Raw genomic sequence first — 54682 nt, 5'->3', positions numbered from 1 at the left:
AAGTTTTTGTATTCAGCCGTTTGCGCGCTGCCCCATTTAATCTCTTGGGCGGTTTTGCCGACTTGCCCGGCTTGCCAGCCCATCACGCGCGCGGCGTTGTTTTCGCGCATTTTTTGCAGCCAGCCTTTGGCAACGTCTTGCAATAAAGGGTTGGAAGTAAAGTTGGTGGTTTTGGCGCGCTCTTTGCCGTTCATGCCGATGGTAATCAGCGATAGCGCGATGCTTTCGGCGATTTTGTTGTTGATGCGCGCGGGGAAATCGGTGATGTGCGCCCATTGGTCAATCTCGTCGTAGCGCAGGGCAACGTCAAAATTGGTTTGTTGCAGGGTGTATTTTTGCCCCTCCAAATTGTGGATGGATTTGGGCTGGCGTTCGTTGCCGCTTTGGGTGGTGTCGGTGTTGGATGCCACCAAGCCGCTGGACAAACCAATCACTTCGCCCAGTTGTTCGGTTTTGCCCACAAGGTTGATGTGTTGCAACAGCTCGGTGTTTTGGGCAATTTGGTCGTACATGGTTTGCACGGCAGCAGGTGCGATGGTGTAGCCGCTTTGCACTTGCTCTTTGCTGATGTGGTTGGTTTGGGCGATTTGGCTAAACAGGGTGGCAATCGCGGTGGTGAGCAGGTTTTTGTTCATGGGGTGTCCTCGTGATGTGAATGCTTGGGATGGGTTTACCTGATGTGAATGCTTGGGATGGGTTTACCAAATGGCAGGCGTTGGCGCATCGTTGCCCGTGTGCGGGGCGCGATTGCCGGTGTGTGCTTCGGTGTTGAGTTGGGTTTTCAGCTCGGTAAGCTCCGATTGCAAGGCGATGATTTGCGCTTGCAGTTGGGTAACGCTGGGCGCGGGTTCGGTGGCAACGTTGGTGGTTGCCGGCGCAACAGGTGCGCTGGCATGGTTTTCAGGCTGCGTTTCAGGCTGCGCTGGGGGAGTGGGGGTGGCTTGATTGGTTTGTGGATTCGCTGCTTGGGGTTCGGTGTTGGTGTTCATACTGGGGCTTTCTGGGTTAGGAGTAGAGGGGTTGGCGTGTTCATTGTGGCTAAATTCGCGGTATTCGCTGAATGCTTTGCCTTTGTTGTCGGTGTGTTGCTTGGCGTAGCTGAAATTGGCGGTCGTGCCCAAGCTAGCGGGGGTGTCGGTGATGGCTAAGCCTGTGAGGTAGGCACGTTTGGTGTTGGCAAAATTGTGGTGGATTTCCATGCTGGTATAGATTTTGCGCCCCGCATCCCACAGTTTTTGCATGGCGGGGTACACGCTGAATTTGGCGAGCAGCGCAGTTTTGCTTGTGTCTTGCTCCCATGCTTCGGTTTTGAGTTCAATCACATCGCCCAAGCCGCCGCTGTCGCTGTTCCACCAGTAGTTGCTGTGCTCAATGTTGATGCGTGCGCCATAGACTTTTGGGTTGTAGTCCTCCGCCATTTGGGTTAGTTGCTCGGCGGAAATCTCGCGCCCGTCTATGGTGTCGCCTGACACGCCGATGATGCGCCAGTCGGTTTGCGTGGTGTTTTTGGGTTGTGGTGTTGGAGTTGGTTCAGGTTGGGGTGTTGGGGTAGGTTCGCTTGCCATGATGATGCGCGTGAAGTCTTGGTTGAAATTGTTGGGCAGTTTTGCAAGTTTAGGCGGCGTGGTCTATCGGCTTGGGTGTTAAGGGGGCGTTTTAGGTATGTTGCTGGTTTCAGGCTTCCTGAAAATATTAGAAGGTGTGGACTTTGTATTTTGGGATGTTTTTATGGCGGATGTTTTTATGGCGGATGTTTTCGCACTTAATCCTTTGTCCAACGTTGAGCCGCGCGTGGCGGCGCGGCAATTGTTTTGGCAGGGACACAGAATCACCGATATTGCGCGCGCACTGGGCTTGAAGCCCACCACGGTTTACTCGTGGAAAATGCGGGATAACTGGGAGGGCGGCACGCCGATGGTGCGCGTGGCGATGAGCGCGGAAACCCGCTTGCATGCGCTGATTGCCCAGCCCAAAAAATCGGATGCCGACTATAAAGAAATGAAAAACCTCTCAGCATTGCTGGCGGGCTATCCGCGCCAAAATGGGCAGCCTGAAACGGCATTGCCTGCCCAGTTTGAGGCGGGCGAAGCTGCACCGCCCGCGAAGCGTGAGCGCGTGCGCAGCAATCGCAAGGCGCAGCCCAATGTGTTTTCGCCTGAGCAAGCAGCAAAATTGGAGGAATTGTTTTTAGAACAGTTGTTTGACTATCAACGCGTGTGGTTAAAACAGCAGGTGCGTTTTCGGCATTTGCTGAAATCGCGCCAAATTGGGGCGACGTTTTTCTTTGCGCGCGAAGCTCTGGTGGATGCCGTGAAAACAGGCAAAAATAAGGTATTTTTGTCGGCATCGCAGGCGCAGGCGTTTATTTTTAAAAACTACATGCGCAAGCTTGCAGGCATGGTGGATGTGGAATTAAAGGGATCGGATGTGATTACGCTGGGCAACGGCGCGGAATTGCATTTTTTGGGGACAAACTCGCGCACAGCGCAGGGGCGCAATGGCGATTTGTATGTGGATGAGTATTTTTGGATTCCCGATTTCAAGCGTTTGCGCGATTTGGCAAACCCGATGGCATCGCAAAAACGCTATCGCATCACTTATTTTTCCACGCCGTCCACCACTTCGCACCCCGCTTATGATTTTTGGACAGGGGCGGAATTTAACGTGGGGCGGGCGGAATCGGAGCGGATTAAGCTGGATGTGTCGCCGGCGGCTTTGGCGGCAGGTCGGCACGACCCTGATGGCAAATGGCGGCAAGTGGTTACGTTGGATGACGCGGAGCGCGGCGGCTGTAATTTGTTTGACCGCGAGCAGTTGATGTTGGAGAACGCGCCCGCGCAGTTTCGCCAGTTGTTTATGTGCGAATTTGTGGAGGATGGCGACGGCGTGTTTAACTGGGCGGACGTGCAAGGCTGCTTGGTGGACAGCTTTGTGGAGTGGGGCGATTTTTATAAGCCGTTTGCGGCAAAGCCCGTGGGCGATTTGCCCGTGTGGTTGAGTTACGACCCAGCGGATGCGGGCGATGCGGCGGCTTTGGTGGTGGTGCTGGCTCCGCGTTTTTCGGGCGACGCGTTTCGTATCGTGGAGCGGCATTTGTTGCATGGCAACGATTTTGAGGCACAAGCCAATTTTATCCGCGAGACGATGCGCCGCTTCAACGTGCGCAAGATTGTGGTGGACAAAACGGGACTGGGCGCGGCGTTGGTGCAGCTAGTGGCAAAATTTTTCCCTGCCGTAGTGGGCGTGCAATATACGCAGCCTGAAAAGGCGTTGATGGTCAATAAAATGTTTGATTTGATGCGCAAAAACCGCGTGCAATGGGAAACCGAGCATCGCGATATAACGGCGGCGTTTCTGAGCATCAAAACGGTGGCCACGGCGAGCGGGCGCAACATGACTTATGTGTCGGCGCGCTCGCGCGAGCTGAGCCATTCGGATGTCGCGTGGGCGGCGTTGCAGTGTTTTTATCAGGAGCCGTTGGGCGGCGATGTGTCCTCGGGTTCGTTTGTTTATTCGTTTTGACGGCTTGGTTTTCAGGCTGCCTCTGTTAGAAAGGTTTTGCAATGTTTGATTTTTTGAAGTTTAAGCGCAAAAGCGCACCTGCTCTGCCGCAAGCCGCATCTGCGGATGTGTTCAGCTATTCGGATGTGTTGGGCGAATTTAGCGTGTTTGATTTTTTGGGCGTGGTGGACAACGGGCGGTTTTTTGAGATGCCCGTGTCGCTGGTGGATTTGGAGCGGCTGCTGCGCTCGGGCGTGCACCATGCCAGCGCGATATACGCCAAAATCAATATCCTAAAAGTTACGTTCACGCCCACGCGCTTTTTGAGCCGCTCGGAGTTTGAAAAATTTGCCTTTAATTATTTGGTGCTGGGCAATGGGTATTTGGAAATCCAGCGCAACCGCTTTGGCGTGCCCGTGTCGGTGCAAAACCGTTTGGCAATGTACATGCGCCGAGCCAGCAATCTGCACGATTTTGTGTATCTGCGCTATGGCATGGGGCTAGGATTGGGCTTGAACTACGATGAAATCGCAGGCGAGGACGTGATTCATGTGATGCAGCCCAACTTGAAACAGGAAGTGTATGGCTTGCCCTATTACTTGGCGGCGTTGGACAGCGTGGATTTGAACGCGGCGGCTACGCGCTTTCGGGTGCGCTATTATCAAAATGGCTCGCACGCGGGGTTTATCTTGTATTCCACCGATGCCAAGATTGACGAGGAGGGCTGGGCAAACATCAAAGAACAGCTACGCCAAGCCAAAGGCAACGGCAATTTTAAAAATATTGTCATCCGCTCGCCCGACGGCAGCCCCGACGGCTTAAAGCTGATTCCGATTGCGGAAGTGGCAGCGAAAGATGATTTTTTGAACATCAAGACGATTTCGGCGGAGGATATGATGGCGATTCACCGCGTGCCGCCTGCGCTAATGGGGGTTGTGCCCAAAAACACGAGCGGGCTGGGCGATGCGGAAACGGTGGCGCGGGTGTTTGCCACCAACGAAGTCAAACCGCTGCAACAGACATTTTTGGATATTAACGAGCGCGTGGGCTTGGAGCTGTTTAAGTTTGATGATTATGTGATTGCCTGAGCATATTCGCCGTTATTGAAGGCAGCCTGAAAATGACCAATGGTTCGTTTCAGGCTGCCTTTTGTTGCGCGACAGCAAGCGCATCGGCAAAGTCTAGGCGGTTTTCGCGCGGTCGCGTGGCAAGGTTCACATAACGCTGCAAGGTTTTCCAGCTTTGGTGCAGCGTGATTTGCTGCATCTGCGGCACGGTCAAGCCGTCCTCGGCAAGGCGGGTCGCGCCTTCGTGGCGCAGGTCGTGAAAGCGCAAATCCTCAATGCCCAACAATTTGCACGCGCGTGTGAAAGACGCGCTGATGCTTTTGCTGTCGCCGCCAATCAGCCATGTTTCAGGCTGCATCTCGCGCCATTTTAGGCGGTTTTGAATTTCAGGCTGTCTGAATGCGGCAATCACTTGGCGCAGCTTGTCGTTTACCAAAAAGCGGGCGTGGTTGCCCTTGCTGCCGCTGGGGCTTTTCAAATCACGCACCAGCCAATCGCCTGCGGTTTTGTCGTAATCCACCCACGCTAGGCGCGTGATTTCGGCTTCGCGGCGGCATGAGTAAATGGCAAACCACATAATCAGGTGCATGGGGAATTTGGTACTGTTCGGTCGCGTTGTCCATTGTTGGTAAAAATGGGTGGTCAATGCCTGCAATTCTTGCGCGGTTGCCAGCCGCATCCGCTCCTCGCTTTTGCCAATCAGCCGCGCCCGCCGTGCGCCCTCAATCGCCAAATCTATCTCCGCCCAGTTCACATTCAAGCCCCACACGAAATGCGCGTGCTTCAACATGCTGCGGATGTACTGTAAATCGTTATTGACGGTTTGCGGTTTGACGGGTAAAAAGCCGCCCCATCCATCGCGCCGTTGGTTGATATGCGCCGCAATATCAGCCCGGCGGATTTTGTCTAACGGCAACTTGGCAATCGGATAGCCCGATAGAAATTTCAAGGTTGCTGTTTTTGTGCGCCCAAATTCCGTTGCCGCTGGCTCGGAAAAATAGCGTTCAATCGCCTGCGCCAAGGTGGGGATGGTTTGTTTTTTGCCGCCGTAGTACAGCAATTCAGGGTTGGCTTCCAGCTCGGCTTCGCGTTTTTTAAGCCAAGCCGCCGCTAAACGGCGTTCGCTAAATGTGCGGCTTTCCGCGTATTTCGGATAAGCCGCACGGTCAATGCGAATTTGTGCTCGGTAAACCGTTTTGCCCGATGGGTTGATACGTTTAACAATGCTGCCCATATATTTGCACCATTTCTTTGCTTGGTTGGTTAATGGTGCAAATATGGTACAACAAAACCCATAAAACCCCCAAGAAAACGCTGTTAAACGCGGTTATCCGAACAGCAAGAAATCAAGGTAAGTTAATGAAAAATAATGAATTAGTTGATATTAAAAAGAAAAGACGGTTGAGTATTGCGCCGATGCTGGACTGGACTGACCGCCATTTCCGCTATCTTGCGCGGCAAATTAGCCGCCACACATGGCTTTACACCGAAATGATTAACGCAGGCGCGATTATCCACGGCGACCCTGCGCGTTTTTTAGCGTACAACGAGAGCGAACACCCCATCGCCTTACAACTGGGCGGCAGCGACCCCGCGCAGCTGGCGCAGGCGGCGAAAAAAGTCGCGCAATACCAATACGATGAAATCAACCTCAACTGCGGCTGCCCCAGCCCGCGCGTGCAAAAAGGCGCGTTTGGCGCGTGTTTGATGAACGATGTGGGCTTGGTTGCCGACTGCCTGAACGCCATGCAGCAAGCCGCGCCCGATTGCGAGATTACGGTAAAACACCGCATCGGCGTGGACAAGCAGACCGAATACCGCATCGTGCGCGATTTTGTGGGCACGCTGCGCGAGAAAACGCCCGTGCGCACTTATATCGTGCACGCGCGCAACGCATGGCTGGACGGCTTGTCGCCCAAAGAAAACCGCGACATCCCGCCGCTGAAATATCACTATGTTTATCAATTAAAACAAGACTTTCCCGATTTGGAAATCATCATCAACGGCGGCATCAAAACCAACGCCGAAATCGCCGAACACCTGCGCCATGTGGATGGCGTGATGATTGGGCGCGAGGCGTATCACAACACCATGATTATGCGCGATTGGGATAGGCTGTTTTACGACAGCAGGCAGCCTGAAATCAGCTACCCCGAGCTGATACAACGGCTCTACGCCTACGCGCAAACGCAGCTGGCTGCGGGGCGCGGTACGATTTTGCGCCACATGGCGCGCCACTATCTCGGCTTGATGCACGGTCTGCACGGCGCGCGCGCATGGCGGCAGATGTTGTCCGATGCCGAATTGTTGAAAGCCAATCGCGCGGAGTTGATTTTGGAAGCGTGGGCGGAGGTGGAAAAGGGGTTGTGAAGGCGGTTTGCGGGTTTGGGCTACGCCGAACTGCGTTTCAGGCTGCGCCTGCGTATGGGCGGATAATTCGTTGTTTGCAAACCAATCATAAGGCAACCTGAAACCCAAAATGGAGCGGCGGCGGCTCGCCGCCAAATGGCTGATTAAATAGAGTATGACTGGTTTACCAAGATGTCGGCGAGCCGCCGATGCTCCATCGGTTGTCGGTTTTGCAAAGGTTTCAGCCTGAAAACGCTCAATCGCAACCACCGTAGAATCATCCGTTGCTTACACCATCCAACCATCAAATAGCCTAAGCCGCCCGCCATCCGTTAAGGCAGCCTGAAAACACAACAACATGAAAATAAACAAAAAATTCAATCAAATGAACATGGCGGAATACCGCCATTACATTGCCCATCATCAAAAATACGCCGATTTCAACCCGCTCGGGCTATACCGCTCCATTTTGGAAAACCCCAAGCTGAACGAAGCCGCGCAACTGGAAGTGTTGGCACTCGCCAACCGGCATTTCCAACGCTTTTACGATTTTCTATTCGCCAAAGACCTATTCACATACAGCAGGCTCGCCACGCTGGGGCAAGGGTTAAGCGAAACAGCGTTAAGGCAACATTTGCGCGACACTTGGGACAGGCGTGAAAAATGGTGCGCCGAAAAAGACATACGCCTGCAACGCATCGGCATCGGCACCACCTCGCAATATTATTTTGCCGATGCCAACGAAGCCACGGGCTATCGCATTGAGCGGCACATGAACCGCCCGCTTAAACTGAGGCAGCCTGAAAACCGCCTTACCGGCAAACAGCAACGCAAGCGGGAAGCGCACATCCTACGCCAAGCATGGCAAGAGAGTGATGAAGAGTAGTTTTCAGGCTGCCTTTGGGCTTAGGCAATCAGGCAGCCTGAAAACTAAAAATGGAGCGGCGGCTCGCCGCCAAATGGCTGATTAAACAGAGTATGACTGGTTTCCAAGATGTCGGCGAGCCGCCGACGCGCCATTGGTTGTCGGTTTTGCAAACGGCAGAGGCAGCCTGAAACCGTCAACTGTAAAAACCATTGAAGCCAATGTAAGCAAGCGTTAAAATTCGCGCCCAATTATTCAAAGGCACCCGCCGCATGACCTCTCTTGCAGACATTCTTCCCGTTTCCCATATTATTTTAGACGCTGAAATCAGCAGCAAAAAACGCCTATTTGAATGCGTGGCGCAGTTGCTTGCCGAGCAAAGCGGCTTGCCCCAAGCCGAAGTGTTTGATTGCCTTGTGGCGCGTGAGCGGCTGGGTTCAACCGCGCTGGGGCAGGGCGTTGCCATGCCGCATGGGCGACACGCCAGCGTGCCTGCGGCAACGGGGGCGTTTGTGCGTCTGAAAACGCCGATTGAATTTGATGCGCCTGATAACAAGCCTGTGTCGCTGGTGTTTGTGTTGCTGGTGCCCAAGGCGGCGACCAGCGAGCATTTGGAACTGCTGGGGCATCTGGCGGGGCTGTTCAACGAAAAAAGCGTGCGCGAAGCCTTGCACTCTTGCCAAACGCCCGAGGAAGCGCGGGCGTTGTTGTTGGCATAAAGGCGGTTTTAGCTACGCTGAACTTCGTTTCAGGCTGCCTTATGGCGTAAACGTGTAAACAGGGTGTATGCGCAATACGCCCTTTTGTATTGGGGCTGTACTAGATAAGCCCTAAATACCACACCATCTGCGCAGCACTTTAAGCTGTTCAGACGGTGTGCCAAAGTTAAAACGAAACTCGCATTCTTTCAAGAATAATGGGAAAGATTTACGGTCAATTCCATTGTATTTACGCAGAACACGTTTCGCCTGATTCCAAAAATTTTCAATGCCGTTGATGTGGTTTTGTTTGTCAGCAAACAGTTTGCTGTGGTTAATACGGTGGTGGGTAAAACCACTTACATCCAACACATCATAGCTGCTCAAACAATCGGTATAAACAATACTATCAGGCATGATTTTCTTTGTGATAACAGGCATTAAGGTTTCTCTTTTGGCATTCTTCACTACTACGGTATAAACTTTACCACCACGCTTAAGAATACCAAAGACAGCTACTTTTCCTGCTGCTCCGCGTCCGCGTTTGCCTTTGCGATGTCCGCCGAAGTAACTCTCATCTAGCTCAACCGTACCATCAAAAACTGTATTGGCTTCCAATGAAAGATAGTAGCTGATGACTTCGCGGATTTTGCGGTAGAACAGTGCTGCTGAATTGGGGTGAATGCCCAACAAATCAGCAGCCGAACGGGCGGTTACTTCAAGTACAAAAAATTGGAGCAACTTTTTTCGTATACTCTTTTTTAGTTTACAATGGGTTATCTTCATTTTTGCAGTCTAACATGACTGCTTATCTAGTACAGCCCCTTTGTATTTGTATTTGAGGCAGCCTGAAAAGGCGATTGGCTCATATCCGATTAAACCACTCCAACGCTTTTCAGGCTGCCTTATGCCCCGCCCCCAAAGGCAGCCTGAAAACCCAAAAAGGAACCCTCATGCCCAGCATTTCCGTGCGCAAGCTCTATCAAGACAACCAACACAAACTCCAACTCGCATGGGCGGCGGGCGCGGCAGGTGGCGACAACCGCATCGCCGTGGAAGCCGACCGCCCTGTGCTTGCGCTGGTGGGGCATCTTAATTTTATCCACCACAACCAAGTGCAAGTGCTGGGCATCGCCGAAGTCGCCTATTTGCACAGGCTGGAACAAGCCGAGCATCACACAGGCTTGAACGAGCTGTTCAACTTTCCGATGACGCTGGTGATTGTCGCCAACGGCTTGCCCATCCCGCAAAGCCTGCGCGATTATTGCCACACGCACAACACGCCGCTGCTCACCTCCAAGCTAGAAAGCCCCTATCTGATGGACGTGCTGCGGATTTATTTGCAGCGCGTGCTTGCCGCCTCCACCATCAAACACGGCGTGTTTTTGGACGTGTTTGAAATCGGCGTGCTGCTCACCGGCAAATCGGGGCTGGGCAAAAGCGAACTCGCGCTGGAACTGATTTCGCGCGGGCACAGCCTGGTTGCCGATGATGCCATTGAGCTGTATCGCACCGCGCCCGAAAACCTGGAAGGCCGCTGCCCGCCCGTGTTGCGCGACTTTTTGGAAGTGCGCGGCTTGGGCGTGCTCAATATCCGCCACATGTTCGGCGAAACCGCCATCCGCCCGAAAAAAACCTTGCGCCTGATTATCAACCTTGTGCTGGCGGATGATGACTACATGAAAACCCTAGACCGCCTCAGCATCCGCACCGAAACCGAAACGATATTGAACGTCCCCGTCCGCTCGGTAACGCTGCCCGTTGCCGCAGGGCGCAACCTAGCCGTGCTGGTGGAAGCCGCCGTGCGCAACTACATCCTGCAACGCCACGGCAAAGACAGCACCAAAGAATTCCTAGAACGCCACCAAAGCATGATGAACAAACCCGAAGAGAACAGCCATGAAAATAATCTTGATTAGCGGCTTATCAGGCTCAGGCAAAACCATCGCCCTCAATCTGCTGGAAGACAACGGCTTCTTTTGCATAGACAATTTGCCGCTGGAACTCCTGCCCGAGCTGATTGCGCTGCACAGCCACCAACGCCCCGCCAACGACCAAATCGCCATCAGCATAGACATCCGCTCCAACCTCAACACCCACACCGCCCACGAAACCCTCATCGCCCTGCGCCGCGCGGGGCATCAAGTCAGCCTCCTATTTTTAGAAGCCAGCGAAGCCGTGTTACTGCGCCGCTTCTCCGAAACCCGCCGCAGCCACCCACTCGCCCGTAACCACATCACCCTGCCCGAAAGCCTGCGCCGCGAGCGCGAATGGCTAGCCCCCCTGCGCGAACACGCCTACTGCATTGATACCAGCAGCCTTACCGCGCAACAACTGCGCCACCTTGTTGCCCAATGGATAGGCATAGACCACAACCGCCTGCTCGTTAGCATCATCTCGTTTGGCTTCAAACACAACGCACCGCCGCACGCTGACTTTGTGTTTGACGTGCGCAGCCTGCCCAACCCCTACTACGACCCCAGCCTACGCCCCTACAACGGCAAAGACCAACCCATCCAAGACTACCTCGCCGCCCAACCCCTTGTGAACGAAATGCTGGGCGACATCGCCCACTTTTTCCACCGCTGGCTGCCGCGCATCCGCCAAGAAAACCGCAGCTATGTAACCATCGCCATCGGCTGCACAGGCGGGCAACACCGCTCGGTTTACATCGCCGAGCGGCTGGGCAAACGGCTGGCGGATGAATACCAAACGCTTGTGTTCCACCGCCAGTTGAGCCAATAGGCAGCCTGAAAACGTTGCCAAGCCCGCAACCAATGGAGCGTCGGCGGCTCGCCGACATCTTGGCACCTGCCCATCTCCATTTGAATACACCAGTTGGCGACGAGCTGTCGCCGCTCCATTTTAGATTTCAGGCTGCCTATCTAATACCGCCCAACATTAAGGCAGCCTGAAAACACTTGTTTAACATATTACGTCAAACCAAGTTTCAGGCTGCCTTGGAGCGGCGGCTCGCCGCCAAACAACAATTAAACCCGCAGCCCAATCCTATTTTCAGGCTGCCTATTTATTCCACCACTTCAATCCCCCCCAACCCAACCATGACCAAAATCCAAACCAAAATCTGCGGCATCACCCGCCCCCAAGATGCCCAAATCGCCGCGCAACTGGGCGCAGATGCCATCGGGCTGGTTTTTTTCGCCGGCAGCAAACGCTGCGTAACCATCGCCCAAGCGCAAGCCATCGTGCGCGTGCTGCCCCCGTTTGTCAGCGTGGTCGCCCTGTTTGTGAACGAAACCGCCGAGCGCATCCGCGAAATCCTCGCTCGCGTGCCGATTGACGTTTTGCAGTTCCACGGCGACGAAACGCCCGCCTTCTGCCAACAATTCCGCCGCCCCTATCTCAAAGCCGTGCGCGTGCAAACCCCCGCCGACATCACCGCCGCCCTGCGCGATTTCGCCGATGCCCGCGCCGTGCTGTTTGATGCCTTTGTTCGCGGAGCATACGGCGGCACAGGGCACACCTTCGATTGGACGATGCTGCCTGAAAAGCTAAACGGGCATTGGATTTTGTCGGGCGGATTAAACGCAGAGAATGTTGCCGATGCCTTGCGCGTTACGCACGCGCAGGCGGTGGATGTGTCCAGCGGGGTGGAAAGCGCGGCGGGCGTGAAATCGCCCGAGAAGATGGCGGCGTTTATGGCGGTGGTGCAGGCGTTTCAGGCTACCTAAGCGGGGAAAAACGGCAGAGGCAGCCTGAAACCCTTGTGAAGCCTGCCGCCGATGGCGCATCAAAAGTTCGCCGAGATGGCTGCCCCGTATTCAGGTTTCAGGCTGCCGCAAAGCGCACGCAAAAAAAAACGGTGTGAACCAACAGCGTTCACACCGAAACACACACATCAAGAGGAAAACAATTTAGAAATATCTCAAAACAACAACTTGCGTTGTCTTTACGATGCAGCGCATTATGGGGGATAGCTCAAAGTTTCGTTTTGACATATGTCAAACAAGGTTGGGGCAACGGTTAGAATTTGAGTAAATAAGCAAAATTTGCCTAAGCAACAGGCGGAAAGTGCTAAACTGCGCCCGTTTTTTTGTAAACAAATATTAAGGAAACAACCATGTTACTCGGCATCAACATTGACCACGTTGCCACGTTGCGCAACGCGCGCGGCGCATCTTACCCCAGCCCTCTGGAAGCGGCTTTGGTGGCGGAAACCAACGGCGCGGACGCGATTACCCTGCATCTGCGCGAAGACCGCCGCCACATCAAAGACGCGGATGTGTTTGCCATCAGGCAGGCGATTAAAACGCGGATGAATCTGGAAATGGCGATGACCGAAGAAATGCTCGCCAACGCGCTGCAAGTGATGCCCGAAGATGTGTGCATCGTGCCCGAAAAGCGCACCGAGGTAACCACCGAGGGCGGTTTGGATGTGGTGGGGCAGCCTGAAAAGGTGCGCGATTATGTGGCGAAGCTGCACGCGGTGGGCATCCGCGTGTCGCTGTTTATTGATGCCGAGCGGGCGCAGATTCAGGCTGCTTATGATTGCGGCGCGCGGGTGATTGAATTGCACACGGGCGCGTATGCCGATGCGCCCACGCCTGCGGCGCGCGCGGCGGAGTTGGCCAAAATCCGCGAGGCGGCGGCGTTTGCCGATGGCTTGGGGATAACGGTGAACGCGGGGCACGGTTTGACCGTGCAGAATGTGGGCGCGATTGCGCAGATTGAGCAGATTGTGGAGCTGAACATCGGGCATTCCATCATCGCCCAAGCGATATTTTTGGGCTTGCCCGATGCGATTCGGCAGATGAAGGAAGCCATGTTCCGCGCGCGCAGCGGCATCCGATAGGCAGCCTGAAAATGATTTACGGCATTGGCACGGATATTGTCGCCGTGCCACGCATTGCGGCGTTGCATCAACGCTATGGCGATGCGCTGGCACGGCGCATTTTAACGGCGCAAGAATGGGCAACCTACGCCGCGCACGCGCAGCCCGCGCGCTTTTTGGCGAAACGCTTTGCGGCAAAAGAGGCGTTTGCCAAGGCGGTGGGCACGGGCATCCGCGAGCCGGTGAGCCTGCGTTTTATCGGTGTGGCGCATGACGGGCTGGGCAAGCCGGTGTTTGCCTGCGCGCCCGAATTGGCGGCTTGGCTGGCGGCGCGCGGCATTGCGCGGGTGCATCTGAGCCTGAGCGACGAGCGGGAGCAGGTGGTGGCGTTTGCGCTGGCGGAAGCGGAGTAGGGCAGCCTGAAAACGCTTGATGTGCCTTAATATAGATTTCAGGCTGCCTATCGTTGCTGATAAGGCAGCCTGAAAACCGGGTAACACGGATTGGCGCAATCATGGAGCGGCGGCTCGTCGACATTGGGGCTTGCAATCCGCGCCGCTGATTCAATGCACCATTTGGCAACGAACCGTTGCCATTTCGTCCAATAATTTTCAGGCTGCCTATCGCATCCGATAAGGCAGCCTGAAAACCATCTGCGGCGGTTAAACCACCGCTTCTTCTTTTTGCACTTTCTGCTTCACAATATTGTGGCGGTCTAGCCCGAACATCAGCAGCAAGGGGCTGGCCACCAGCACGGAAGAGTAAATCCCGAACACAATGCCGATGGTCAGTGCCATGGCGAAGCCGTGCAACGCTGCGCCGCCAAATATCAGCATGGAAATCACCATCGCCTCGGTTGAGCCGTGGGTAATCACGGTGCGTCCCATGGTATGCGTAATCGCGTTGTCAATCACTTCGGGCACGCTGTGGTTGCGCATGGAGCCTTTGTAGAAATTCTCGCGGATTCGGTCAAACACTACCACCGATTCGTTCACCGAATAGCCCAACACCGCCAACACCCCAGCCAGCACGGTGAGCGAAAACTCCCATTGGAAAAAGGCAAAGCAGCCGAGAATAATCACAATATCGTGCATATTGGCGATGATGGCAGACACGGCAAACCGCCATTCAAAGCGCATTGCCAAATAGATGATGATGCCGAAAACCACCATGCCCAGCGCGGTCAAACCGTGGCTCACCAATTCGTCGCCCACCGCAGGTCCGATGAACTCCACTTGGCGCAGGCTCACATCGCTGCTGTCTTTTTTCAGTACGTCCATCACTTGGTTGGACAGCTGCGCGGAAGACAAATCTTCGCGGTTGGGCAGGCGAATCATAATGTGTTTGTTGGTGCCGAGTGCCTGCACTTGGATTTCGCCCATTTTCAGCGTGTCCAAGCTGTGGCGCACCTTGTTCAAATCCGCGCCTTGTGCCGAAGCGTATTCCACTTCCATCAGCGTGCCGCCCGTAAATTCCACCGACAGATTCAGCCCGCGCGTCAATAAAAAGATAACGGCGAGGATAAACGTTGCCAATGAAATGAAGGTGGTGAGCTTGCCATAGCTCATAAACGGAATGTCGCGTTTAAAATGAAAGAGTTCCATATCAAGCCTCCTCTTTTTTGTCTAACACGGCGGGATAGCGCACGCCGATGGATAGATGTTGCAGCTTTTTGCGGTTGCCGTACCACAAATTCACCAAGGCGCGAGACACGACTACGGATGAATAAATGGAAGTCATAATGCCCAAGCAATGCACAATCGCAAAGCCGCGCACGGGGCCCGTGCCGAAAATCAGCAGGGCGATGCCCGCAATCAGCGAGGTTAAGTTGGAATCCAAAATGGTGTCCCAAGCGTGGTCGTAGCCTTCTTTGATGGCGATTTGGGCTTTTTTGCCCTCGCGCAGTTCATCGCGGATGCGCTCGTTAATCAACACGTTGGAGTCAATCGCCATGCCGAGCGTCAATGCCATCGCGGCGATGCCTGGCAGCGTGAGCGTGGCTTGCAGGGCGGATAAAATGGCAAACAGGAATAACAGGTTAGCCGACAGCGAAATGGCCGAAAAAATGCCGAACAGGCGGTAATACACAATCATGAACACAGTAACGACCACAAAGCCCCACACGGTGGAATGAATGCCTTTGCTGATGTTTTCCGCGCCCAAAGAAGGGCCGATGGTGCGCTCTTCAATGATTTTCATCGGCGCGGCCAGCGAGCCTGCGCGCAGCAGCAGGGCAACGTCATTGGCTTCGGCAAGGCTTGCCATGCCTGTGATTTGCACGCGTCCGCCTGTAATCGGCTCGTTGATGCGCGGCGCGGTTACCACTTCGGCTTTGCCTTGGTCAATCAGCACCATCGCCATGATTTTGCCTTTGTTGGCGGTGGTTAAATCGGCAAAGGTGGACGAGCCCGAGCTGTCCAGCGCAAGGCTCACAATCGGCAGCTTGGTTTGCTGGTCTTGGCTGCCCTGCGCTTGATTGATGTTTTCGCCGGTCAGTTCCACCTGCTTGCTCACCAAGAACTGATGCCCTTCGTTGTCGCTGAGCAGTTCGTAGCCATCGGGGATGTTGCCGTTTTGCGCTTGCGCGTACAGCGCCATGTCGCTGCTCACCATGCGCACTTCCAGCGTGGCGGTGCGCCCGATGATGTCTTTGGCCTTGGCGGTGTCGGTCATGCCGGGCAGTTGCACCACGATGCGGTCGGTGCCCGCCTGTTGGATAACGGGCTCGGCGGTGCCCAGCTCGTTTACGCGGTTATGCAGCGTGGTGATGTTTTGCTTCACGGCATCGCTGCGGATTTGTGCCAGCAGCGCGTCGGGCAGCGCCACGGTAATCTCGTTGCCGTTGCTGCTGATTTGCGCGCCTTCCAGCATTTTTTGCAATTCGGGCAGGGCCTTTTGCATGTCGGCCGCGTCTTGGAACGGCACCACAAGGCTGTTTTCCTGCTTGCGGATGCCGCCCACGCGGATGTCTTGCTGGCGCATGGTGCGGCGGATGTCGCCGGCATAGCGGTCAAGCGTTTTTTCCAGCGCGGCTTTCATGTCTACTTGCATGGTGAAATGCACGCCGCCGCGCAAGTCCAAGCCGAGGAACATGGGTTTGGCGCCGATTTTTTCCAGCCATTCGGGGCTGTTGGCGATTTGGTTTTGCGCGACGATGTAGCCCTCGCCCAGCGCGGCATCAATGGCATCGCGGGCGGAGATTTTGGTGGCGTCGGACACGCGCACTTTCAGGCTGCCGCCTGCGATGAACATGCCGCCGTGCTGGATATTGGCTTTTTGCAGCGCATCGGCAACGGTTTTTTCGGTGTTGCTGTCAATGGTGATGGATTGTCGGTTGGTGGAAATTTGGATGGCTGGGGTTACGCCGTACAGATTGGGCAGCGTGTAGATGACGGCTAGCACAATCGTGAACGCAATCAGCAGGTATTTCCAAAGCGGATAACGATTCATGGTTTTTCCTTTGATTTTCAGGCTGCCTGTGGCTTTTCCGTTTTCAGACTGCCTTGAAAGGATAATCGGTAAAACGTGGAAAACAGCAACGGACGCGCCATTGCTGTTTTCGGGGGGCGGGCAGCCTGAAATCAGTTGGCTGCGGGCGGCTGGCTGTTTGCGGCTTCGGGCTCAACGGGGTTGGCGTTGGCATCCACTTTGGCGGCGATGGCGTTTCGGTCCACTTCGATGTTCACGCCTCGGGCAAGCTCGATGGTGAAGACGTGTTCGCCTGTTTTAATCACGCGCCCGTAAAAGCCTGCGGCGAGCAGCACGCGGTCGCCCTTTTTCAGCTCGCTAATCATGGTTTGGCGGGCTTTTTCGCGTTTTTGGTTGGGGCGAATCATCATAAAGTAAATAATGGCAAACAGCGGCAGCCACATCAAAATGGCTGACCATGGGCTTTGGCCGGCTGCTGCCGCGCCATCGGCGGCGTGTGCGAAATCGATCATTTGCGTTCCTTTGCGGATGAAGTAAAAAACGTGCGATTTTAGCAGAGTAATGGGCGGGGCGGGGGATGCGTTTAAACAATCAGGCAGCCTGAAACGGGAAATACGTTTTCAGGCTGCCTTTGGGGCGCGGATTGCCGCGTTTGAAATCACACAATCAATTTGGAAATGGCTTTGAATTGCGGATGCTGCGCGTCTTTGAGCAGCATAAACAGCAGGCTTTCAATATTGCTCACCACGCCGCCTGCTGCTTGGATTTGTTGCAAGCCGTTGGCTTTGTTGGCGGCGGTGCGCGATGTGGCGCATTCTTGCGGGATGAAAACGTTGTAGCCTTGTTGGCGCAAATCTAGCACGGTTTGCAGCATGCAAATATGCGTTTCGCAGCCGATTAGAATGATGTTTTGAGCTTGCCCACTTTCAGGCTGCCCTTGTTGCAGCGCGGCGGCGACTTCGGCGGTGTAGGCGGAAAATTGGGTTTTGCTGAATTTGGGCGCATCGGGCGTGAGCAAGGCGATGTCGGGCACGGTTGCGCCTAGCCCTTTGGGGTATTGCTCGGTGATGATGTGCGGCACGCCCAGCAGATTTGCACCTGTAATAAATTGGCGGCAGGCGGCGAGAAAGGCTTGGTTTTCGTGCAGGGCGGGCAGCAGCCGCTCTTGGATGTCTACGATGATTAAACGGGTGTTTTCGGGTGTCATCATTTTTTTGCTCCTAAGTTGGCGATGCATTGCGCATCGCGTTTGCTGAATGCGTCTGCGCCGCCCAGCAGCGCGAGTTGCTGCTCGGGGCTGATTTTGGCGAACGATTGGATTTGCTGGGCAGAGAGTTTTTGCAGCGGCTCGTCCCACATGCACACGCAATATTGGGCAACGAGCGTGCCATCGGGGTCTTTCAGGCTGCGTTGGGCAAGGTCTTGCTGCCATTTGGGCGCGTGAGGCACGTTTTGAATGCAGCTTTCTACGATGGTGGCTTTGGCTTTGGGCTTGCTCATGCCGCATTGGCTGAGGAAAAAGAAGCCTGCGAACAAGAGGGCGATGACGCGCAGCCAAATCACGATGGTTTTGCGTTTTTTTTGCGCGATTGGATTGGGAGCGGCGGCTTGGGGTTGGGCGTTTTCAGGCTGCGGTTGGGGTGTGGCGGTCATGGTGTGATGATATGTGGTTGGGGTTGGGAACAGGCAGCCTGCGGAGCGTAGTCGAGTTGCGAAGCTAAAACGGGTGAAGCGCGTTTTGGCGAAGGCAAACGATGCGTTTCAGGCTGCTGAGGGCGTGCGGGCATTATCCGCGTTTGAACAGCTGCGGAGCGCGTTTGCCCAAGTAATACAAAAAGCCGATGTTGCCCAAGGCAACGACCAAATACAGCAGCAAAATGCTGTTAAACAGCGTGAGCAGCACGATGCTCATCAGCGCGGCGGCAACCATAAACACGGCGTTCATGATGTTGTTGGCGGCGATGGCGTTGGCGCGAAACTCGTCGGACGAGGCGGTTTGCAGCCATGTGTACAGCGGCACGGAGAAAAAGCCGCCGAAAAAGCCGATGCCTATCATCAGCAGGATAACGGGATACGCCATGCCTTGCGACAGGAATGCGCCCGCGCCTTGCAAGTCGTTCAGGCTGCCTGAAAACTGCGTGCCGTATAACACGAACACCAACGCGCTGCCGCAAACGGTCAGCCCCGTTGCGCCGAGGGTTACCAGCCAGAGTTTCAAATCGCCTTTGCTGAGCTTGGCGCAGGTAATCGAGCCTGATGCGATGCCGATGGAAAACAGCGTGAGCATCAGGTTGAACACCGCTGTGTTGCCGTGCAAATGGATGCGGACAAAGGTGGGCAGCTGGGTGGTATAAACCGCGCCGATAAACCAAAACCACGAAATGCCCATGATGGCGGTAAACAATTCAGGCTGCTTATAGGTTTGCGCGATGAGCGATTGGGTGCCGCGGGCGATGTTCCAATCCACTTTCAATTCGGGCTCTTTGGGCGCAACCGATGGCATGGCGGCGCTTGCGCCCAAGCCCAAAACGGCGATGAGCACCACCCAGCCTGCCAAAATCAGCGGGCTTTCGCCGGCCACCACCGTGCCGATAATCTGCCCGAGCAAAATGGCGATAAACGTGCCCGATTCGATTAAACCGTTGCCCATGATGAGTTCTTTTTCGGCGAGGTATTCGGGCAGGATGGCGTATTTGACCGGACCGAACAGCGTGGATTGCGTGCCCATGACAAACAGGCACAACAGCAGCAGGGGCGCGGATTGGATATAAAAACCGAATCCTGCCACCGCCATCACCGCCACTTCCAACACTTTGGTGGCTTGGGCGAGGCGGGCTTTGTTGTAGCGCGTGGCAAGCTGCCCCGAAAACGATGAAAACAGGAAATAGGGCAGGATGAACAGCAACGCGCCCACGTTGAGCATTTGTTCGGACGGGATGGTGTCGTTTTTGCCCAAGCCGTAAAAGCTAATCAGCACGAACAGCGTGGTTTTGAACGAGTTGTCGTTTAACGCGCCTAAAAATTGCGTGCCAAATAGCGGGGCGAAACGGCGGCTGGTGGCGAAGGCGAAATCGTTTTTCATGGCGTGTCTTTCGGAGGGGTTTTGTTGTAGGTGTCGTCGTCATCCATCAAGATGCGGTGGGCGGGGCCTTCTAAGTCGTCAAATTGCCCGTTTTTGCCCGACCACCAAAAAAAGTAGCCAATCAAAAAGGCGAGCAGGATGCTGATGGGGATAAGGATATACAGGCTTTCCATGTTTACAGGCTGCCTTCTAAGTCGTTGAGTTGGTAGTGTTCGCCGCCGACGATGAGCCATTCTTGGCGGATGTTGGCGCGGTGGTCGCCGTCTTCGTCGCGGATGCGGACGTGGTCGCCGGCGGTTTGCCAATAGAGCGTTTGCGCTTGGGCAAGGCGGGCGAGCGCGGTGTTTTTCGCGGCGGGTTGGATTTGCAGGGCGAGCTGTCCGCTTTCGGGGTGGGGAGCGGTTTCGTCGTCGGCAAGCATCACCAGAAAGCCGAGGTGCTCGCCATCGGGGGCGTGGATGGAGAATTGGTGCATGGTGTGGGAGATAGGACGGAGTAAAGCGTTGGGGCAGCCTGAAAAGGGCAGGGCGGGGAAACAGCGTTTCAGGCTGCTTTTGGGTTTTCAGGCTGCCCGAGCGGGGCGGCAGCGCAATGCTGGTAAACCTGTTGCCAAGGGCAAACGCCAGAGGCAGCCTGAAATCTCACATGGAGCGGCGAGGGTTCGTCGCCAAATGGTTTATTCAATAGGGCTTTATGGGTTGGCAAGATGTCGGTGAGTCATCAGTTGCAGGTTTGGCAAAGGTTTCAGGCTGCCTTTATCGCGCAATTTGCTGGGCAACGCTTGCCAAGCCTTTATCCAAGCTGTTGAGCATGGCGGCGTAGCCATCGCCTTGCTGCGGCGTGGTAACGTGAAACGGGGTTTGCGTGCCGTTTTGCCAACGGGCATAGCCACTGATTTCGGTTTCGCCGCGATAGCTGCCTTGGAAGCGGTCTATGTAAACAGTAAGCTGCGCGCTACTGGCTTCGGCGGGCTGGTATTTCAGGCTGCCTGCTGCGTTGAGCTTGTTTGCCAAGGCGCGGGCTAGGGCTTGGTCTAGCGGCGATGCCCACAGGTTTTGCTGCGCGAGGGTGAGCGTGTGCTCATCGCTTTGGTAGAGCAGGCTGTCGCCGTTGATCGGCGCTGCCAACACGATTTTCACGCCGATGTTGTGCGCGGGATTGCTTTGCGCAGGCAGCCTGAACGCGCTATCGGGCAGTTGGTAATATTGGGTGGGCGAGGGGCTGCTGCACGCGGCAAGCAACAGCGCGGCGGCAATGAGGGATAATTTTTTCATGATGAATGCTTGGGGATGATGGTAACGCGGGCGGCTTTTCAGGCTGCCGAACAAACGCCGCATTATACTCAAAAAGGCAGCCTGAAACTTGCTTTGCTCGTTTTCAGGCTGCCTTTTACCGGCGTTAGGCTTGGTTTTTTGGCTCTTCGCCGTTGTCGGATGGCGCAGCGGCTTGCGTTTGTTCAGCGGCTGGCTTGGCTTCGTCTGCCGCATTATTTGCCGTTTCAGGCTGCGGTTTTACCAAGTTTACTGCTTTCTCGGCTTCATCCACTTCGGGCAGCGTTTCAAACTCCACGCCGTCAATCACCTCGCCGTTCCCGCGCACATTATGGCTGTAATCCTTGGGCGGGCTGGGCTGTTTGCCTGCCATAATTTCCAGCACTTGGTCGCGGTCGATGGTTTCCCATTCCACCAACGCTTTGCACATGGTTTCCATTTTGTCGCGGTTTTCGCTGAGGATTTTGTAGGCAACGGCATATTGCTCGTCCAAAATGCGGCGCACTTCGGCATCCACATCTTGCTGCGTTTTCTCGGAAATATTTTGCGAACGGGTAACGCTGCGCCCCAAAAACACTTCGCCCTCGTTTTCCGCATACACCATCACGCCCATGCGCTCGCTCATGCCATAGCGCGTAACCATATCGCGGGCGATTTGCGTGGCGCGCTCAAAATCGTTGGATGCGCCGGTGGAAATGCGTCCCACGAAAATATCCTCGGCAATGCGCCCACCAAACAAAATCGCAAGCTGGCTCAACATTTGGTCTTTGTACATAGAAATGCGATCGCGCTCGGGCAGCTGCCAAGTTAAGCCCAGCGCGCGCCCGCGCGGCATAATGGTTACTTTGTGCACAGGGTCGGTAAACGGCAGGCTTTCCGCCACAATCGCGTGCCCCGCTTCGTGGTAGGCGGTGGCGCGTTTTTCGTCTTCGTGCATCACCATGCTGCGGCGTTCGGGACCCATGTAGATTTTGTCTTTTGCGTCTTCAAAATCGCTTTGGTCCACTTTGATTTTGTTGCGGCGGCCTGCAAACAGCGCGGCTTCGTTCACCAAATTCGCCAAATCCGCGCCCGAGAACCCCGGCGTGCCACGCGCCAGCGAAGTCAAATCCACGCTCTTGTCCAAAGGCACTTTTTGCGCGTGCACTTTCAAAATCTGCTCGCGCCCGCGAATATCGGGCAGCGGCACCACCACTTGGCGGTCAAACCGCCCGGGGCGTTGCAGCGCGGGGTCTAACACATCGGGGCGGTTGGTCGCGGCAATCACAATCACGGTTTGATTGCTTTCAAAGCCGTCCATTTCCACCAGCAGTTGGTTCAGCGTTTGCTCGCGCTCATCGTTGCCGCCGCCCAAGCCTGCGCCGCGTTGGCGGCCCACCGCGTCAATCTCGTCGATAAAGATGATGCAGGGCGCGTTTTTCTTGGCTTGTTCAAACATATCGCGCACACGGCTTGCGCCTACGCCCACAAACATTTCCACAAAATCCGAACCCGAAATGCTGAAAAACGGCACGCCCGCTTCGCCCGCAATCGCTTTGGCGAGCAAGGTTTTGCCCGTACCAGGGCTGCCTGCCAGCAAAATGCCGCGCGGCACACGCCCGCCTAGGCTTTGATAGCGGTCGGGGGCTTTGAGGTAGTCCACAATTTCTTGCACTTCTTCTTTGGCTTCATCGCAGCCGGCCACATCAGCAAATTTCACAGTGTTGGCATCTTTATCCAGCAGCTTGGCGCGGCTTTTGCCAAACGAAAACGCGCCGCCTTTGCCGCCGCCCGATTGCATCCGCATGAACCACATCCACGCACCAATCAACAGTAGCACGGGCAGCAGGCTCATAAACATGCTGCTTAAAAAGCCTGGTTTTTCTTCGGGCGTAACTTTAAAGCGCACTTTGTTGTCCACCAGCAGCGTTACCAAGTTGTCGTCCATCGGCGCGTTGGTTTTGAACGTGGTTTTGTCTTTGCGCTCGCCTTTGATTTCGTAGCCGATAGGCGAGCCTTCAATATTCAGGCTGCTGATTTGCCCTGCTTTAACTTGTTGGATAAATTGAGAATATTCAATTTGCTGGTTATCCACTTTGGTTTCGCGCATATATTGCACGCCAAAGGCGATGCCCAAAAATAAAATCGCCCCTGCAACGAGGTTTTTTAAGTTGCTTCCCACAGAAACAAACTCCTATTGATGAGAAAAATGAAAGGGATTGTAAAGTATTTTTCAGGCAGCTTTAGTGTTTATTCTTGCCTAATAAATAAATCTCACTAGACCGATTGCGCGAGGCATCGGGTTTGCGCGTTTGCACCGTGCCGAACACTTCGCGCATGGCAGCCATGTATTCTTGATAGCCCGAACCTTGAAACACTTTCACCAAAAACGCGCCGCCTGTTTTCAAATGCCCGCGGGCGAAATCTAACGCCAGTTCGCACAAATAAAAGCTCCGCGCTTGGTCTATGGTGTCGTTGCCCGACATATTGGGTGCCATATCGCAAATTACAAGGTCTAGCGCGCGGTTATCCAGCAGGCGTTCAAACTCGGCCAACACGGCTTCTTCGCGAAAATCGCCTTGGATGAAATCCACGCCGTCGAGCGCGTCCATCGGCAGGATGTCCAGCGCGAACACTTTGCCTGTTTTGCCTACCAGTTTGGCGGCGATTTGCGACCAACTGCCGGGGGCGGAGCCTAAGTCGGCTAAAACCGTGCCTTGTTTGATGAGCTTGTCTTTTTCGTTGATTTCTAACAATTTATACGCGGCGCGGGCGCGGTAGCCGTCTTTTTGGGCGCGTTTGACATAGGGGTCGTTAACGTGTTCGTGCAGCCATGCGGGGGAGGATTTGGAGCGTTGTGCCATAGTTATAGTAATGAGGTGTGTTTTAGGCAGCCTGAAAACGGATTATGGTTTTCAGGCTGCCTAATGAGCAAAAAATTATTGTTCTACAAAGGCGCGTTCAATCAGATAATCGCCGCGCACGCCTGTTTTGGGGGAGGCGACCAAGCCGAAGCTATCTAGTATGGCGGAAGTGTCGGCGTTCATCGGCATGCTGCCGCAGAGCATGGCGCGGTCGTCTTTGGGGTTGATGGGGGGCAAGCCGATGTCGTCAAACAGTTTGCCGCTTTTCATCAGGTCGGTTAAACGCCCGTGGTGTTCAAAGGGTTCGCGCGAGACGACGGGGTAGTAAATCAGTTTTTCGCGCACCATGTCGCCGAGAAATTCGTGGTTGGGCAAATCGCGTGTGAAGTGGTCGTAATAGGCTAAATCTTGTTTGTGGCGCACGCCGTGCACCAAAATCACTTTTTCAAATTGCTCGTAAATATCGGGGTCGCGCGTGATGCTTAAAAATGGGGCGAGCCCTGTGCCGGTGGAGAGTAGATAAAGGTGTTTGCCGCCTTCGTTGAGGTCGCTGGCGATGAGCGTGCCTGTGGGTTTTTTGCTGATGAAGATGTCGTCGCCCACTTTTATATGTTGCAGGCGGCTGGTGAGCGGGCCGTCTTGCACTTTGATGCTGAAAAATTCTAAATGTTCTTCCCAGTTGGGGCTGGCGATGCTGTATGCGCGCATGATGGGTTTGCCGTTGTCGCCCATCACGCCAATCATCACGAATTGCCCGTTTTCAAAGCGCAGGCTTTCGTCGCGCGTGCAGGTGAAGCTGAAATAGGCATCGGTCCAATGGTGTACGGTGAGGACTTTTTGGGTGTTGTATGCTGCCATGGTGGGGCTTTCTGTTGATTTTGCAAAACGCGGGATTGTATGCAAAACGGGAGTGGCTATCAAGTGAATGCGCTAACAGAGGCAGCCCGAAAATGGGTTTCAGGCTGCCTATCGTCTGCTTGTTTATAGTTCAAAGTCTTCCAAATCTTCGGTTTTAACTTCGGCGTCAATTTGCCCGATAAGGTAAGACGAAATTTCCACTTCCTGCGGCGCAACTTGCACGTTGTCGGACGAGAGCCAGGTGTTAATCCACGGAATCGGGTTTTGCGTGGCTTTTTCAAACGCCGGCTGCAAGCCCACGGCAAGCATGCGGGCGTTGGTGATGTATTCAACGTATTGGCACAGGATGTCTTTGTTCAAGCCTATCATGCTGCCGTCTTTAAACAGATATTCTGCCCATTCTTTTTCTTGCTCGGCGGCTTTTTTGAAGAGTTCGAAGCATTCGTTTTGCAGCTCGGCGGCAATTTCCGCCCATTCCGCGCCTTCCGCGCCGCCGCGCATCAAGTTGAGCATGTGTTGCGTGCTGGTGAGATGCAGCGCTTCGTCGCGGGCGATGAGCTTGATGATTTTGGCGTTGCCTTCCATCAGCTCGCGCTCGGCAAAGGCGAACGAGCAGGCGAAGGAAACGTAAAAGCGGATGGCTTCCAGCACGTTCACGCACATCAGGCAGAGGTAAAGTTTTTTCTTTAATTCTCGCTCGGACACGACGATGGTTTTGCCGTTTACCCGATGCTCGCCTACGCCCAACAGGTTGAAATATTGGGTGTATTCAATCAAGTCGTCGTAGTAGCAGGCGATGTCTTCGGCGCGTGCGATGATGTATTCGTTTTGCACGATGTCGTCAAACACGACGGAGGGGTCGTTCACGATGTTGCGGATGATGTGGGTGTAGCTGCGGCTGTGGATGGTTTCAAAAAACGACCAGGTTTCAATCCAAGTTTCCAGCTCGGGCAGGGAAACGAGCGGCAGCAGCCCAACATTGGGGCTGCGCCCTTGGATGCTGTCCAACAGGGTTTGGTATTTCAGATTGCTGATGAAGATGTGTTTTTCGTGTTCGGGCAGGTTGGCGTAGTCGATGCGGTCGCGCGATAAGTCCACTTCTTCGGGCCGCCAGAAAAACGAGATTTGCTTTTCAATCAGTTTTTCAAAGGTTTCGTATTTTTGTTGGTCGTAGCGGGCAACGTTGACCGGCTGCCCGAGGAACATCGGTTCCAGCAGGGCGTTGTTGGGGGTTTTGGGGAAGGTGCTGTATTGCATGATGAGGTGTTCGCAAGACATTGGGGTATCCTTTTGTTTTGGGCGTGTCAAAAAAACGGGCGGATTATAGCATTTTCAGGCTGCCTGATTGGGAACTTCAACCGGCGGGGCAGCCTGAAATCCGCGCGCCCTTTTTCAGGCTGCCGCAAGTGCGCTAAAATCCGCATTTTTATTTATTTTATTTAAACGCAGCCTGAAAAAGCGTTAACGGGCTTTCAGGCTGCCTCAATATACGAAAGACTGCCATGTCGTACTCGCTGAAAAATCTGCAACTCAACACCGCGTTCGCGCACATTGAAAAGGGCAACTACAAAGCCGCCGCGCCCATCATCCGCCGCTTTGCCGAGCAGGGCGATGTGGACGCGCAATATCAGTTGGCGTTTATGTATGAGCAAGGCTTGGGCGTGAAAACCGACTTTGCCGCCGCCGCCAAGTGGTACCACGCCGCCGCCGAGCAGGGCGATGCGGCCGCGCAAATGAACATCGCCACGCTCTACGAAGACGGGCTGGACGGGCTGCCGCAGGATTACGCCGCCGCGCTCAAATGGTACGGCGCGGCTTTTGAGCAGGGCGAATGGGATGCCGCCAATTCGCTGGCGCGCTTATACGCTGAAGGGCTGGGCGTGCCACAAGATTACGCCAAAGCGGTGCAATACTGGCAGGCCGCCGCCGAGCAAGACGACGATGAGGCCTTGTATAACTTGGGCGTGTGCTACGACGACGGCTTGGGCGTGAAAAGCGATTACGCCCGCGCCGCGCAGTATTACCGGCAAGCCGCCGAGCTGGGCAACAGCGATGCGATGGTGAATTTGGCGATGCTTTACCAAGAAGGCTACGGCGTGGAAAAAGACGAAGCCGTTGCCGCGCAATGGTTTCGCCAAGCCGCCGAGCTGGGCGATGCCGATGGGCAGTTGAACTTGGGCTTGTCCTACGCCGAAGGCTCGGGCGTTGAATGCGATTACCGAGAAGCGCAAAAATGGTGGCGGCTCGCCGCCGAGCAAGGCAACAAAGAAGCCGTCCGCGCGCTGACGGCGTTGGACAAACTGCTTCAAGGCGAAAGTTGAATACTTTGAGGCAGCCTGAAAACGGGCAAAGCGAAACGCCGCTGCATACGTTTTCAGGCTGCCTTCATACCATTAACCATGACCTCTCCACGCAAAATCATCCATATAGACATGGACGCGTTCTACGCATCGGTAGAACTGCGCGAACAGCCCCACCTGCGCGGCAAGCCCGTTGTGGTGGCGTGGGACGGCGCGCGCTCGGTGATTTGCGCCGCCTCGTATGAAGCCCGCAAATACGGCTTGCGCTCCGCCATGGCGGTCGCCACCGCCAAACGCCTGTGCCCGCATGCCGTTTTTATCCCGCCGCAATTCGCGCTCTACCGCCAAGTCTCCCGGCAAATCCACCAAATTTTCAGGCTGCATACCGACCTTATCGAACCGCTCGCGCTGGACGAAGCCTATTTGGACGTAACCTGCAACAAGCAAAACATCGCATACGCCCGCGACATCGCCCTCGCCATCCGCGCCGAAATCCACCGCCAAACGGGGCTAACCGCTTCCGCAGGCATCGCGCCCAACAAATTTCTCGCCAAAATTGCCTCCGATTGGCGCAAGCCCAACGGGCAATTTGTGATTGCGCCGCAAAATGTGAACGCGTTTTTGCACACCCTGCCGCTGGGCAAAATATCGGGCGTGGGCAAAAAAACGCTCGCCAAGCTCAACGCCCAAGGCTGGCGCACCGTGGGTGATTTGCAGCGCGTGCCGCTGGGCATGCTCATCAACCTGTTCGGCAGATGGGGCTACCGCTTGCACGACCTCGCGCACGGCGTGGACAACCGCCCCGTCGAGCCCGAGCGCGAGCGCGTGCAAATCTCCACTGAAATCACTCTGCCCGACGATTTGCCGCTGGGCCAAATCGTCCGCCACATTCCCGATTTGGCGCGGGACTTGGCGCAGCAGATGCAACGCCGCCACACCATCGGGCAAACGCTCACGCTCAAACTCAAAACCAGCGACTTTCGCACGCTCACCCGTTCGCAAACCTATTCGTCCGCCCTGCCCAGCGCGCAAACCCTGATTCAGGCTGCCCAACAGCTCGCCAAGCGCATGCCCAGCGAACACGAATACCGCCTCATCGGCATCGGCATCAGTCACCTGCAAGACGAAAACCGGCAGCCTGAATTGCCCGAACTGGCGTTTCAGGCTGCCTCGGCAGAGTAAAGCAGGCAGTCGCGCCAACGCATCGTGCAGCCTGAAAAGCACCCGCGCGGAACGCCCGCCACCTCCCGCCCGTTTTCAGGCTGCCCGCCGCCTGCCGTTTTGACCCAAATCAAATCCGACCCATCCCAACAGCCAACTCCATTTTTCAGGCTGCCTAAAACCATAAAAACCACTATAATACGCGGTTTTCCCAATTTCCCCAATCAATCGAAGGATACAAAATGACCATGTTGCAAGGCAAAAAAATCCTGATTACAGGTATGATTTCCGAGCGCTCCATCGCCTATGGCATCGCCAAAGCCTGCCACGAACAAGGCGCGGAACTCGCGTTCACTTATGTTGTCGACAAACTGGAAGAGCGCGTGCGCAAACTCGCCGCCGAATTCAATTCCGAACTCGTGTTCCGCTGCGACGTGCAAAGCGACGAAGAAATCGCGCAAACGTTTGCCAGCTTGGGCAAGCATTGGGATGGCTTGGATGGCTTGGTGCACGCCATTGCCTTTGCGCCCAAAGAAGCCCTGAACGGCGATTTTTTAGACAGCATCAACCGCGAAGCCTTTAACATCGCCCACGAAGTTTCCGCATACAGCCTGCCCGCGCTTGCCAAAGCCGCACGCCCGATGATGCGCGGGCGCAACGCCTCCATCTTGGCATTGACTTACCTTGGCGCAGTGCGCGCGATTCCCAATTACAACGTGATGGGTATGGCAAAAGCCAGCTTGGAAGCAGGCATCCGCTTCACCGCATCCTGCTTGGGTAAAGACGGCATCCGCTGCAACGGCATTTCCGCCGGCCCCATCAAAACCTTGGCGGCATCGGGCATCGCCGATTTCAGCAAGCTGCTGGCGCACGTTGCCGCGCAAAACCCGTTGCGCCGCAATGTAACCATCGAAGAAGTGGGCAACACCGCCGCATTCTTGCTGTCTGACCTCGCATCGGGCATCACCGGCGAAATCACTTATGTGGACGGCGGTTACAGCATCAACGCGCTCAACGACGGCGACGAATAAGCCAAGCAAATAATGCAAAGGCAGCCTGAAAACGGAAATTCTCGTTTTCAGGCTGCCTTTTTGTGTTTTGTTTGGCGGTTATTCAATGCACACGGAAACTTTGCCGCCGCGGTCAAAGCGAACGGCGTAGCTGCCCGCTTCGGGCAAATCGGCAAAATAAAATGCTGCGCCGCTGTCGGTATCGATGCCGCGCGCCATGTATAAGGTTTCGCCATCGGGGGCGGTGAGCACGCCGCTCGCGCTGCTGTGCAGGGCTTTGCCCTCATCGGGCACGGAAAAGCGGTAGCTGCCTTTGCCGGCGGTGAAGTGGGCGCAGCCGTTTGCTTTGAGCGGCAAGGCGTTGCCCGAGGCTTGGGCGGCGTGGCGGGCTTTGGGGCTTGCTTTGGCGTGGCGGGTTTTTGCCGTTGCCGTGCCTGCGCTTAGGCTGAGCGATAGCGCGCAGAAAATCAGGGCGAGGGATGTTTTCATGATGATTCCTTTGCTGGATGGGAGAAGTGAATGGTAGGGCGGATTGGCGCGTTCGGCAAGGTTTGCGGTGCAAGCGCGGCGGATTGCGCCGTAGCACAAACAAAAGGGCAGCCTGAAACGCGCCCATCCGTTTTCAGGCTGCCTCTGGCTTGTCGCTGCCGCCCGCATCTGCTTGGCGGTCAAAAAAATCTACCGCGCCGTTATCAAAAAAACTTTGCAAAATGGCTTGCGCGGCAACTTGGTCCAGCACGGGCTTTTGTTTGCGCCCGCGAACGCCGTTTTCGCGCAACAGCTCTTCGGCGTAAACCGACGATAGCCGTTCGTCCACCCAATACACGGGCAGCCTGAAACGCCCGTTCAGGCGATGCCCGAATTTGCGGGCGAGCCGGGTGAGCGCGTGTTCGCTGCCGTCGATGTGCACGGGCAGGCCGACAATCAGGTTTTCAGGCTGCCATTCTTGAATCAGCGCGGCGATGCGGGCGAATTTTTCATCGTTGCTGTTGCCGGTAATCGTGGCGATGGGGTGGGCGATGCGGATGCGGCAATCGCCTTGCGCTGCGCCGATGCGCGTTTCGCCGAAGTCGAAGGCAAGGCAGCCGCCGCTGGCGGGCGCGGCAAAATCAGGCATGACCCATCGCTCCGGCAAAGTTTTCGCGGCGGATGCCCAGTTTGCCGAACGCGGCGGCATAGCGTTCTTCGGGCGGGATGCCGAACAGAATATGCGGGTCGGCGGGCACGGTGAGCCACGAGTTTTGCGCGATTTCTTGTTCAAGCTGCCCCGCGCTCCAACCGGAATAGCCGATGGTGAGCACTGCGCCTTGGATTTCGTCGTCTTGGTGTAGGCCTTCGATGATGTCGCGCGAGGTGGTGAGCGCGATGCTGTCGGTGATGCTCAAACTGCTGTCCCAGTTGCCGATGGGCGTGTGCAGCACGAAGCCGCGCTCGGTTTGCATCGGGCCGCCCATCATCACATATTGGTTTTTAAAGCGCGCGGGCGTGTCTTTGCCGATGGCGGCGAACACCACGTTCATGGTTACAGGCGAAGGTTTGTTCACGATAACGCCCATTGCGCCGTTTTCGCCGTGTTCGCACAGGTAAATCAGGCTGCCTGAAAATAAGGAATCTTCAAGATTGGGCATGGCAAGCAGAAAATGGTTGGCTAGGTTCATGATGGTGCCGTGGTGGATGGTTTGGCTGTTTATATTGGGCGCGGGCGCGGTTTTTCAAGGCAGGCGGAGCCGCTGTTTTCAGGCTGCCGCGGCGGGGTGGGGCGAAATTGTCTCTATAAATTGAGTAAAAGCAGTTGAAATTGTTTAGGCAAACTATTATATTACGCACTTCGTTTGTTAATCTTAACTCAGGGAAGAGTATGAAAACTGTACAAGAAATTCGTTTTGAAAACTTTGAATTGTTGATTAAAGAAGCGGGCACGATTGCCGAATTGGCGCGCAAAACGGGCTACGACAAGCCTGCGTATTTGTATCAGCTGCGCGCGCAAGTGGTGAAACCCAACGGCAAGGCGCTACAATTGGGCAGACGCGTGGCGTTGCGCTTGGAGCAGGGCATGAACAAGCCCGCGGGCTGGATGGATATTGACCACGCCAGCGAACCCGCTTTGGCGGCCGTTGCGGTGTCAGGCAGCCTGAAATCAACCGGCAACAGAGTGGGCGTGGCATTGACTTCGCCCGAAAGCGCGGTTTACGGCGCGGCGGTGATTCGTGCGCTGCTGATCGCGGGCAAACAAGTTTGCCTGGCGTTTAACGATGCAGCGGAGCGCGCGTTTGCGCAAACGGGCATTGCGCTGGACGACGCGGCGGCGGTGCGCAAACATTTTTATGCGACCGAAGCGCAACTGAGTTTTGCCGATGAGCATTTGTCGCCTTTCGCTTTGAATGCGGTGGTAGTGCCTGCGGCGCGTGGCGGCAGCTTGGCTTTGATTGCCAACGGCGCCACCCAATCGCCCGCCGCGCGCATGGCGGAATTGGCGTTGGCAACCAAACGCCCTGTGGTGATTGCGCCTTGCGAAGCGGTGCTTTCCGCGGCGCAGTTGCACAATCTGCAAACTTTGTCGGCGCAAGGCGCGGTGATTTTGCCCGTTTCGGCAGCCGCTTCTGCGGAGCAGGCCGAGTTCTTGACGACTTGCGTGTTGGCGCAACTGGGTTTGCAATAAGCGCGCATGGAAGGCTTGTATGAACTCGTTTCGCTGCTGGTGCGCTTTGTGGCTTGGTTGATTAGCTTGCTGCCACGCGGCGATTCCTGAAACGGGTAAAACGATTTTCAGGCTGCCTCAATCCTTGTTTGCAAGGGAAAGGCAGCCTGAAACGTTTATTGCGAACGGGTTTTGCGGCGTTTGATTGGCCATTGAGCCTTTGGGCGTTTTCAGACTGCCTCCGGTTTAACCGCCGAGGCAGCCTGAAATCTAATCTAAATAGAGCGGCGGCTCGTTGCCGATGGCTGCATCACCAATGCGCCATATTGTCTCGATGCACCAGCTCGTCTTCGTGCGCGTAGCCCAGTTTGGCGGCGATTTCGTCGGCATGGCAGCGCAGGATTTTCTCCGCTTCGGCGCTGCTGTAATTGCTCAACCCGCGCGCGATTTCCTTGCCCGCGCCGTTCACAATGGCGATGAGTTCGCCGCGCTGAAAATGCCCGTTCACGCGCACGCAGCCCACGGGCAGCAAGCTGCTGCGGCTTTGTTGCAACGCGGTTTCTGCGCCCGCATCCACCACGATGCTACCTGAAATTTGGATATGCCCCAGCAGCCATTGTTTGCGCGCATTCACGCGGCTGAATTCGCTGGTGAACAGCGTGCCGATGCTCTCGCCCGCGCACAGCCGCACCAACACATCAGGCTCGCGCCCCGAGGCGACCACGGTGTTGGCGCCGCTCAATGCCGCGCGTTTTGCCGCCAACACTTTGGTGTACATCCCGCCCGTGCCCACGCCTGTGCCCGCGCCGCCCGCCATGCTTTCCAAATCGGGATGGGCGGCGGAAATTTGGCTGATAAACTGCGCTTGCGGGTTTTTGCGCGGATCGCTGTCGTATAAACCGCGCTGGTCGGTGAGAATCACCAGCGCGTCGGCATCCACCAGATTGGTAACCAGCGCGCCGAGCGTGTCGTTGTCGCCCAGCTTGATTTCGGCGGTGGTTACGGTGTCGTTTTCGTTAATCACGGGCACGATATTCTGCGCCAGCAGCGTTTGCAGCGTGCTGCGGGCGTTGAGATAGCGCGTGCGGTCGCTTAAATCTTCGTGCGTGAGCAGGATTTGCGCGGTGTTGAGCCGGTGCGCGGAAAACGCGTGTTCATAGGCTTGCGCGATGCCCATTTGCCCCACGGCGGCGGCGGCTTGCAGCTCGTTTAACGCGGTGGGACGCTTTGCCCAGCCCAGCCGTTTCACGCCCTCGGCAATCGCGCCGCTGGATACCAGTATCACGTTGGTGCCGCTGCGTTTGATGGCGGCGATTTGCGTTGCCCAGTTATCCAGCGCGGTTTGGTCGATGCCGCGCCCCTCGGCGGTTACGAGGCTGGAACCGACTTTCACAACGATGAGCTTGGCTTGGGATAGGGTGGGATGGGTCATGGTGGCTTGCCTTTTTGAATATGAATAAGAACCTGTATTCACTATTTTCATAGGTATCTTTCATGCCCTAAAAACGTGGCTACCGCGTTAAAAATGCTCGCAAGGTGTTCAACCTTGCTGCGCTTTTTGCTTTGTATCCACGCTTTTATGTCATAAAATCTATCTATGCAAATAGTGAATACAGGTTCTAAGAAATTTCAGGCTGCCTATGTTTACCCTTGTTTACAAGATAAGGCAGCCTGAAAACAGGAGCGCGATTTTAACCGATTTTGCGGCGCAATGCGTGGGGCTGTATTTTGAAATAATGCTTGCAAGCCCAACTGCGTTTCAGGCTGCCGCAATGGTTTCAGGCTGCCTCAACGCACCCGCTTCCCCGTGCCCGAGTAAAATAAATGTTTTACAAAACAACCCCCGCTTAACAAAACCCAACAAATCGCTTGCGCTCCGCCCCAAGCCTGCATACAATGCGCGGCTTCTCGGCCAGATAGCTCAGTCGGTAGAGCAACGGATTGAAAATCCGTGTGTCGGCAGTTCGATCCTGCCTCTGGCCACCAAATTGCAGCCTGAACAGCAAATGTTGTTTGGGCTTTTTTGTTTTGCCCTTTTTCAGGCTGCCCTCAATGTTATTTTATGTTAAAGTCCACCCTTTCCTTTGCCTCATAAACTTGCTTCATAAACAGGACAATAATCATGCAAACGTGGCAGCTTCCCGAACATATCGCCGACATTCTCCCCGAACGTGCGCGCCAACTAGAAAGCGTGAAAGAACAGATACTCGCCCAGTTCCGCACGCATGGCTTTGAGCTGGTGCAGCCGCCTTTGATGGAATACAGCCGCTCGCTGCTCACGCACATCGACGACGGCCTATCGCTGAAAACCATCCGCCTTGCCGACCAAATCACAGGCTGGCAGCTTGGCATCCGCGCCGACATCACGCCGCAAGTGGCGCGGATTGACGCGCATTTGTTGATGAAAAACCAAGGCATTAACCGCTTGTGCTATTCAGGCAGCGTGTTGCACGCCCAGCCCGATGGCTTGCTGGCAACGCGCGAGCCGATTCAAACGGGCGCGGAGTTATACGGCTGCGCGGATACCGCTGCCGATGTGGAAATTATTGATTTGATGATGAAAACGCTGAAAGTGGGCGGGCTGGGCAATATTATTTTGTCGCTGGGGCATTTGGGCGTGTTCCGCGCGATTGCAGCCGCCGCGCAGTTGGGCGAGGCGCAAAGCCGCCAGCTGCTCGCGCTGATGCAGGATAAAGATGGCAACGCGGTTCGCCGGTTGGCGCAACAATGGCAGTTGGACAACATTTGGATTGACGCGCTGGCGGCGCTGCCCGAGCTCTACGGCAGCCGCGATGTGTTGGACAAAGCCCGCGCACGGCTGCCGCAGCTGACCGCCGTGTCGCAGGCGTTGGATGTGCTGGCGCAGGTGTGCGCGGCGTTTCCCGAGCAGGCGGTGCATATTGATTTGGCGGAAGTGCGCGTGGACAACTACCACACGGGCTTGCTCTACGCCGCCTACACGCCCGATTACCACGACGCGGTGGCGCGCGGCGGGCGCTACGACGGCTTGGGCGCATACTTTGGGCGCAGCCGCCCCGCCACGGGGTTTAGCTTTGATTTGCGCTTGTTTGGCGCGTATCTGGCCGCCAGCCAACGCCCCGAAGCGGTGCGCGTGGCGCAGAAAGATTATGCGGCGGCGAAAAATGCGGTGGATAAATTGCGCGCGCAAGGCGTGTGCGTGGTGGTGGATTATGGCTTGCCCGACAATTCGAGCAGCCTGAAAACGCTGGTTCAATGTAATGATGAATGGAAAGTAGAATAAGCAATGGGTGTTTTACAATGGTTTGATTTGAGCGAATCTGCGCTGCACATGCTGAGTCTTGCTGCGCATATCATCGGCTTTGCGGGTATGGGCTGCGTGGTGTTGGCGTTTTGGCTGGTGGTGAGCGAAAAATGGAAGCCCACTTCGCTGTCGTATAACTTGCTCAACGGCTTGGGCGCGGTGCTGCTGATTTTGAGCCTGTGCGTGCATTTCAATTTGGGCTCGTTTGTGATTGAGATTTTTTGGATTGCGATTTCGGCGATGGGGATTGCAAAGCATTGCAAACGCCAAAGGCAGCCTGAAAACGAATGAAATGAGTTTCAGCGGAGCTAAAACGAGTAGCCCCCCAACCCATCCTTCCCCTTTTCAGGCTGCCTAACCCATCCAAAGGCAGCCTGAAAACCCACTTTCTCTAACCTAAAAGGTAATCAAAAATGGCACAAAACGTAGTTGTTATCGGCGCACAATGGGGCGACGAAGGCAAAGGCAAAATTGTGGACTGGCTGGCGGAGCAAGCCACGGGCGTGGTTCGCTTTCAAGGCGGGCACAACGCGGGGCACACGCTGGTGGTGAACGGCAAAAAAACCATATTGCGCCTGATTCCCAGCGGCATTTTGCATGAAAAGCTGGACTGCTTTATCGGCTCGGGCGTGGTGCTCTCGCCCGAAGCGCTGCTCGGCGAGATTGATGAGCTTAACGCTGCGGGCGTGCCCAATGTGGAACAACGGCTGAAAATCGCCGACACCGCACCATTGATTTTGTCTTACCACATCGCGCTGGACCAAGCCCGCGAGCAATCCAAGGGCGACAAAAAAATCGGCACAACAGGGCGCGGCATTGGCCCTGCCTATGAAGACAAAGTGGCGCGGCGGGCGGTGCGCGTGGGCGATTTGCTGAACATGGATGCGGTTGCCGAAAAAGTACGCGCCAATTTGGCGTTGTATAACGCGCAACTGGTGCATTTGCACGGCGCGGCGGCGATTGCGTTTGACGATGTGATGAACCAAATCAATAGCTTTCGCGCGCGCATTTTGCCGATGATTGCCGATGTGCCGCGCACGCTGTACGACAAAAACCAACGCGGCGAACGCCTGCTGTTTGAAGGCGCGCAAGGCACGCTGCTGGATATTGATTACGGCACTTATCCGTTTGTAACGTCATCCAACTGCTTGGCGGGCGCGGCATCGGCGGGCGCGGGCGTGCCGCCGCAAATGCTGCAATATGTGCTGGGCATCGTGAAAGCCTACACCACGCGCGTGGGCGGCGGGCCGTTCCCCACCGAGCTGTTTGACGACATTGGCGCGGGCTTGGCAGAGCGCGGCAACGAGTTTGGCTCGGTAACGGGCAGACCGCGCCGCTGCGGCTGGTTTGATGCCGCCGCGCTCAAACGCTCCATCCAAATCAACGGCATCACGGGGATGTGCATCACCAAATTAGACGTGATGGACGGCATGGACGAAGTGAAAATCTGCACGGGCTACACCTTGCCCGATGGCAGCACCACCGACATCCTGCCCTTTGGCGCAGATGCGGTTTCAGGCTGCACGCCCGTTTACGAAACGATGGCAGGCTGGCAGGAATCCACCTTTGGCGTGCAATCGTATGACGCGCTGCCCGACAACGCCAAAAAATACCTGCGGCGGATTGAAGAAGTGTGCGGCGCGCCGATTGCGATGGTGTCCACAGGGCCCGATAGGGAAGAGACGATTTTGATTCAGCATCCGTTTGCGTGATGGGCGGGGCAATCGCGTAATCGTGAACACACAATTAAGGCAGCCTGAAAAGGGGTTTTATCCATTTTCAGGCTGCCTTCGTTTACAGAATTTTTTTTACAGGATGAGGCAGCCTGAAAACCCCTAGCAACAATATAAAAACCAGAGCACGGCTTGCCAGCAAGCCGTAGGGGCGCGGGGCAGCATTTCCAGGCTGCCTATTGTTTGCACCCGCGTTCAAGCAGCCTGAAACCTTTACAAAACCCCAGCAGCAGCCTGAAACACAAGAAATGCCGTCATTCCCGCGTAGGCGGGAATCTTGTTTGATATTCAAAAAATTTCGTAAAAACAATTCATTGCATAAAATTAACCAAAATTCCCGCCTAGGCGGGAATGACGGAGAATTGACCATTTCTTGTTTCGTTTTAGGTTTTGCAAAGGCAGCCTGAAAAGGGATGATAAAACCCATTTTCAGGCTGCCTTATTGCGCGTTGAACTGCGTCAAGCCGTGTTGAACCGCTTACGACTCAATCACAATCTTCGGAAACTTGCTGCTGAAATCGCGCCCTTTGTCTGCCACCGCCAGCACAATTTGGAATGCGGCTTGGGTGTAGATGTCGGCGATAGCGGCTTGCGTGTCCAACAACGCGCCTGCCGTGCCCGCATCCATCGCTTCGCGCACTGGCAACGACAACGGCAATTGCCCCAGCAACGGCACGTTCAATTTCGCCGCAAGATTTTTGCCGCCATCGCTGCCAAACAGCGCTTCATGATGCCCGCAATTGCTGCACACATGCACCGACATATTTTCCAACACGCCCAAAATAGAAATGTTCACCTTGTTAAACATATCCACCGCCTTGCGCGCGTCAATCAGCGCGATGTCTTGCGGCGTGGTAACCACCACCGCGCCGGTTACGGGGATTTTTTGCGACAACGTAAGCTGAATATCGCCTGTACCGGGGGGCAAATCCACAAACAGATAATCCACATCGTCCCATTGGCTTTGCATCAACAGCTGCTGCAAGGCTTGCGACACCATCGGGCCGCGCCACACAACGGCTTGGTCGGTGTCCACCAAAAAGCCGATGGACATCACCTGAATGCCGTCTGCGTTGGTTACGGGAATCAGCTGCTGCGCTTGTTTTTCAGGCTGCTGTGTTGCCACGCCGAGCATGGTGGGCTGGCTGGGGCCGTATAAATCGGCATCCAACACGCCTACGCGCGCGCCCATTTTTGCCAGCGCGGTCGCCAAGTTGGCGGTGGTGGTGGATTTGCCCACGCCACCCTTGCCCGATGCCACGGCGATGATGTTTTTCACGCCCTTAATCGTAGGGATGCCGTTTTGCACTTTATGCGCGACAACATTGTGCGTGATTTCCAGCTTGATGGGCTTGCCTGTGGCGGCGGCGATGGCTTCGTGAAGCTGCTGCGCGATGTGGGCAACGGGATAGCCGAATTCCAACGCCACTTTCAGGCTGCCATTTTCTTCGGCAACGCTTTTCACGGCTTTTTCGCTGCCGAGCGTGCGCTGGGTGGTGGGGATAAGGATTTGTTCTATTTGTGATTTCATGGTGTTTCCTCTTGTTGTGGGTGTTTGCGTTGTGAATGTTGTGAATTAGACAGATAAAGCCATTTTCAGGCTGCCTAACCGTAAACATGAATGCAAGATGCAATTTTACGGCAAAACCCGCCAGCGCGGGCGATGTTTTCATGGCGGGCAAAATGTTTGGGGCTGTACTAGATAAGCCCTAAATACCACACCATCTGCGCAGCACTTTAAGCTGTTCAGACGGTGTGCCAAAGTTAAAACGAAACTCGCATTCTTTCAAGAATAATGGGAAAGATTTACGGTCAATTCCATTGTATTTACGCAGAACACGTTTCGCCTGATTCCAAAAATTTTCAATGCCGTTGATGTGGTTTTGTTTGTCAGCAAACAGTTTGCTGTGGTTAATACGGTGGTGGGTAAAACCACTTACATCCAACACATCATAGCTGCTCAAACAATCGGTATAAACAATACTATCAGGCATGATTTTCTTTGTGATAACAGGCATTAAGGTTTCTCTTTTGGCATTCTTCACTACTACGGTATAAACTTTACCACCACGCTTAAGAATACCAAAGACAGCTACTTTTCCTGCTGCTCCGCGTCCGCGTTTGCCTTTGCGATGTCCGCCGAAGTAACTCTCATCTAGCTCAACCGTACCATCAAAAACTGTATTGGCTTCCAATGAAAGATAGTAGCTGATGACTTCGCGGATTTTGCGGTAGAACAGTGCTGCTGAATTGGGGTGAATGCCCAACAAATCAGCAGCCGAACGGGCGGTTACTTCAAGTACAAAAAATTGGAGCAACTTTTTTCGTATACTCTTTTTTAGTTTACAATGGGTTATCTTCATTTTTGCAGTCTAACATGACTGCTTATCTAGTACAGCCCCAAATGTTTTTACCGCGCTTGATGCCGTTTCAGGCTGCCTTATCTCATCGTTATAAGGCAGCCTGAAAACTACAAAACCGCCGCAACAAGGCGTATCATCACGCCATTTTTGCTTGTTATCGCTACCGCCGCCATGTTTTACCAAATCGCCGCCATGCTGATATGGAGCAGCGCATTTATCGCTGCCAAATTTGCCGAAACCATGCTAGACCCGATTTTGCTGGTGCAATTTCGGCTGCTGATTGTTGCCATCATCTTGCTGCCCATCGGCATCCCAATGTTTCGCAAGCTGCCCAAAAGCGCGTGGAAACCGCTGATTTGGCTGAGTTTTTTGAACTACATCGCCGTGCTCATCTTGCAATTTAAAGGTTTGCAATACACATCCGCGTCCAGCGCATTAACCATGCTGGGGCTAGAACCGCTGCTGGTGGTGTTCATTGGGCATTTCTTTTTTGACGACAAGGCGCGCAGGTATCACTGGATTTGTGGCGTGTTGGCGTTTATTGGCGTGTTCACGCTAATTTTGGGTGGGCAACACGCGGGCAAGGGCGGCGAAATTAGCCTATTGGGCTGCGCGATGGTGTTATCGGGTGGCATCGTGTTTTCTGCCATCCTGCGCCCCACGCAAAAATTTATGCGCCAAATCCCCGCCAGCACTTATACCACACTGTCGTTTATCATCGCCGCGCCGCTGTGCCTGCCGTTTACCGCCGTGCTCACCAAAAGCTGGCACATCGCATGGAGTTGGCAAGGCATTTTGGGCATGGCGTATTTGAGCATCGGATGCAGTTGGCTGGCTTATTGGCTGTGGAACAAGGGCATGGACAGGGTGCCCGCCAATTTAACAGGGCTGCTGATTACGCTGGAACCCGTGTTTGGCATTTTGATGGCGGTGGTGCTGCTGCGCGAGCCGATTAGCGCGCTGTCGTGGCTGGGGATTGCCATTGTGATTAGCGCGACTGTGTTGGCAAGCATGATGCCCAGAATTTATAATCGTGCTCGTAAATAGTTTTCAGGCTGCCTATTGGGAATGATAGGGCAGCTTGAAATTAAGAATCTGTATTCACTATTTTCATAGGCATCTTTTATGCCCTAAAAACGCGGCTACCGCGTTAAAAATGCTCGCAAGGTGTACAACCTTGCTGTGCTTTTTGCCTTGTATCCGCGCTTTTATTTCATAAAATCTGTCTATGTAAATAATGAATACAGGTTCTAAGTTTAGCCAGGCTCAAACCTATTTTCAGGCTGCAACTTGGCAAAATTGGTCATCAATGAAGCGTTTGCCCGCGCCGACATCTTGTCCATTTGGCGACGAGCCGTCGCCGCTCCATTTTAGTTTTCAGGCTGCCTATTCATCCACGAGAGGAAACCCCATGCAATTGCAACCCTTTTTCAACCAAGCCCCCAGCATCCAGCTTTACGACCCGCTCGCCCAATTTCTCGGCGCAACGCCCGATGGCGTGCTGGAATACCACTATGCCGATGCCGTGAAACTGTGCGGGCATTCCTGCCCCACCGTAGCCAGCGCGTGGCTGATGGTGATTAAAGCCCTAGCCGCGCTGTATTCGCCCGACGAATTGCCTGAGCGCGGCAACATTGAAATCAGCATGAGCGGCGAGCGCGACGCAGGCGTAACAGGCGTTATCGCTTCCGTTGCCCAGCTCATCACAGGCGCAGCCCCAGAAACAGGCTTTGGCGGCATCGGCATGGCAGGGCGTTTCGCCCGCCGCAACCTGCTCGCCTTTGGTGCGGGCGGCGATGCCGATATGACTTTGCGCCGCCGCGACACCGGCAAAGCCGTGCGCGTGGCGTTTAACGGCAGCGTGGTACCGTTTGCCCCCGAGATGCGCGACATCATGCCGCAGGCGGTGGCGGGCATGGCAAGCCCTGAGGAATTGCAACGCTTCGGCGAATTGTGGCAAGCGCGCGTGCATGCCATTTTGGTGGAGCAGGCGGATAATCCTGAAATGATTGTGGTGGAAGCGGTGGCGTAATCGCGCAAAGTCGCTTGGCAACATAAAGGCAGCCTGAAAACGCATTCAACACGTTTTCAGGCTGCCTTTTACGCTTCTATGTAAACCGCGCGACTACCCCGCAAACACCGATTTAAACCACAACACGATGCTGTCCCACAGCCGCCCAAAAAAGCCTGCTTCTTCCACATTTTTCAGCGCCACCACAGGCTGCTCCGCCAGCACCTTGTCGCCGTCCATCAGTTTGAGCGTGCCCAGCTTTTGTCCCGCCTGCACAGGCGCAACCACAGGCTGCATGGTTTCCAGCACGGTTTTCACGCGCTCGCCCTGCCCGTGCGGCAGGGTAACGTAGGCATCTTGCTGGAAGCCCACTTCGGCTTCGCTGCTCGCGCCTTTATACACGCGCACTTTGCCCACCACTTGCCCCGCTTGATACATTTTCGGCGTGTCAAAGCCCTGCAAGGCGTAGTTCAGCAATTTGCTGCTTTCGGTGGCGCGCGCTTCGGCGCTGGCTGCGCCAATCACAATGCTCAACACGCGGCGGTTGTTGCGCTTGCTGGTGGCGATTAGGTTGTAGCCCGCGCTGGATGTATGCCCTGTTTTCAAGCCGTCCACGCTGTCGTCGCGGAACAGCAGCAAATTGCGGTTTTCTTGGGTGATGTTGTTATAAGTATAAGATTTGTAGGAATAAACTTCGTAATACTTGGCGGGCAAATCGCGGATGATGGCGTTGGACAAAATCGCCAAGTCGTTCACGCTGGTCAGATGCTTGGGCGCGGGCAAGCCGGTGGCGTTTTCAAAATAGGTTTGCGTCATGCCCAAGCGCTTGGCTTCATCGTTCATCATTTTGGCAAACGCTTCTTCGCTGCCCGCAATGCCCTCGGCAAGCGTAATCGCGGCATCGTTGCCCGACACCACAATCAAGCCGCGCATCAAATCCCACACGGGCACTTCGCTGTGCGCTTTGAGAAACATCCGCGAGCCTTCCACTTTCCATGCTTTTTCGGACACGGTGAGCTTTTGCTCGGGCTGCAATTTGCCTTCTTCCAACGCTTTGAACGCCAAATAAGCGGTCATCAATTTGGTGAGCGATGCGGGCTCGATTTGTTGGTCGGTGTTCTTGGCAACCAGCGTTTGATTGCTTTGCAAATCGCGCACCAAATAGGCGGTGGCGGCGATTTCAGGCTGCTTTAAGGCTTCGGCGGCGTTGAGTTTGGGCGCGGCGGGGCTGGATGCAGCGGTGGCAGAGGCAGCAGCGGGCGCAGACGCGGCGGGCGCGGACGCGGCTTTGGTTTTTTTGGGCGCACGCGCGGCGGCGGGGGCAACAATAAAAGCAGAAAGGGTGAGAATGGAGAGAATTTTTTTGACCATGTTGTGTTACTCGTTTGATGGGGTTTAGGCTGCGCCGAGGTGGATAAATGATTGAGGCAGCCTGAAAACGGAAAACGGCAGCAATCTTAATCAACAAGCTGCGCGTATTGGATTTTCAGACTGCCTTATTGCGCCCAAGCGTTGTTACGCGATGGCATCGGCAGCCGCAAAAGGCTGCGATTATACCCACAAAACTGCGTTTTACCTATTTTCAGGCTGCCTAAACCCCTTTTGGCAACAATAATTAACTTGCGTTTACACAATCACGGCGTTAAGGTTACGTTTTCTTACTTAATCGCAACAATTCGCTTCAAATCAAATCACATGAACACAGAACGCTTCCCCGCTTACCGCCACTATCTCACCCGCATTCTCACTTCCGCCGTTTACGATGTCGCCATCGAATCGCCGCTAGACCTCGCCAGCAATCTGTCGCACCGCTTGGGCAACAAAATCCTGCTCAAACGCGAAGATTTGCAGCCCGTGTTTTCTTTCAAGCTGCGCGGCGCGTACAACAAAATGGCAAAGCTGCCTGAAAACATATTGCGCAAAGGCGTGATTACCGCCAGCGCAGGCAACCACGCGCAAGGCGTTGCCCTTGCCGCGCAACGCTTGGGCTGCGCGGCAACGATTGTGATGCCCGAAACCACGCCGAAGATTAAAGTGGACGCGGTGAAAGCACGCGGCGGCAATGTGGTGCTGGCAGGCGTGTCGTACAACGATGCTTACGACCACGCCATGCAACTGGTTGCCGACAGCGGCTTGACCTACATTCCGCCGTTTGATGATTGCGACGTTATCGCAGGGCAGGGCACCATCGGCATGGAAATTGTGCGCCAACACGCCAAGCCCATCCACGCCGTTTTTGTGCCGATTGGCGGCGGCGGCTTGGCGGCGGGCGTTGCCGCGTTTATCAAGCAGGTGCGCCCCGAGATTAAAGTTATCGGCGTGCAAACCAGCGATAGCTGCGCGATGAAAGCATCGGTGGCAGCGGGCGAGCGCGTGGAATTGAAAGACGTGGGCTTGTTTGCCGATGGCACGGCGGTGAAATTGGTGGGCGAAGAAACCTTTAAAATGTGCCGCGATTTGCTGGACGACATCATCACCGTGGACACCGATGCCATCTGCGGCGCGTTAAAAGATATTTTTGACGACACGCGCAGCATTTGCGAGCCGTCGGGCGCGTTAGCGCTGGCGGGGCTGAAAGCCTACATCGCGCAGCACAACCTTGCCGATGAAACGCTGATTGCCGTGTGCAGCGGCGCAAACATGAATTTCCACCGCTTGCGCCATGTGTCCGAGCGCAGCGAATTGGGCGAGGGCAACGAGGCGATTTTTGCCGTGTCCATCCCCGAGCGGGCGGGCAGTTTCCGCGAGTTTGTGAACGTGGTGGGCGCGCGCAGCATCACCGAATTTAACTATCGCTACGGCGATGATGAAGTGGCGCATATTTTTGTGGGCATTCAAACCGCAGGCGCAAAAGACATCGCGCAAATCCGCGCCCAATTTGATGCTGCGCAGCTGCCCAATATTGATTTGAGCAACGATGAGATGGCGAAAGTCCACCTGCGCTACATGGTGGGCGGGCGCACGCACAAAGTGCAAAACGAGCGACTGATTAGCTTTGAGTTCCCCGAGCGGCCGGGCGCGTTGGCGAAATTTTTGAACACGCTGCAAAGTGATTGGAACATCAGCCTGTTCCACTACCGCAACCACGGCGCGGACTACGGGCGCATTTTGGTGGGCATCGACGTGCCGCCCGCCGACAGCGCGGCGTTTGACGCATTCTTGGCGCAGCTGGGCTATGCATACGAAGAGCAAACGGATAACGCGGCGTATCGGCTGTTTTTGTCGGCGTGATGGCGGGATGGGAGGATGTTTTCAGGCTACCTTTGCGGGATAACAAAGGCAGCCTGAAAATAATCATGGCGCGTGGGCGATGGGGTAGGGTGTGTGGCTTTGCCACGCACCGTTTGTTGAACAGGGCTAAAATGTGCCATTCTTTTTGCTTCCCGCAATGTTTGGCACATAGCTCATAAATGCGTCTTAGGTTAAAGGAGTAAGAATGAAGTCAATTAGCGATTTGATTTTCAGTAAGCTAATTAGCTTTGAACCTAATATCAATCCTGTTCCAAGAGAAGAAATCATTGATTTTTTTACAAAAGAGCAAAGATTTATACGAGAAGACCATATTAAATTTTTGATGGAATATGGTGGCGAACCACTTCCAATTTGTTTTAAAGAAGCTTATATAACCTGCTCTTTTAAAGAAATTAAAGAATTAATTGATGATGAAAAAGAATATGGTAAAGAAATTCCAGATGGTTTTTTGTATTTTGGTAATTTCTTTATTGGTGAATGGGTTATTATTGATAATAATGATGGCGCATTGTATAGAGTAGGTGAAAATTCTACTGTTGGTGAAAAAATTTGCGGAGATATAAAAACATTCATTTGGTCTATATCATTATATTACTTGAATAGCATATCATATGAGGTATCTAGGAAAACAAATCTTTCAAATAATTACATAGATAATTTTTTAATTATAAATAACAAATATTTGCTTTTTGATTTAAAATCAGTTGATATGAGATATTTTTTAATAAATAACATTTTACACTGTGTATCAATAGAAGATAACTATATTTTGTCTCACGAAATAAACCAAGAAATAATGAATTACATAAATAAATCAATATCGTAAAATTAAAATAAAACATTGATTTTATTAACTAATTTAACAAGATTGCCACGCTCAACACATCTTTTTTATCATCATAAGTCAGTCAGTAATCGGGCAAATCATTGCTAGCTACCAATTCCTTACACGCAACGCTTTATTTTTTGAACGCGCATTTGGCAACAAAGGCAGCCTGAAACCCAAGCTACCACACAAAAGCCATTTTCTGCCAACATCCACAGTTAAACACCAAATAATTGCCAACCACCCCGACCATCCACACACATAAAGCATAAAATTCCACCCGCTCCCGCCCATTAAATTTTCAGGCTGCCGTATCCTTTGCCCGCGCAGCCGTTTCAAAGGCAGCCTGAATTAACTTATACTTCACACTTCTTTGCAAAATTTGAAAGAGCCCAACCCATGTTCCAACACCTCGCCCCCTACGCAGGCGACCCGATTTTAAGCCTTGTAGAAACGTTTAACCGCGACCCGCGCGCCAACAAAATCAACCTGTCCATCGGCATCTATTTTGACAACGATGGCAACATGACGCAGCCTGAAAGCGTGAAAACCGCCGAAGAGCGCGTTGGCATTGGCGCAAAAGCCTATTTGCCGATGGAAGGACACGCAGGGCTACGCGCCGAATTGCCCAAATTATTGTTTGGCGCAAACCATGCGGTGATTGCCGAAAACCGCGTAACCACCGTGCAAACGCTGGGCGGCTCGGGCGCATTACGGCTGGGCGCGGATTTGTTGCACAACGCCTTTGGCAACAGCAAAGTGCTGATGAGCGACCCCACATGGGACAACCATCGCGGCATTTTCGCCGCCGCAGGCTTTGAGCTGGGCAGCTATCCGTATTACGACCCCGCCACCATCGGCGTGAAATTTGAGCAAATGTGCGCCTGCCTAGATAGGCAGCCTGAAAACACCATCATCCTGCTGCACCCCTGCTGCCACAATCCAACAGGCGTGGATTTATCGCCCGAGCAATGGGACGAAGTGTTGCACATCATCGCCGCGCGCCAGCTTATCCCGTTTATGGACATCGCCTACCAAGGCTTTGGCGACGATTTTGACCGCGATGCCTACGCCATCCGCCGCGCTGCCGATTTGGGCTTGCCGCTGCTGGTGAGCAGCTCGTTTTCCAAAAATATGTCGCTGTATGGGCAACGCGCGGGCGGCTTGATGGTGGTGTCGCCCAATGCCGAAGAAGCCGCGCTGGTGCTGGGGCAGCTGCAACTGGGTGTGCGCCGCATTTATTCCAGCCCGCCCGCACAAGGCGGCTTGACCGCGTATCACGTTTTAAGCGACGCGCAACTTGCCGCGCAATGGCAAAACGAAGTCTATGAAATGCGCGACCGCATCCGTGCCATGCGCCAGCGCATTTATGACGTGCTGCAAAGCAAGCTGCCCGAGCGCGATTTCAGCTATTTTGTGAAACAGCGCGGCATGTTTAGCTATACGGGTTTGAACGCGCAGCAAGTGCAACGTTTGCGCGACGAATTCGCCATTTATCTGCTGGACAGCGGACGGATGTGCATCGCGGGGCTGAACGAGGGCAATGTGAACACGGTGGCGGATGCGTTTGCGGCGGTGTTTAAAGGGTAGGGCGGTAGCGTGGTTACGCCGTTTCAGGCTGCCTCAATCCACCACCGCATAGGCAGCCTGAAAACCGAAAACAAAACCCGGCAACGCCGAACGTTGCCCGGCCGCGCATTATCCGAATAACCATTAAGCGACAAGCCCGCGCCGCTCCATTTTCAGGCTGCCTCATCCGATGCAACCCAATCGTCCCAACCTTTTATTTACGCTGATTGCCATCGCCCTCTTGTTAGCCGCAGGTTTTTCCGTGCATTACGCGCTTGTGCCGTGGCTGCTTGCCTTGCCATGGTTGCTGTGCACGCCCGTCCATCTTTTTTGGCTGCATTCGGGCAAGCATTTCTCTTGGCGCAACTGGCGGATACAGTTTGCGATGTGGCTGATGGCATGGGCAACGGTTTATTTCGGGCAACAGCATATTGAGCAACGCATCCGCCAAGATGCCGTGCAAATTGTGGCGCAGATTGAGCAGTATCACGCCCAACATCATCGCTACCCCGCCGCGTTGGGCGAAGTCTATCCGCGCAACACGCTGTATCACGAGCGGCGCGTGCGCTATCAAATGCCCGCCCCGCAACAGCCGCCCATCTTGGAATACGAAAGCATCATCCCGCTGGATTGGCATCGTTATGATTTCGCCCTGCGCCAATGGCAATATATGTCTGATTAGTTTTCAGGCTGCCTATGCGGCTAGCTGAGGCAGCCTGAAAACCACACTCCCGTCAATCACCCAATAAAGGAACAACCATGTCTCATAAAAAACACTTAATCGCCCTTGCCGCGCTGCTGCTTGCCCGCGCCGCCTTCGCCGAAACGGTAAACTACAACGTGTTCGTGAAGCTGGATAACACCGCCGAAAGCCGTGTAAACGATATTTCGCAAGCGCTTGCCAAGCAAGGCGTAAACTCGCTGTTTGCGCAGGGCTATCAAGTCCACCTTACGCTGTATCTCACCGAATACGACAGCAAAAGGCTGCCTGAAATCCAAAAAATCGTCAGCCAATTTGCCCGCCGGCAAAGCAAATTCGCCATTTCGTTCACCGGGATGCACAGCACCACAGGTAAATGGCTGATGCTGGACAACCAACCCTCGCCCGAATTGCAGCAGCTTGCCGATGAAATCACCGTGCAGCTCGTTAAACTGCGCGACAAAAACGCCAAGCTGCCCGATTGGGTGAGCGCCTATCCCGAAAAGGTGAAAACCTTTGAGCGATACGGCTCGCCCAATGTGTTTGCCCAGTTCAACCCGCACGTTACCCTGCTCACGCCCAAAGAATTTAACGACGGCGTTGCCAAATTTGAAGCAGGCTATGCGTTCCGCCCGTTCAGCGCGCAAGCCGTGGGTATCGGCATCGCCCAAGTGGACGCGCTGGGGCAAGCTAAAAATGTTTTATATTTCAAACCATTTGAGTAAAAACTATGCTATCCAAACAACCCCTACTCAATATCTCTCTTTCCGAAGCCCTTATCGTTGCCGTGAGCGCCATCGCTATAATGGGCTACACCATCATCTCGTTTGAATGGGTGCCGCATCTTTCCATTTTGCTGGCGCTGGTGGCGCTGCTGCTTTACGGCTTGCTGCGCGGCGCAAAATGGGGCGACATGATTAAACGCATGGCGGCCGCCGTGGAACAAGGCATGGGCGCGGTTTATCTGTTTTTCTTCATCGGGCTTTTGGTTGCCGCCATGATGATGAGCGGCGCGATTCCCACGCTGATGTATTACGGCTTCGGGCTGATTTCGCCCGAATATTTCTATCTTTCCGCGTTTTTGTTGTGCGGCGTGATTGGCATTTCCATCGGCAGCAGCCTGACCACTTGCGCCACCATCGGCGTGGCGTTTATGGGCATGAGCAGCGCGTTTCACGCTGTGCCCGCGATTACCGCAGGCGCGGTGGTGTCGGGCGCGTTTTTCGGCGACAAAATGTCGCCCCTGTCGGACACCACGGGCATCGCCGCCTCCACCGTGGGCGTGGATTTGTTTGAACACATCAAAAACATGAGCTACACCACCATCCCCGCCTTGCTGCTGACCGCCGCCGCGCTGGTGTGGGCGGTGCCCGATGTGGTTTCAGGCAGCCTGAATTCGGTGCAAAAACTCAGCGGCGAGCTGCAAGCGAGCGGCTTAGTGCACGGCTACGCACTGCTGCCGTTTGCCGTGCTGGTGGTGTTGGCGTTGTTTAAAGTGGACGCGATTTTAACCATGCTCGCCACCATCGCCGTTTCCATCGCCATTACCTTCACCCACACGCCGCTCTCGGCGGGGCAACTGGGTGGCTGGCTGTTTGCAGGCTTTAAGCCCGAACACGTGGGCGAGGGCATCGCTAAACTGGTGTCGCGCGGCGGCTTGGAAAGTATGTTTTTCACGCAAACGGTGGTGATGCTGGCGTTGAGCTTGGGCGGCTTGCTGTTTGCGCTGGGCATTGTGCCCGCCTTGCTGGACGCGATGCGCCGCTTTCTCACCAACGCAGGACGTGCCACTTTTTGCGTGGCGATGACCAGCGTGGGCGTGAATATTTTGATTGGCGAGCAGTATTTGTCTATTTTGCTGGCGGGCGAAACGTTTAAACCTGTGTACGCCAAGCTGGGCTTGCATCCGCGCAACCTATCGCGCACGCTGGAAGACGCAGGCACGGTGATTAACCCATTGGTGCCGTGGAGCGTGTGCGGCGTGTTTATCGCCAAAGTGCTGGGCGTGAGCGTGTTGAGCTACTTGCCTTACGCCTTTTTCTGCTACCTGTGCTTGATTTTAACCGTGCTGTTTGGCTTCACAGGGTTTACGTTAAGCAAAGTGGAAACCGAGCAGAAACCCGCGCAACAATAGTTTTCAGGCTGCCTTTGGGTTACGCTAAGGCAGCCTGAAAATATGGTTCTACCAATGCAAGCCTGCGTATTTGAGGCAGCCTGAAACCCGACTCCCATAAGGAAACCCATGTCCAACCAACGTCTTATCTACGGCTTTCACGCCGTCAACGCCCGCTTGTGGCAAAACCCCAAATCCATCGTTGAGCTTTATGTTTTAGAAAACAAAAACGACGCACGCACGCGCGAAGTGCTGGAAAAAGCCGCCGCCGAAAAAGTGCGCGTGCATTTTGCCGATATGAACCGCTTGAACACCATCGCCAAAGGCGCGCGCCATCAAGGCGTGGTCGGCTTTATTGACGCATCCAAAAATCATGTCCACTTGGAAGACGTGCTGGAAAACCTGCGCGAGCCCGCATTCTTGCTGGTGTTGGACGGCATCACCGATCCGCACAATCTCGGCGCTTGCCTGCGCACGGCAGACGCAATGGGCGTGCACGCCGTAATCGCGCCCAAAGACAAAAGTGCGGGGCTGAACGCCACCGTAAGCAAAGTTGCCTGTGGCGCGGCGGAAACCGTGCCCTATATCACCGTAACCAACTTGGCGCGCACCCTGCGCGAGCTAAAAGAATACGGCATCTGGGTGGTCGGCACCGATATGGACGGCGAAGCGGATTTGTTCCACTACGACATCCCCGAAAACGTGGCGTGGGTGATGGGCAACGAAGGCGACGGCATGCGGCGGCTCACGCGCGAGCATTGCGATGCGCTGGTGTCCATTCCCATGTTTGGCACGGTGGAAAGCATGAATATTTCCGTGTCCGCAGGCATGGTGATGGCAGAAACACGGCGACAGCGCGTGTTGCGCGGCGAAGCGGGGTAGCGATTCAGATGCAGCCTGAAAAGCGTTGTTTACATCGGCAGCTAAACACAACTGCAGCCTGAAAACGGTTTAAGAGAACTCCATTTTCAGGCTGCCCTTATTGCGTGCGCTGTTGGATTGCCTTACTGCGCCAGCAATGCCCACCAACGCGCTACGGCGTAAGGCAGCCTGCCCCCCAAAAAATCCATCCCCAAAACACAAAAAAGCAGCCTGAAAACAACATCACATCGTTTTCAGGCTGCCTTTTATCGTTGCTAACGCGACTACTTCGTCATCGTCAAATCCACATCCTTGGTCTCATGCGTTGTCCACAGCGCAATCAGCGTCATCACGCAGTTCACCGCCAAATACGCGCCCACGCCAAAAATGCCGTAGTGCAGGTTCAGCTCAATCGCCACCATCGTAGCAATGGATGCGCCCACAATCGCCGCCAAGTTATATGCCAGCGACGCGCCTGAATAGCGCACTTCGGTGGGGAACAATTCGGGCAGCAGCGCCGCCATAGGACCAAACGTCATGCCCATCAACACCATGCCAATCAGCAAAAACGCCAGCACCGACATCGGCGTACCGTTGGTCAAAAACAGCGGCATGCACAAGCCAAACACCAAAATGGCAGCTGTAACCAGCAGCAGATAACGGCGGCGGCCGATTTTGTCGGCATGGATGCCCGACAGGCTGATGGAAATGCCAAACACCACCGCCGCAATCAGCAGGAAGCCGGTGAACGTGTTGGCGGGGATGCCCAAGCCGGTCGGATGCCCCCATTCGGAAACGCCCACCTTGGTTTTGGAATACACCTGCACAAACGCAGTCATCACATAAAACAGCACATAAGTCGCCGTCATAATGAACGTGCCTTGCAAAATCGGTTTCCAGTGTTTGGTAATCACTTCTTTCACCGGCGCGTTTTGCGTTTTGCCTTTGGCTTCCGCTTCGCGGTAAACATGGCTTTCATGCAAGGTCATCCGCATCCACAAGCCCACAATCACCAGCACAAACGACAACACGAACGGAATGCGCCAGCCCCATTGCACCAATTCGTCATGCCCCACCAGCGCGCTGATGGTGAAGAACGTGCCGTTTGCCATAAACAAGCCAATTGGCGCGCCCAGCTGCGGGAACGTGCCGAACCATGCGCGTTTGCCTTCGGGCGCGTTTTCGGTGGCAACCAAAGCCGCGCCGCCCCATTCGCCGCCCAAGCCCAAACCTTGCCCGATGCGGCAAACACACAATAAAAGCGGCGCCCAAAAGCCGATTTGGTCATAAGTGGGCAGCAAACCGATGCACACGGTAGACAAACCCATGGTGAGCAGCGAAGCGACCAGCGTTTTTTTGCGCCCAATCTTGTCGCCAAAATGCCCGAACAGCGCCGAGCCAATCGGACGGGCAAAAAACGCCAACGCCAAAGTAGAAAGCGACAGCAAGATGGCGACGTTGTGGTCGGATTTGTCAAAAAATTGGGTGTTGAACACCAGCACGGCGGCCGCCGCGTAGATGTAGTAATCGTAAAATTCAATTGCCGTGCCCACCATAGAAGCGATGGCAACTTTATAGGGGTTATTGCGCAACTGCGCCTGCGTTTGTGTGGCAGTCATTTTTTTATCCTTAAAATTATAGGTTTCAGGCAGCAGCGATTCCTTTTGAGAAGCGTATCTTCGGTTAAGGCTGGCTGGGAGTGCGCCACGCCTTGCTGTTACCAACCGAAGGCGCGAATATAGCGGAGTTTACAAAAAACGTCTAGATGTCAATATTTGCTAAACTTTGTCTGTTTTTATTCAAAGCGCGGGCGAAATGTAAATTTAGAAATTGTCCGCATCGGGCATCTCACATAAAATGCGCGTTTTTCAAAACACAAGGAAATCCCGTGAACATCGCTTCCAAAATCTTGTTATCCGCGCTGATGGGCGCAGCCAGTTTCGCCGCCCAAGCCGAAACCCGCGCCGTGATTGAAACCAATCTGGGTAATATTGAATTGAGCCTAGACGAGCAAAAAGCCCCCAAAACCGTGGCTAATTTTGTGAACTATGCCAACAAAGGCTTTTACAACGGCACGATTTTCCACCGCGTGATCGACGGCTTTATGATTCAAGGCGGCGGCTTCACGCCCGATATGTTGCAAAAATCCACCGATGCGCCGATTGCCAACGAAGCCGCCAACGGCTTGAAAAACACAGTCGGCACAATCGCCATGGCGCGCACCGCCGCTCCGCATTCCGCTACCAGCCAGTTTTTCATCAACGTTGCCGACAACACGCCGCTCAATTACACCGCGCCCACCGCGCAAGGCTATGGCTACGCCGTGTTTGGCAAGGTAAGCAAGGGCATGGATGTGGTCAATAAAATCGCCAAAACGCGCACGGGCTACAAAATGGGGCATGGCGATGTGCCCGTGCAAACGATTGAAATTAAAAAGGTTCGCATTGTTAAATAACCCAAAGGCAGCCTGAAAAAGGGTTTCAGGCTGCCTCTTCTCCCACTCACTTTAAGGACAAACACCATGATTAAACTACACACCAATCTCGGCGTAATCAGCATTGAGCTAGACCACGAAAAAGCGCCCATCACCGCTGCCAATTTTGAGCAATATGTGAAAGACGGCTTTTATAACGGCGTGATTTTTCACCGCGTAATCAACGGTTTTATGATTCAAGGCGGCGGCATGACAGCCGATATGAACGAAAAAGCTACCCGCGCCGCGATTGAAAACGAAGCGCACAACGGCTTGTCTAACGACAAATACACCATCGCTATGGCGCGCACTTCCGAGCCGCATTCCGCCAGCGCACAATTTTTCATCAACACCAAAGACAACCATTTCTTGAACCACCGCGCCAAAGAGCTGCACGGGCGCAACGTGGTGCAAGAATGGGGCTACGCCGTGTTTGGCAAGGTGGTGGACGGGCAAGATGTGGTGGATGCGATTGAAAAGGTTGCTACCACGCGCAAGGGCTATCACGACGATGTGCCTGTGGAAGCGGTGGTGATTGAGAAGGCGGAGATTGTGTAGCCGCTGTTGGCAGCGGATGTAGAGTCAGCCTGAAAACTGTTTTAGCTTCGCTGAAATGCGCCTCGCTCGTTTTCAGGCTGCCTTTAGTTTGGGCAATCAGCAGGTAGGGCGAGCAACTCGTTGCCCACCCTATGGACGCGGGCGCAATGGTTAGGCAGCCTGAAAACGGTTTGCGCGTGGGGTGCAGGGGCTAGCCCCTGCTCGTGGTAGGCGGCGAAACGCCTGCGCAGGCAAAAGATTAGCCCATGCTTAAAGGCAGCCTGAAACCGTATTCCTACTGTTTCAGGCTGCCTCTATCGTCTAGCGCTTATTCAATAATAATCACGCCATCATCCTCATCTTCATACACCGCTGCGGGGATGATTTTCTTTTCCTCGGGCTTGTGCATGGGCGCGGCGGCTGGCGCAGGCTCGTCATCATCTTGCACGGTGATAATAGAATCGTGCGCCGATTCATGCGTAGGCTCGTGGGCAGGCTGATGAGCTGCTGCGGGCGTTGCTGCCGCGTGGGGTGCAGTCGCAGTTTGCGCGTGGGCATAAGCGGGCGCGTGTGCCGCTGCCGTAGCCGTTGTTGCCGTTGCCGCCACGGGTGAAGCAGGCGCAGCGGCTTTTTTCAGCGTTGCTGTTTGCAATGCCGCCGCCAGCCGCGCCACCAGCATTTGCGCAGCTTTGTCTTTGCTCATTTCGGGCAACGCGGTTTCTTTTTCATCGTCAATAATGGTGATTTTGGTGGTGTCTTTGCCCATGGCATCGGCAATATCGTTGGCAATCATCATTGGCACGCCTTTTTTCAGGCGTTTTTCGCGTGCGTTGGCTAACACGTTTTCGCTTTCCGCCGCAAAGCCCACGCAAAACGGCGCAGAGGCAAACGAAGCCACTTCCTGCAAAATATCAGGATTTTCAATAAATTTCACCACCGGCATCATGCCGTATGCGCCTTTTTTCAGCTTCTCTATGCTGCGGTTTTTCACGCGATAATCCGCCACCGCCGCCACCGAAATAAACACATCCTGCCCCGCGTCTAATTGCTTGAAAATCGCATCGCGCATATCCATCGCGCTTTCTGCGTATTCGGTG

The 54682-nt window shown here is 54.6% G+C and carries 57 protein-coding genes, 1 tRNA gene and 1 pseudogene (2 of these 59 cut by a window edge); 30 read left to right on the top strand and 29 right to left on the bottom strand.

What is annotated here, in order from left to right; all coding sequences use genetic code 11:
- Nucleotides 1-635, bottom strand: the 5' portion of a protein-coding gene (locus H3L93_RS05870) for a phage major capsid protein, P2 family (RefSeq protein WP_003795401.1). The gene continues 412 nt to the left of window position 1, outside the view; only the first 635 of its 1047 coding nucleotides appear in the window; it begins with the start codon at nucleotides 633-635; its stop codon lies off the left edge, out of view.
- 63 nt (nucleotides 636-698) lie between these two features.
- On the bottom strand, nucleotides 699-1565 hold the full coding sequence (locus H3L93_RS05865; RefSeq protein WP_003795403.1) for a GPO family capsid scaffolding protein: 867 nt from the start codon (nucleotides 1563-1565) through the stop codon (nucleotides 699-701).
- Nucleotides 1566-1728: 163 nt separating this feature from the next.
- On the opposite strand from H3L93_RS05865, the gene H3L93_RS05860 reads away from it, so the two are divergent.
- Entirely contained in the window at nucleotides 1729-3522 is a 1794-nt protein-coding gene (locus H3L93_RS05860; protein WP_246314005.1) for a terminase large subunit domain-containing protein, read from the top strand.
- A 41-nt stretch (nucleotides 3523-3563) separates the two neighbouring features.
- On the top strand, nucleotides 3564-4589 hold the full coding sequence (locus tag H3L93_RS05855) for a phage portal protein (protein ID WP_003795406.1): 1026 nt from the start codon (nucleotides 3564-3566) through the stop codon (nucleotides 4587-4589).
- Between the two features lie 49 nt (nucleotides 4590-4638).
- Here the strand turns inward: H3L93_RS05855 and H3L93_RS05850 are convergent, their stop codons facing one another.
- The gene (locus tag H3L93_RS05850) at nucleotides 4639-5802 is read right to left on the bottom strand and encodes a tyrosine-type recombinase/integrase (protein ID WP_003795408.1); all 1164 of its coding nucleotides are present in this window, start codon (nucleotides 5800-5802) and stop codon (nucleotides 4639-4641) included.
- A 125-nt stretch (nucleotides 5803-5927) separates the two neighbouring features.
- Between H3L93_RS05850 and dusA the strand changes: the two genes are divergently transcribed.
- The 3 genes from dusA (at nucleotide 5928) to ptsN (ending at nucleotide 8501) form a co-directional block, all read left to right on the top strand.
- On the top strand, nucleotides 5928-6938 hold the full coding sequence (gene dusA / locus H3L93_RS05845; RefSeq protein ID WP_050755552.1) for a tRNA dihydrouridine(20/20a) synthase DusA: 1011 nt from the start codon (nucleotides 5928-5930) through the stop codon (nucleotides 6936-6938).
- A gap of 337 nt (nucleotides 6939-7275) precedes the next feature.
- Nucleotides 7276-7803: a hypothetical protein gene (locus H3L93_RS05840; RefSeq protein ID WP_003795414.1), complete on the top strand. Its 528-nt coding sequence runs from the start codon at nucleotides 7276-7278 to the stop codon at nucleotides 7801-7803.
- A 251-nt stretch (nucleotides 7804-8054) separates the two neighbouring features.
- Entirely contained in the window at nucleotides 8055-8501 is a 447-nt protein-coding gene (gene ptsN, locus H3L93_RS05835; RefSeq protein ID WP_003795419.1) for a PTS IIA-like nitrogen regulatory protein PtsN, read from the top strand.
- Between the two features lie 111 nt (nucleotides 8502-8612).
- Here ptsN and H3L93_RS05830 read toward each other — a convergent pair whose 3' ends face one another.
- Entirely contained in the window at nucleotides 8613-9266 is a 654-nt protein-coding gene (locus tag H3L93_RS05830) for an IS1595 family transposase (protein WP_003793959.1), read from the bottom strand.
- 167 nt (nucleotides 9267-9433) lie between these two features.
- On the opposite strand from H3L93_RS05830, the gene hprK reads away from it, so the two are divergent.
- The 6 genes from hprK to acpS all read left to right on the top strand — a co-directional run bounded on the left by hprK (nucleotide 9434) and on the right by acpS (nucleotide 13685).
- Nucleotides 9434-10399 carry an HPr(Ser) kinase/phosphatase gene (gene hprK, locus H3L93_RS05825; RefSeq protein ID WP_003795421.1) on the top strand — a complete coding sequence of 322 codons (966 nt, stop codon included), beginning with the start codon at nucleotides 9434-9436 and terminating at the stop codon, nucleotides 10397-10399.
- Nucleotides 10380-11225, top strand: a complete 846-nt coding sequence (gene rapZ / locus H3L93_RS05820; protein WP_003795423.1) for an RNase adapter RapZ — start codon at nucleotides 10380-10382, stop codon at nucleotides 11223-11225. Before hprK ends, rapZ begins: the two co-directional genes overlap by 20 nt.
- Nucleotides 11226-11257: 32 nt before the next feature.
- Complete coding sequence (locus tag H3L93_RS05815; protein ID WP_003795425.1) at nucleotides 11258-11395, top strand: hypothetical protein; 138 nt, start codon at nucleotides 11258-11260, stop codon at nucleotides 11393-11395.
- A gap of 147 nt (nucleotides 11396-11542) precedes the next feature.
- The gene (locus tag H3L93_RS05810; RefSeq protein WP_040558452.1) at nucleotides 11543-12172 is read left to right on the top strand and encodes a phosphoribosylanthranilate isomerase; all 630 of its coding nucleotides are present in this window, start codon (nucleotides 11543-11545) and stop codon (nucleotides 12170-12172) included.
- 389 nt (nucleotides 12173-12561) lie between these two features.
- Nucleotides 12562-13293, top strand: coding sequence for a pyridoxine 5'-phosphate synthase (pdxJ, locus tag H3L93_RS05805; RefSeq protein ID WP_003795431.1), 732 nt, complete (start codon nucleotides 12562-12564; stop codon nucleotides 13291-13293).
- An 11-nt stretch (nucleotides 13294-13304) separates the two neighbouring features.
- A complete protein-coding gene (acpS, locus tag H3L93_RS05800) occupies nucleotides 13305-13685 on the top strand; it encodes a holo-ACP synthase (RefSeq protein ID WP_003795433.1) in 381 nt (126 codons plus the stop codon).
- 249 nt (nucleotides 13686-13934) lie between these two features.
- Here the strand turns inward: acpS and secF are convergent, their stop codons facing one another.
- The 14 genes from secF to nrdB form a co-directional block, all read right to left on the bottom strand.
- Nucleotides 13935-14876 (bottom strand): protein translocase subunit SecF, encoded by a 942-nt coding sequence (secF, locus tag H3L93_RS05795; protein ID WP_003795435.1) that lies wholly within the window; start codon nucleotides 14874-14876, stop codon nucleotides 13935-13937.
- 1 nt (nucleotide 14877) lies between these two features.
- A complete protein-coding gene (gene secD / locus H3L93_RS05790) occupies nucleotides 14878-16722 on the bottom strand; it encodes a protein translocase subunit SecD (RefSeq protein WP_003795437.1) in 1845 nt (614 codons plus the stop codon).
- A 131-nt stretch (nucleotides 16723-16853) separates the two neighbouring features.
- Entirely contained in the window at nucleotides 16854-17213 is a 360-nt protein-coding gene (gene yajC, locus H3L93_RS05785; protein WP_003795439.1) for a preprotein translocase subunit YajC, read from the bottom strand.
- A 146-nt stretch (nucleotides 17214-17359) separates the two neighbouring features.
- The gene (locus tag H3L93_RS05780; protein ID WP_003795445.1) at nucleotides 17360-17911 is read right to left on the bottom strand and encodes an isochorismatase family protein; all 552 of its coding nucleotides are present in this window, start codon (nucleotides 17909-17911) and stop codon (nucleotides 17360-17362) included.
- The gene (locus tag H3L93_RS05775) at nucleotides 17908-18354 is read right to left on the bottom strand and encodes a hypothetical protein (protein WP_003795447.1); all 447 of its coding nucleotides are present in this window, start codon (nucleotides 18352-18354) and stop codon (nucleotides 17908-17910) included. Before H3L93_RS05775 ends, H3L93_RS05780 begins: the two co-directional genes overlap by 4 nt.
- A gap of 133 nt (nucleotides 18355-18487) precedes the next feature.
- The gene (locus H3L93_RS05770; protein ID WP_003795450.1) at nucleotides 18488-19783 is read right to left on the bottom strand and encodes an MFS transporter; all 1296 of its coding nucleotides are present in this window, start codon (nucleotides 19781-19783) and stop codon (nucleotides 18488-18490) included.
- Complete coding sequence (gene ccoS / locus H3L93_RS05765) at nucleotides 19780-19956, bottom strand: cbb3-type cytochrome oxidase assembly protein CcoS (RefSeq protein ID WP_182077712.1); 177 nt, start codon at nucleotides 19954-19956, stop codon at nucleotides 19780-19782. The genes H3L93_RS05770 and ccoS overlap by 4 nt, the downstream gene beginning before the upstream one ends.
- Before the next feature lie 2 nt (nucleotides 19957-19958).
- Complete coding sequence (locus H3L93_RS05760) at nucleotides 19959-20258, bottom strand: HLGFF motif protein (protein WP_003795452.1); 300 nt, start codon at nucleotides 20256-20258, stop codon at nucleotides 19959-19961.
- A 68-nt stretch (nucleotides 20259-20326) separates the two neighbouring features.
- Entirely contained in the window at nucleotides 20327-20488 is a 162-nt protein-coding gene (locus H3L93_RS05755) for a hypothetical protein (RefSeq protein ID WP_155803070.1), read from the bottom strand.
- Nucleotides 20489-20538: 50 nt separating this feature from the next.
- Nucleotides 20539-21057: a PqiC family protein gene (locus H3L93_RS05750; RefSeq protein ID WP_182077711.1), complete on the bottom strand. Its 519-nt coding sequence runs from the start codon at nucleotides 21055-21057 to the stop codon at nucleotides 20539-20541.
- Nucleotides 21058-21181: 124 nt separating this feature from the next.
- Complete coding sequence (ftsH, locus tag H3L93_RS05745) at nucleotides 21182-23143, bottom strand: ATP-dependent zinc metalloprotease FtsH (RefSeq protein ID WP_246314013.1); 1962 nt, start codon at nucleotides 23141-23143, stop codon at nucleotides 21182-21184.
- 133 nt (nucleotides 23144-23276) lie between these two features.
- On the bottom strand, nucleotides 23277-23897 hold the full coding sequence (gene rlmE, locus H3L93_RS05740) for a 23S rRNA (uridine(2552)-2'-O)-methyltransferase RlmE (RefSeq protein ID WP_003795461.1): 621 nt from the start codon (nucleotides 23895-23897) through the stop codon (nucleotides 23277-23279).
- A gap of 75 nt (nucleotides 23898-23972) precedes the next feature.
- Nucleotides 23973-24755, bottom strand: coding sequence for a ferredoxin--NADP reductase (locus tag H3L93_RS05735; protein ID WP_003795462.1), 783 nt, complete (start codon nucleotides 24753-24755; stop codon nucleotides 23973-23975).
- 123 nt (nucleotides 24756-24878) lie between these two features.
- Nucleotides 24879-26012: a class Ia ribonucleoside-diphosphate reductase subunit beta gene (gene nrdB / locus H3L93_RS05730; protein ID WP_155803120.1), complete on the bottom strand. Its 1134-nt coding sequence runs from the start codon at nucleotides 26010-26012 to the stop codon at nucleotides 24879-24881.
- Nucleotides 26013-26257: 245 nt separating this feature from the next.
- On the opposite strand from nrdB, the gene H3L93_RS05725 reads away from it, so the two are divergent.
- On the top strand, nucleotides 26258-27076 hold the full coding sequence (locus tag H3L93_RS05725; protein WP_003795469.1) for a tetratricopeptide repeat protein: 819 nt from the start codon (nucleotides 26258-26260) through the stop codon (nucleotides 27074-27076).
- Nucleotides 27077-27154: 78 nt separating this feature from the next.
- Nucleotides 27155-28237, top strand: coding sequence for a DNA polymerase IV (gene dinB, locus H3L93_RS05720; RefSeq protein ID WP_003795471.1), 1083 nt, complete (start codon nucleotides 27155-27157; stop codon nucleotides 28235-28237).
- Here the strand turns inward: dinB and H3L93_RS05715 are convergent.
- Nucleotides 28216-28410 carry a hypothetical protein gene (locus H3L93_RS05715; RefSeq protein ID WP_003795473.1) on the bottom strand — a complete coding sequence of 65 codons (195 nt, stop codon included), beginning with the start codon at nucleotides 28408-28410 and terminating at the stop codon, nucleotides 28216-28218. The genes dinB and H3L93_RS05715 overlap by 22 nt on opposite strands.
- Nucleotides 28411-28458: 48 nt before the next feature.
- Here H3L93_RS05715 and fabI point away from each other — a divergent pair, with 48 nt between their 5' ends.
- A complete protein-coding gene (gene fabI / locus H3L93_RS05710; RefSeq protein WP_003795476.1) occupies nucleotides 28459-29247 on the top strand; it encodes an enoyl-ACP reductase FabI in 789 nt (262 codons plus the stop codon).
- Between the two features lie 78 nt (nucleotides 29248-29325).
- Here fabI and H3L93_RS05705 read toward each other — a convergent pair whose 3' ends face one another.
- The 3 genes from H3L93_RS05705 to H3L93_RS05695 are packed head-to-tail and all read right to left on the bottom strand — an operon-like array spanning nucleotide 29326 to nucleotide 30884.
- Nucleotides 29326-29898 (bottom strand): hypothetical protein, encoded by a 573-nt coding sequence (locus tag H3L93_RS05705; protein WP_155803073.1) that lies wholly within the window; start codon nucleotides 29896-29898, stop codon nucleotides 29326-29328.
- Nucleotides 29849-30343 carry a Holliday junction resolvase RuvX gene (gene ruvX / locus H3L93_RS05700; protein ID WP_003795480.1) on the bottom strand — a complete coding sequence of 165 codons (495 nt, stop codon included), beginning with the start codon at nucleotides 30341-30343 and terminating at the stop codon, nucleotides 29849-29851. Before ruvX ends, H3L93_RS05705 begins: the two co-directional genes overlap by 50 nt.
- Nucleotides 30336-30884 (bottom strand): YqgE/AlgH family protein, encoded by a 549-nt coding sequence (locus tag H3L93_RS05695; protein WP_003795484.1) that lies wholly within the window; start codon nucleotides 30882-30884, stop codon nucleotides 30336-30338. The genes ruvX and H3L93_RS05695 overlap by 8 nt, the downstream gene beginning before the upstream one ends.
- Nucleotides 30885-31084: 200 nt before the next feature.
- Between H3L93_RS05695 and H3L93_RS05690 the strand changes: the two genes are divergently transcribed.
- Nucleotides 31085-31885 carry a flavoprotein gene (locus H3L93_RS05690; RefSeq protein WP_003795487.1) on the top strand — a complete coding sequence of 267 codons (801 nt, stop codon included), beginning with the start codon at nucleotides 31085-31087 and terminating at the stop codon, nucleotides 31883-31885.
- Nucleotides 31886-32174: 289 nt separating this feature from the next.
- Here H3L93_RS05690 and proB read toward each other — a convergent pair whose 3' ends face one another.
- Nucleotides 32175-33296, bottom strand: a complete 1122-nt coding sequence (gene proB, locus H3L93_RS05685; RefSeq protein ID WP_003795495.1) for a glutamate 5-kinase — start codon at nucleotides 33294-33296, stop codon at nucleotides 32175-32177.
- Between the two features lie 478 nt (nucleotides 33297-33774).
- Here proB and H3L93_RS05680 point away from each other — a divergent pair.
- The 4 genes from H3L93_RS05680 (at nucleotide 33775) to H3L93_RS05665 (ending at nucleotide 36859) form a co-directional block, all read left to right on the top strand.
- A tRNA-Phe gene (locus H3L93_RS05680) sits at nucleotides 33775-33850 on the top strand.
- 136 nt (nucleotides 33851-33986) lie between these two features.
- Nucleotides 33987-35126 (top strand): ATP phosphoribosyltransferase regulatory subunit, encoded by a 1140-nt coding sequence (locus tag H3L93_RS05675; protein WP_003795497.1) that lies wholly within the window; start codon nucleotides 33987-33989, stop codon nucleotides 35124-35126.
- Nucleotides 35127-35174: 48 nt separating this feature from the next.
- Nucleotides 35175-35438: a CBU_0592 family membrane protein gene (locus tag H3L93_RS05670; RefSeq protein ID WP_182077710.1), complete on the top strand. Its 264-nt coding sequence runs from the start codon at nucleotides 35175-35177 to the stop codon at nucleotides 35436-35438.
- A gap of 122 nt (nucleotides 35439-35560) precedes the next feature.
- Nucleotides 35561-36859 (top strand): adenylosuccinate synthase, encoded by a 1299-nt coding sequence (locus tag H3L93_RS05665; RefSeq protein ID WP_003795500.1) that lies wholly within the window; start codon nucleotides 35561-35563, stop codon nucleotides 36857-36859.
- A gap of 82 nt (nucleotides 36860-36941) precedes the next feature.
- Here H3L93_RS05665 and H3L93_RS05660 read toward each other — a convergent pair whose 3' ends face one another.
- The 3 genes from H3L93_RS05660 to H3L93_RS05650 form a co-directional block, all read right to left on the bottom strand.
- Nucleotides 36942-37307 (bottom strand): hypothetical protein, encoded by a 366-nt coding sequence (locus H3L93_RS05660; RefSeq protein WP_003795501.1) that lies wholly within the window; start codon nucleotides 37305-37307, stop codon nucleotides 36942-36944.
- A gap of 51 nt (nucleotides 37308-37358) precedes the next feature.
- Nucleotides 37359-38411 carry an iron-sulfur cluster carrier protein ApbC gene (apbC, locus tag H3L93_RS05655; RefSeq protein ID WP_003795502.1) on the bottom strand — a complete coding sequence of 351 codons (1053 nt, stop codon included), beginning with the start codon at nucleotides 38409-38411 and terminating at the stop codon, nucleotides 37359-37361.
- A 178-nt stretch (nucleotides 38412-38589) separates the two neighbouring features.
- Nucleotides 38590-39243, bottom strand: coding sequence for an IS1595 family transposase (locus H3L93_RS05650; protein WP_003793959.1), 654 nt, complete (start codon nucleotides 39241-39243; stop codon nucleotides 38590-38592).
- A gap of 171 nt (nucleotides 39244-39414) precedes the next feature.
- Here H3L93_RS05650 and H3L93_RS05645 point away from each other — a divergent pair, with 171 nt between their 5' ends.
- Nucleotides 39415-40290 carry a DMT family transporter gene (locus H3L93_RS05645; protein WP_003795506.1) on the top strand — a complete coding sequence of 292 codons (876 nt, stop codon included), beginning with the start codon at nucleotides 39415-39417 and terminating at the stop codon, nucleotides 40288-40290.
- A gap of 364 nt (nucleotides 40291-40654) precedes the next feature.
- Complete coding sequence (locus H3L93_RS05640) at nucleotides 40655-41275, top strand: FmdE family protein (protein ID WP_003795508.1); 621 nt, start codon at nucleotides 40655-40657, stop codon at nucleotides 41273-41275.
- Between the two features lie 93 nt (nucleotides 41276-41368).
- Here the strand turns inward: H3L93_RS05640 and H3L93_RS05635 are convergent, their stop codons facing one another.
- Nucleotides 41369-42625 (bottom strand): D-alanyl-D-alanine carboxypeptidase family protein, encoded by a 1257-nt coding sequence (locus tag H3L93_RS05635; protein WP_003795510.1) that lies wholly within the window; start codon nucleotides 42623-42625, stop codon nucleotides 41369-41371.
- 324 nt (nucleotides 42626-42949) lie between these two features.
- Here H3L93_RS05635 and ilvA point away from each other — a divergent pair, with 324 nt between their 5' ends.
- The 7 genes from ilvA to rlmB all read left to right on the top strand — a co-directional run bounded on the left by ilvA (nucleotide 42950) and on the right by rlmB (nucleotide 50596).
- Nucleotides 42950-44485 (top strand): threonine ammonia-lyase, biosynthetic, encoded by a 1536-nt coding sequence (ilvA, locus tag H3L93_RS05630; protein ID WP_003795513.1) that lies wholly within the window; start codon nucleotides 42950-42952, stop codon nucleotides 44483-44485.
- 205 nt (nucleotides 44486-44690) lie between these two features.
- On the top strand, nucleotides 44691-45332 hold the full coding sequence (locus H3L93_RS05625) for a hypothetical protein (protein ID WP_003795515.1): 642 nt from the start codon (nucleotides 44691-44693) through the stop codon (nucleotides 45330-45332).
- Between the two features lie 399 nt (nucleotides 45333-45731).
- Complete coding sequence (locus tag H3L93_RS05620; RefSeq protein ID WP_003795520.1) at nucleotides 45732-46922, top strand: amino acid aminotransferase; 1191 nt, start codon at nucleotides 45732-45734, stop codon at nucleotides 46920-46922.
- Between the two features lie 169 nt (nucleotides 46923-47091).
- Nucleotides 47092-47583: a hypothetical protein gene (locus H3L93_RS05615; RefSeq protein ID WP_003795521.1), complete on the top strand. Its 492-nt coding sequence runs from the start codon at nucleotides 47092-47094 to the stop codon at nucleotides 47581-47583.
- Between the two features lie 77 nt (nucleotides 47584-47660).
- Nucleotides 47661-48326, top strand: coding sequence for a 2'-5' RNA ligase family protein (locus H3L93_RS05610; protein ID WP_003795522.1), 666 nt, complete (start codon nucleotides 47661-47663; stop codon nucleotides 48324-48326).
- A gap of 5 nt (nucleotides 48327-48331) precedes the next feature.
- The gene (nhaC, locus tag H3L93_RS05605) at nucleotides 48332-49735 is read left to right on the top strand and encodes a Na+/H+ antiporter NhaC (protein ID WP_003795524.1); all 1404 of its coding nucleotides are present in this window, start codon (nucleotides 48332-48334) and stop codon (nucleotides 49733-49735) included.
- A gap of 108 nt (nucleotides 49736-49843) precedes the next feature.
- Nucleotides 49844-50596 (top strand): 23S rRNA (guanosine(2251)-2'-O)-methyltransferase RlmB, encoded by a 753-nt coding sequence (gene rlmB / locus H3L93_RS05600; RefSeq protein ID WP_003795526.1) that lies wholly within the window; start codon nucleotides 49844-49846, stop codon nucleotides 50594-50596.
- Between the two features lie 263 nt (nucleotides 50597-50859).
- On the opposite strand, the gene H3L93_RS05595 is transcribed toward rlmB, so the two are convergent.
- The gene (locus H3L93_RS05595) at nucleotides 50860-52194 is read right to left on the bottom strand and encodes an MFS transporter (RefSeq protein WP_003795528.1); all 1335 of its coding nucleotides are present in this window, start codon (nucleotides 52192-52194) and stop codon (nucleotides 50860-50862) included.
- A gap of 305 nt (nucleotides 52195-52499) precedes the next feature.
- Between H3L93_RS05595 and H3L93_RS05590 the strand changes: the two genes are divergently transcribed.
- Together H3L93_RS05590 and H3L93_RS05585 are read left to right on the top strand one after the other, a co-directional pair.
- Nucleotides 52500-53030 (top strand): peptidylprolyl isomerase, encoded by a 531-nt coding sequence (locus H3L93_RS05590; protein ID WP_169303479.1) that lies wholly within the window; start codon nucleotides 52500-52502, stop codon nucleotides 53028-53030.
- A 66-nt stretch (nucleotides 53031-53096) separates the two neighbouring features.
- On the top strand, nucleotides 53097-53606 hold the full coding sequence (locus tag H3L93_RS05585; RefSeq protein ID WP_003795533.1) for a peptidylprolyl isomerase: 510 nt from the start codon (nucleotides 53097-53099) through the stop codon (nucleotides 53604-53606).
- 613 nt (nucleotides 53607-54219) lie between these two features.
- Here the strand turns inward: H3L93_RS05585 and coaBC are convergent.
- Nucleotides 54220-54682, bottom strand: a pseudogene (gene coaBC / locus H3L93_RS05580) (bifunctional phosphopantothenoylcysteine decarboxylase/phosphopantothenate--cysteine ligase CoaBC) (its annotated part continues 716 nt past the right edge of the window); the annotation flags it as partial.

This window comes from Kingella oralis (genome assembly GCF_014054985.1).
Taxonomy (GTDB): Bacteria; Pseudomonadota; Gammaproteobacteria; order Burkholderiales; family Neisseriaceae; genus Kingella_B; species Kingella_B oralis.
This window is presented reverse-complemented; position numbering and strand designations above follow the sequence as displayed.

What these genes read in the sequence shown, in the direction of transcription:
- ilvA (WP_003795513.1), top strand. Translation starts at nt 42,950, where the DNA reads ATGAACACAGAACGCTTCCCCGCTTACCGCCACTATCTCACCCGCATT.
- yajC (WP_003795439.1), bottom strand. Translation starts at nt 17,213, where the DNA reads ATGATCGATTTCGCACACGCCGCCGATGGCGCGGCAGCAGCCGGCCAA.
- H3L93_RS05735 (WP_003795462.1), bottom strand. Translation starts at nt 24,755, where the DNA reads ATGGCAGCATACAACACCCAAAAAGTCCTCACCGTACACCATTGGACC.
- H3L93_RS05690 (WP_003795487.1), top strand. Translation starts at nt 31,085, where the DNA reads ATGAAAACTGTACAAGAAATTCGTTTTGAAAACTTTGAATTGTTGATT.
- H3L93_RS05590 (WP_169303479.1), top strand. Translation starts at nt 52,500, where the DNA reads ATGGGCGCAGCCAGTTTCGCCGCCCAAGCCGAAACCCGCGCCGTGATT.
- apbC (WP_003795502.1), bottom strand. Translation starts at nt 38,411, where the DNA reads ATGAAATCACAAATAGAACAAATCCTTATCCCCACCACCCAGCGCACG.
- H3L93_RS05770 (WP_003795450.1), bottom strand. Translation starts at nt 19,783, where the DNA reads ATGAAAAACGATTTCGCCTTCGCCACCAGCCGCCGTTTCGCCCCGCTA.
- ccoS (WP_182077712.1), bottom strand. Translation starts at nt 19,956, where the DNA reads ATGGAAAGCCTGTATATCCTTATCCCCATCAGCATCCTGCTCGCCTTT.
- H3L93_RS05675 (WP_003795497.1), top strand. Translation starts at nt 33,987, where the DNA reads ATGCAAACGTGGCAGCTTCCCGAACATATCGCCGACATTCTCCCCGAA.
- proB (WP_003795495.1), bottom strand. Translation starts at nt 33,296, where the DNA reads ATGACCCATCCCACCCTATCCCAAGCCAAGCTCATCGTTGTGAAAGTC.
- H3L93_RS05810 (WP_040558452.1), top strand. Translation starts at nt 11,543, where the DNA reads ATGACCAAAATCCAAACCAAAATCTGCGGCATCACCCGCCCCCAAGAT.
- H3L93_RS05595 (WP_003795528.1), bottom strand. Translation starts at nt 52,194, where the DNA reads ATGACTGCCACACAAACGCAGGCGCAGTTGCGCAATAACCCCTATAAA.
- dusA (WP_050755552.1), top strand. Translation starts at nt 5,928, where the DNA reads ATGAAAAATAATGAATTAGTTGATATTAAAAAGAAAAGACGGTTGAGT.
- fabI (WP_003795476.1), top strand. Translation starts at nt 28,459, where the DNA reads ATGACCATGTTGCAAGGCAAAAAAATCCTGATTACAGGTATGATTTCC.
- H3L93_RS05750 (WP_182077711.1), bottom strand. Translation starts at nt 21,057, where the DNA reads ATGAAAAAATTATCCCTCATTGCCGCCGCGCTGTTGCTTGCCGCGTGC.
- ptsN (WP_003795419.1), top strand. Translation starts at nt 8,055, where the DNA reads ATGACCTCTCTTGCAGACATTCTTCCCGTTTCCCATATTATTTTAGAC.
- H3L93_RS05840 (WP_003795414.1), top strand. Translation starts at nt 7,276, where the DNA reads ATGAAAATAAACAAAAAATTCAATCAAATGAACATGGCGGAATACCGC.
- H3L93_RS05665 (WP_003795500.1), top strand. Translation starts at nt 35,561, where the DNA reads ATGGCACAAAACGTAGTTGTTATCGGCGCACAATGGGGCGACGAAGGC.
- rapZ (WP_003795423.1), top strand. Translation starts at nt 10,380, where the DNA reads ATGAAAATAATCTTGATTAGCGGCTTATCAGGCTCAGGCAAAACCATC.
- H3L93_RS05620 (WP_003795520.1), top strand. Translation starts at nt 45,732, where the DNA reads ATGTTCCAACACCTCGCCCCCTACGCAGGCGACCCGATTTTAAGCCTT.
- H3L93_RS05645 (WP_003795506.1), top strand. Translation starts at nt 39,415, where the DNA reads ATGTTTTACCAAATCGCCGCCATGCTGATATGGAGCAGCGCATTTATC.
- hprK (WP_003795421.1), top strand. Translation starts at nt 9,434, where the DNA reads ATGCCCAGCATTTCCGTGCGCAAGCTCTATCAAGACAACCAACACAAA.
- dinB (WP_003795471.1), top strand. Translation starts at nt 27,155, where the DNA reads ATGACCTCTCCACGCAAAATCATCCATATAGACATGGACGCGTTCTAC.
- secD (WP_003795437.1), bottom strand. Translation starts at nt 16,722, where the DNA reads ATGAATCGTTATCCGCTTTGGAAATACCTGCTGATTGCGTTCACGATT.
- ruvX (WP_003795480.1), bottom strand. Translation starts at nt 30,343, where the DNA reads ATGCCTGATTTTGCCGCGCCCGCCAGCGGCGGCTGCCTTGCCTTCGAC.
- pdxJ (WP_003795431.1), top strand. Translation starts at nt 12,562, where the DNA reads ATGTTACTCGGCATCAACATTGACCACGTTGCCACGTTGCGCAACGCG.
- H3L93_RS05625 (WP_003795515.1), top strand. Translation starts at nt 44,691, where the DNA reads ATGAAGTCAATTAGCGATTTGATTTTCAGTAAGCTAATTAGCTTTGAA.
- H3L93_RS05585 (WP_003795533.1), top strand. Translation starts at nt 53,097, where the DNA reads ATGATTAAACTACACACCAATCTCGGCGTAATCAGCATTGAGCTAGAC.
- H3L93_RS05760 (WP_003795452.1), bottom strand. Translation starts at nt 20,258, where the DNA reads ATGCACCAATTCTCCATCCACGCCCCCGATGGCGAGCACCTCGGCTTT.
- H3L93_RS05830 (WP_003793959.1), bottom strand. Translation starts at nt 9,266, where the DNA reads ATGAAGATAACCCATTGTAAACTAAAAAAGAGTATACGAAAAAAGTTG.
- H3L93_RS05650 (WP_003793959.1), bottom strand. Translation starts at nt 39,243, where the DNA reads ATGAAGATAACCCATTGTAAACTAAAAAAGAGTATACGAAAAAAGTTG.
- H3L93_RS05660 (WP_003795501.1), bottom strand. Translation starts at nt 37,307, where the DNA reads ATGGGTTTTATCATCCCTTTTCAGGCTGCCTTTGCAAAACCTAAAACG.
- acpS (WP_003795433.1), top strand. Translation starts at nt 13,305, where the DNA reads ATGATTTACGGCATTGGCACGGATATTGTCGCCGTGCCACGCATTGCG.
- H3L93_RS05780 (WP_003795445.1), bottom strand. Translation starts at nt 17,911, where the DNA reads ATGATGACACCCGAAAACACCCGTTTAATCATCGTAGACATCCAAGAG.
- rlmB (WP_003795526.1), top strand. Translation starts at nt 49,844, where the DNA reads ATGTCCAACCAACGTCTTATCTACGGCTTTCACGCCGTCAACGCCCGC.
- H3L93_RS05635 (WP_003795510.1), bottom strand. Translation starts at nt 42,625, where the DNA reads ATGGTCAAAAAAATTCTCTCCATTCTCACCCTTTCTGCTTTTATTGTT.
- rlmE (WP_003795461.1), bottom strand. Translation starts at nt 23,897, where the DNA reads ATGGCACAACGCTCCAAATCCTCCCCCGCATGGCTGCACGAACACGTT.
- H3L93_RS05615 (WP_003795521.1), top strand. Translation starts at nt 47,092, where the DNA reads ATGCAACCCAATCGTCCCAACCTTTTATTTACGCTGATTGCCATCGCC.
- H3L93_RS05725 (WP_003795469.1), top strand. Translation starts at nt 26,258, where the DNA reads ATGTCGTACTCGCTGAAAAATCTGCAACTCAACACCGCGTTCGCGCAC.
- nhaC (WP_003795524.1), top strand. Translation starts at nt 48,332, where the DNA reads ATGCTATCCAAACAACCCCTACTCAATATCTCTCTTTCCGAAGCCCTT.
- H3L93_RS05815 (WP_003795425.1), top strand. Translation starts at nt 11,258, where the DNA reads ATGGAGCGTCGGCGGCTCGCCGACATCTTGGCACCTGCCCATCTCCAT.
- H3L93_RS05855 (WP_003795406.1), top strand. Translation starts at nt 3,564, where the DNA reads ATGTTTGATTTTTTGAAGTTTAAGCGCAAAAGCGCACCTGCTCTGCCG.
- H3L93_RS05865 (WP_003795403.1), bottom strand. Translation starts at nt 1,565, where the DNA reads ATGGCAAGCGAACCTACCCCAACACCCCAACCTGAACCAACTCCAACA.
- nrdB (WP_155803120.1), bottom strand. Translation starts at nt 26,012, where the DNA reads ATGCAATACAGCACCTTCCCCAAAACCCCCAACAACGCCCTGCTGGAA.
- H3L93_RS05670 (WP_182077710.1), top strand. Translation starts at nt 35,175, where the DNA reads ATGCTGAGTCTTGCTGCGCATATCATCGGCTTTGCGGGTATGGGCTGC.
- H3L93_RS05775 (WP_003795447.1), bottom strand. Translation starts at nt 18,354, where the DNA reads ATGACCGCCACACCCCAACCGCAGCCTGAAAACGCCCAACCCCAAGCC.
- H3L93_RS05850 (WP_003795408.1), bottom strand. Translation starts at nt 5,802, where the DNA reads ATGGGCAGCATTGTTAAACGTATCAACCCATCGGGCAAAACGGTTTAC.
- ftsH (WP_246314013.1), bottom strand. Translation starts at nt 23,143, where the DNA reads ATGCGCGAAACCAAAGTGGATAACCAGCAAATTGAATATTCTCAATTT.
- H3L93_RS05610 (WP_003795522.1), top strand. Translation starts at nt 47,661, where the DNA reads ATGTCTCATAAAAAACACTTAATCGCCCTTGCCGCGCTGCTGCTTGCC.
- H3L93_RS05860 (WP_246314005.1), top strand. Translation starts at nt 1,729, where the DNA reads ATGGCGGATGTTTTTATGGCGGATGTTTTCGCACTTAATCCTTTGTCC.
- H3L93_RS05640 (WP_003795508.1), top strand. Translation starts at nt 40,655, where the DNA reads ATGCAATTGCAACCCTTTTTCAACCAAGCCCCCAGCATCCAGCTTTAC.
- secF (WP_003795435.1), bottom strand. Translation starts at nt 14,876, where the DNA reads ATGGAACTCTTTCATTTTAAACGCGACATTCCGTTTATGAGCTATGGC.
- H3L93_RS05695 (WP_003795484.1), bottom strand. Translation starts at nt 30,884, where the DNA reads ATGAACCTAGCCAACCATTTTCTGCTTGCCATGCCCAATCTTGAAGAT.